The following is a 57,671-nucleotide window of genomic DNA, read 5'->3' as shown; positions in this document are numbered from 1 at the left end:
GGGATCGGCACGATGGCCGAGGCCCTGTCGCCCGCCCTGCAAGGCAAGCCCGGCTATGAGGGCTACCTGAACGACCGCGTGGTCGCGCTGCCGGAACTGCTGCGCGACGCCGGCTATTTCACGACGATGGCGGGCAAGTGGCACCTGGGCCTGACACTCGACCGCGCGCCGGCCGCGCGCGGCTTCGAGCGCTCGTTCGCGCTGCTGCCGGGCGCGGCCAATCACTATGGGTTCGAGCCGGTCGAGGCCGACGCCGAGCAACCGCGCCTGATGCGCAGCACGCGTTCGCTGTATGTCGAGGACGACGCCTTCGTCGGCGCGCTGCCCGACGACTTCTACTCGTCCGACAGTTTCGCGGACAAGCTGCTCCAGTACCTCGGCGAGCGCCCGGACGACGGCCGCCCGTTCTTCGCGTACCTGCCGTTCTCCGCGCCGCACTGGCCGCTGCAGGCGCCCGCCGAGGTGGTCGAACGCTATCGCGGCCGCTATGCGGACGGCCCCGACGCGCTGCGCGAAACGCGGCTCGAACGGCAGCGCGCGCTGGGGCTGCTCGACGCGGACGTCGATGCGCACCCGGTGGTGGCGCGCAATCCCGAGTGGGCGGCGCTCACGCCCGACGAGCGCGCGTTTTCGGCGCGCACCATGGAGGTGTACGCGGGGATGGTCGAGCGGCTCGACTGGAACGTCGGGCGGGTGATCGACTACCTGAAGGCGAACGGCGAGTTCGACAACACCTTCGTGCTGTTTCTGTCGGACAACGGCGCGGAAGGCGCGCTGCTCGAAGCGCTGCCGGTGTTCGGGCCGAATCTCCAACAGTTCCTGCGCGACTACTACGACAACCGCCTCGACAATGTCGGGCGCGCCAATTCCTACGTGTGGTACGGCCCGCGCTGGGCGCAGGCGGCCACCGCGCCGTCGCGCCTCTACAAGGCGTTCACGACCGAGGGCGGGATTCGCGTGGTCGCGTTCGCGTACTATCCGACGTTCGCGCGGCGCGCGATCAGCGATGCGTTCTCGACCGTGATGGACGTGGTGCCGACCGTGCTGGAACTCGCGGGCGTCGCGCATCCGGGTCGCGCGTATCGCGGGCGCGAGGTCGAGGCGCCGAAGGGGGCGTCGCTGGTCGCGCATCTGCGCGGCGAGGCGCAGCAGGTGCACGACGCCGAGCATGTGACGGGCTGGGAATTGTTCGGCATGCGCGCGGTGCGGCAGGGCGACTGGAAGGCGGTGTTCATTCCGGAGCCGGTCGGCCCCGGCGCGTGGCAGCTGTACGACCTCGGGCGCGATCCGGGCGAAACCCGCGATCTCGCGGACGCGGAGCCCGCGCGTCTCGATGCGCTGCTCGCGCACTGGGAGCGCTATGTGATCGACAACGGCGTCCAGGACGGCGCGCAGCGCGTGTTCGCGCAGGACGCGTGACGGCGGACCTTGGGCGGACTCGACGCTTCCAACGGAGGATCTCGTGACGACATTCGCAGGGTTCGGCGCGCCGCGTGCGAACAGGCAGGTCTCGCCCGTCGGCCGGCCGGTGCGGAGCTGTGCGGGCACGGCAATCTCGATCGCGCTGCATGGCGCGGTGCTCGGAGCGTTGTGGTTCGCCTCCACGCAGCCGGGCCCGCCGCCGCGCGAGCGCACCATCGCGCTGACGTTCGCGCCGCCGGAGCCGGCCAGGCCGCCAGTCGCACTGGCCGCGCCGTCGCCGGTTGTGCAGCAGCAAGCCAGGCGCGCGCCTGTCGCGGCGCCGTCGCATCGCGTTGGCGCTGCGCAGGCGCAGGCGCAGGCGCAGGCGCAGGCGCAGGCGCAGGCGCAAGCGCAAGCGCAAGCGCAAGCGCAAGCGCAAGCAAAGACCGTTGCGCCCGCAACCTCGTCGCCCGCATCCATCGCGCCGTCGTCAGCCGCGCCGGTCGGCGCGGCCACGAGCGCGGCGACGCCGGCCGAAGCGCCCGCCGCACCGCCCGCCACGCGTTCAGTGCCCCACACGCTCGGGATGGCGGGCATCCCGAGCGATTACGTGACGAAGGTGTTCGAGCGCGTCAATCGCTACGCAGCCGACAGCTATCCCCGCGCCGCGCGGCTGCGCCGCGAGGAAGGGCGCGTGGCCTACCGCCTCGCGCTCGACGCCGACGGCCGCGTGCAGCGCGTCGATATCACGCCGTCCGGCAACGACGATCTCGACGCCGCGGCGCGCGAGGCGATCAAGGCCGCCGCACCGTTTCCTAAACCGCCCGATCTCGGCGCGAGCGCCTACTTGCTGGCCGGCGTGATCGCCTACCAACTGACCGACTGAAACCGTTCAATCAACAGGAGAATCGCGATGCAACCGATCCAAGTTGCCGCTCATGTGTCGCCGCTGCAGCTGTTCGCGCAGGCGGATCTGCTCGTCAAAGCCATCATGGTGCTGCTCGCGCTGGCCTCGGTGGCCAGCTGGGGCGTGATCGCTGACAAGCTATGGCGCTTTCGCGCGTTGCAGCGCCGCGCCGCGCGCTGGCTCGCCGCGCTGCACGCGGGCGAACCGCTGGTCGCGCTCGCGCGCCTGCTGGAGGCGAGTCCCGACGATCCGTTCGCGCGCGTCTATCGCGCGCTCGCGGCCGAATGGCGCGAGACCTGGCGGCAGGGGCTCGAACACGGCGCGTCCGGCCGCGACAGCCTGAAAGAGCGGCTCGCACGCGTCGGCGCGATTGCGCGCGGGGTGGAAATCGAACACCTGCAACGCGGCTTGCCGGTGCTCGCGACGGTCGGCTCGGTCGCGCCGTTCGTCGGGCTGTTCGGCACGGTGTGGGGGATCATCAACGCATTCCAGGGGATCGCGGCGAGCAACAACACGAGCCTCGCGGTGGTCGCGCCCGGCATCGCGGAGGCCCTGTTCGCCACCGCGCTCGGGCTGGTCGCGGCGATTCCCGCCGTGGTCGCGTACAACCGCGCGTCGGGCGACCTGAACGCCTATGCGAACCGGCTCGACACGCTGACCGGACTCGTCGAGGTGCGGCTGTCGCGCCAGCTGGAGGCGGGCGACGCGGCGATCGACGCCGAGCCGCTCGAACCTGCGCCGGCGCGCGATGGCGGTGCGGCCGTCGCGGCGGCACCGGCGGCGTCTGCGCCGGCGCGCCCGGCCGGTCGCGAGGCGGGCCTGCCGATCGGCGTGCAGGCCGCGACGGGAGGGGCGTGACATGGCCGCGCGGCTCCCCGCGACATCGCATGCGCGCGGCGGCGCGGCGCCCGTCAGCGAGATCAACGTCACGCCGTTCGTCGACGTGATGCTGGTGCTGCTGATCGTGTTCATGGTGGCGGCGCCATTGATGGCGCAGGGCGTGAAGGTCGACTTGCCGCAGGCGCAGGCGCCCGCGCTGAACGAGGATCGTCCGCCGCTCGCGGTGAGCCTCGACCGCGACGGCCGGGTGTTCGTCGGCAAGACCGAAGTGTCCGCCGCGCAGCTCGTGCCCACGCTCGCGCGCGAAGCCGGCGGCGATGCATCGCGGCGCATCGAGATCCGCGGCGACAAGGGCCTGCCTTATGGGCGCGTGATCGAGGCGATGGGCGAAATCCACGCGGCCGGCTACGCCCGGATCGCGCTCGTGTCCGAACCGGCCGGCGCGCGCTGAGCGGGCGCGATCATGAACCAGGAGATCGTCATGCATGAAGCACATCCCGCCGTCGCGCTGCGCGACGTCGGCAAGACTTTCGAGGTGGGCGGGCGGCCGCACGAGGCGATTCGCGGCTTTTCGCTCGATATCGCCGACGGCGAGTTCGTCGCGATCGTCGGCGCGAGCGGCTGCGGGAAATCGACGCTGCTGCGCCTGCTCGCGGGCCTCGATACCGATTACGCGGGCGAGATCCGCGTCGATGGCCGGCGCATCGACGGGATCGGGGCGGAACGCGGCATCGTGTTCCAGGAGCCTCGGCTGTTTCCGTGGCTGTCGGTCGCGCGCAACGTCGGGCTCGGCCTCGCCGCGCAGGGACTGCGGCGCGACGAGGCGGCGCGGCGTGTCGCGGAGGCGGTCCGGCTCGTCGGCCTGCAAGGCTTCGAGGATGCGCTGCCGCACCAGTTGTCGGGCGGCATGGCGCAGCGGGTCGCGATCGCGCGCGGGCTGGTCGCGAGCCCGCGCATCCTGATGCTCGACGAGCCGTTCGGCGCGCTCGACGCGCTGACCCGCCAGCAGTTGCAGCGCGAATTGCTGGCGATCCGCGAGCGCGAGCGGATCACGACGCTGCTCGTCACGCACGATGTCGACGAGGCCGTGTTCCTCGCCGATCGGATCGTGGTGATGCAGGCGGGGCCGGGACGCATCGCGGAGATCGTCGAGGTGACGCTGCCGCGTCCGCGCGAGCGGCTCAGCCATGACTTCCACCGGATCGGCGAGGCCTTGACCGCCGCGTTGCTCAACGAGCCTGGGGCGGCGGCGCGTGGGCCTGCGCATACCTTGGCGTTGGATGCATTCGCGTGGTGAGGCGGTGAGGGCGGCGCGTTGAGCGAAGGCGGCACAGGTATGGCGCTCACTGGATCGGCGAGGCTATGCGACACGTTGCTCAACGAGCCCCGGGGTGGGGCTACGCAGGCCTGCGCGCACCTTGGCGCTCGATGCATTCGCGTGATGACGCGGTGAGGGCGGCGCGTTGAGCGAAGGTGGCACAGGTATGGCGCTCACTGGATCGGCGAGGCTATGCGACACGTTGCTCAACGAGCCCCGGGGTGGGGCTACGCAGGCCTGCGCGTACCTTGGCGCTCGATGCATTCGCGTGATGACGCGGTGAGGGCGGTGCGTTGAGCACGGATGGCTCAGCTACGACTTCCATCGGATTGGCGAGGCGTTGACCGCCGCGTTGCTCAACGAGAGTCCGTGGTGGGTGCGCCCAGGCCTGCGCGCACCTTGGCGCTCGATGCATTTGCATGGTGACGCGGTGAGGGCGGTGCGTTGAGCGAAGGCGGCTCAGCCAAGACTTCCACGGGATCGGCGACACTTTGACCGCCGCGTTGCTCAACGAACCCCGGGGGTGGGTGTACGCAGGCCTGCGCGCACCTTGGCGCTCGATGCATTTGCATGGTGACGCGGTGAGGGCGGTGCGTTGAGCGAAGGCGGCTCAGCCAAGACTTCCACGGGATCGGCGACACTTTGCCGCCGCGTTGCTCAACGAACCCGGGGTGGGTGTACGCAGGCCTGCGCGCACCTTGGCGCTCGATGCATTTGCATGGTGACGCGGTGAGGGCGGTGCGTTGAGCGAAGGCGGCTCAGCCAAGACTTCCACGGGATCGGCGACACTTTGCCGCCGCGTTGCTCAACGAACCCCGGGGGTGGGTGTACGCAGGCCTGCGCGCACCTTGGCGCTCAATGTATTTGCATGGTGACGCGGTGAGGGCGGTACGCGGTACAGCCTGCCGCTCAGCGGGACCGGAAATACTCGCTGGGCGCGACCCCGAGCGTGCGGCGGAACATCGCCGCGAATGCGCTGGGGCTGTCGTAGCCATGCTCGAGCGCGAGCGTGAGGATCGACACGCCGGCCGCGAGGCGCGGCAGGCTCAGCAGGAGCCGCGCATGGCGGCACCATGCGCCGTGCGTCATGCCGGTCTCGCGCTTGAACGCGCGGGAGAAGGTGCGCGTGTTCATGTGCGCGGCGTCGGCCCATTCCACGAGCGCCGTCGACGCCGCCGGCGCGGCGATGAAGCGCGTGCACAGCGCGGCTAGCACCGGGTGGCGCGGCATCGGCACGTGCAGCGACAGCGGTGGGGCGATCTCGATCTCGTCGAGGATCAGCGCGAGGATCCGGCCCGCGCGGTGCGTGGGGTCGCAGTCGGCCGCGAGCGCGCCGGCCGTCACGATCAGTTCGCGCAGCAGCGTGCTCACCGCGATCACCCGGCAGGCGTCGGGCAGGCCGGCGCGCGCGCGCGGGCCGACGAACACGGTGCGCATCCGCACCGCGTCGGCGGCGTCGATCGCATGCGAGACGCCGGGCGGCACCCAGACCGCGCGGCCTGTCGGCACGACCCAGCGGCCACCGTCCGCGTGCACCACCATCACGCCCGAGATCGCGTGGATCAACTGACCGTGACGATGCGCATGCGGCGGATACGAGGTGCCCGCAGGCGTGTCGGACGCGACCACGGCGACCTGCCGGTCCGTTTCCTGTTGCTCGAGTGAGAGAAAGAAACTGTCCATTTCGCGACGATGAATGCGTAGTGCGCGGGAGATCAACCTGGGGGCGCAACCTTACCATGAACGCCATCATGGGTTCGATTCCGAAGGTTCAGATGATTCGCGATGTGTCTTCGCTTGGCTTGCGCCATCCGTCACGCCGCCGCCGCGCGGCGCGCATCGCCAGCGCCGCTGCGCTCGCGGCCGCGCTGGCCGGCTGCGCGGTCGATGCGCCGCCCGGGCCGCGCCCGCTCACGGCGGCATCGGCCGCCGCCGCTTCGTTCGACGCCATGTCCGGCGCGCCCATTTCGGCCGATACGCCCGCCGATGCATGGTGGCGGCTCTACGACGATCCGGTGCTCGACCGGCTGGTGCATGACGCGCTGACCGCGAACCTCGACCTGAAAGTGGCGGCCGCGAATGTCGCGCGGGCGCGCTCGCTGCTCGCGCAAGCGGATGCCGCGCGCCTGCCGGACACCACGCTCGGGTTCGGCGTCGACTACGGCCAGCATGCGCCTGACCAGATCGTCGCCGCCGCGCGCGGACAGTCGGCCGCCGACACCCGCTGGGGCTACGCGCCGTCGTTCGCGCTGTCGTGGGAGGTCGATCTGTGGGGGCGGGTCCGGAACCTGAGCGCCGCCGCGCGCGCCGACGCCGACGCCGCGCGCGCGGCGTCGGATGCGATGCGGGTCGCGGTGGCGGCCGATACGGCGGCGGCTTATACGCGGGTGTGCGCATACGGCGAACGGATCGGTGTGGCCGAGCGCTCGCTCGCGGTGGCCGAGCGGGTCGCTGGTCTGACCGGCAGGCAGCGGGCGCGCGGGCTCGTGTCGGGGATGGCGCTGGCGCGCGCCCGGAGCTTCGCCGACGAGACCCGCGCGGCGCTGCCGGCGCTGCGCGGCGAGCGGCAGGCGGCGCTCTACGAGCTGGCGGTGCTGACCGGCCGGCCGCCCGCCGCGTTTCCGCCCGATGCGGCCCGCTGCGTGACGACGCCGACGCTGGCCCGGCCGTTCCCGGTCGGCGACGGCGCGCTGCTGCTGCGACGCCGGCCCGATCTGCGCGAATCCGAACAGCGGCTCGCGGCGGCCCGCGCGCGGGTCGGCGTCGCGCGCGCGGCGCAGTATCCGTCGATCGTGCTCGGCGGGTCGGTCGACCTGCTGTCGACCACGGGCGGCCCCACGTCGCTCGGCGATCCCTATGCATTGAGCTGGGGCGTCGGGCCGTTGATCCGCTGGCGCTTTCCGAATCGTGCCGCGAGCCGCGCCTAGCTCGGCGCGGCGCGCGCCGACAGCGTCGCCGCCGATGCGGCGTTCGACGCGCGCGTGCTGCTCGCGCTGCGCGAGGTCGAGCAGGCGCTCGCGCAGTACGGCGCGGCATGGTCGCGGCGCGGCGCGCTGGCCGAGGCGCGCGAGGCCGGCGCCCGCGCGTTCCGGCTCGCCGAGCTGAACTACCGCGCGGGCGCGCTCGACTTCCTCGACGTGCTCGACGCCGAGCGCAGCCTCGTCGCGCTGGACGCCGAGCTGGCCGCGTCGAGCCAGACGGTGGCGGCCGATCAGGTGGCGCTGTTCCGCGCGCTCGGCGGCGGCTGGCAGGCGCAGCCGTAACGGCCGTCGTCACCGTCATTCCAGCCGGCGCACGGGCGCCGGTCCGATTTCCTTCCGATACCGTCATCGATCATGAGTACGACTGTCGCACCCGAACGCGCCGCGCGCGCGTCCAAACGAAACTGGATCATCGTCGGCGCGGCCGGCCTGATGCTGGCTGCCGTCGCCTACGGTACGCACTGGTGGCGCGTGGGCCGCTTCATCGAGTACACCGACGACGCCTACGTGCGCGCCGACGTGGTGACGGTCAGCCCGCGCGTCGCGGGCTATGTCGCGCGCGTCGCGGTGGACGACAACCAGCCGGTGCGGCGCGGCGACGTACTGGCGACGCTCGACGATCGCGACTATCGCGCGAAGGCGGTCCGCGCGCAGGCGGCCGTCGACGCGGCCGCCGCGACGCTGGCGGCGGAGCGCGCGGCGGCCGACACGCTCGACGCGCAACTGGGCCAGCAACGCGGCCTGATCGAACAGGCGGGTGCGGAGACGGCCGCCGCGCAGGCGGAAGCCGTACGGCGCGACGCCGACGCGCGCCGCTACCAGGCCCTGCACGACGAGGACGCGGCGAGCAGCCAGCGCTGGGAACAGGCGCGCGCCGATGCGTTGAAGGCGCGTGCGGACTTGTTGCGGACGCAGGCCGGGCAGCGCGTGCAGCGCGACGAACAGACGGTGCTGCGCAAGCGCCGCGACCAGCGCGCGGCGGCGATCGCGCAGGCCGAGGCGCAACTGGTCTCCGCCCGCGCGGCGCTGAGCCTTGCGCAGCTGGACCTGGAGCACACGGTGATCCGCGCGGTGCGTGACGGCGTAATCGGGCAGCGCACGGTGCGACCGGGGCAGTACGTGGAAACCGGCATGCCGCTGCTCGCGCTGGTGCCGCTGCGCGAGGTGTATGTCGTCGCGAACTTCAAGGAAACGCAGTTGGGCGCGATGCGGGTCGGCCAGCCGGTCGAAGTGGACGTCGACACCTATGCGGGCCACGCGCTGCGCGGAACCGTGGCGAGCCTGTCGCCGGGCTCGGGCGCGGAGTTCGCGCTGCTGCCGCCGGACAATGCGACCGGCAATTTCACGAAGATCGTGCAGCGGATCCCGGTGAAGATCCGGCTCGACCGGACGGCGGGCGAGCTTGGGCTGCGCGCGGGAATGTCCGTGACTGCGCGCGTCGACACGCGCGTCGCGTCGGGCGGTGGCGCATGAGCGCGGCGGGGACGGACGCGCGCGCCGAGACGGTCTCGGTCCGGGCCTGGGTGGCCGTGCTGGGCGGCGTATTCGGCTGCTTCATGGCCGGCATGAACGTGCATGTGACGAACGCGTCGCTGCCGGATATCCGCGGCTCGCTCGGCGCGAGTTTCGAGGAGGGCTCGTGGATCACGACCGCCTATCTGGTCGCGGAGATCATCGTGATCCCGCTGACCGGCTGGCTCGTGTCGGTGTTCTCGGCGCGGCGCGTGCTGCTCGTGGGGGCGTCGGGGTTCCTGGCGTTTTCGCTCGCATGCTCGGTCGCGCCGTCGATCTCGACGATGATCGCCGCGCGTGCGCTGCAGGGCGCGTTCGGCGGGGTGCTGATCCCGCTGTCGTTTCAGCTGATCGTGAGCGAACTGCCGCCGTCGCGCCATCCGTTCGGGATGGCGCTGTTCTCGATCGCGAACAACGTCGCGCAGGCGGCCGGGCCATCGCTCGGCGGCTGGCTCACCGACATGTATTCGTGGCGCTGGATCTTCTATTTGCAGATTCCGCCCGCGCTCGCGCTGATCGCGGCGATCGGCTGGGCGATCCGGCCGGTGCCGCTCGAACTGGGACGTTTGCGGCGTGCCGACTGGTTCGGCATCGCGACCATGGCGCTCGGTTTGAGCACCTTGCAGATCGTGCTGGAAGAGGGCGGCCGCAAGGACTGGTTCGCGTCGGAGCAGATCGTCGTCCTGTCGGTGGTCGCGGCGCTCGGGCTCGCCGCGTTCGTCGCGATCGAGCTGCGGCGCGCGGAGCCGTTCATCAACCTGCGTCTACTGGGTCGTTACAACTTCGGGATCGCGAGCCTCATGCAGTTCCTGTTCGGCGCGGTGGTGTTCGGCGTGGTGTTCCTCGTGCCCAACTACTTTGCCCAGTTGCACGGCTACAGCGCGCGCGACATCGGCATGACGATGATTCCGTATGGCCTCGTGCAGTTCGCGATGTCGTTTGCCACGCCGCCGCTGATGCGGCGCACGAGCCCGCGCGTGCTGATCATCCTCGGCTTCGCGTGCGTCGCGCTCGGCTGCCTGATGAACATCCATCTCGATGCGGACGCCGCCGCGAACGTGATTGTTCCGTCGCTGATCGTGCGTGGAGTCGGCCAGACTTTCGTCGTGATCGCGCTGGGCGTGATGGCGGTCGAGGGTATCGAGAAAAACCAGATCGGCTCGGCGGCCGGCGTGTTCAACATGGTGCGCAATGTCGGCGGAGCGATCGGCATCGCGATCGCGAGCCAGATCGTGGTGGAGCGCCAGAAGCTGCACGCAATGCGGATCGGAGAATGGGTGTCGTCTTACGCGGGTGCGTTCCAGGAGCGCATGGCGCTGCTGGAGCGTGTGCTGTCGGGCCGGCACCTGCCGCGCGCGGACGCGCTGCCCGGCGCGGCGACGCACGGGTTGCGCGAGGCGGCGCTGGGTCTCATCAATCAACGCGTGATGCGCGAGGCCTTGCTGATGGCCTACAGCGATACGTTCCTGATCGCCGGCGCGGCGATGGTCGTTTGCACGCTCGCGGCGTTCTTGTTGCGATCGAGGCGGCGGACAGCATGACGCGAATTGGATTGAATTGCTTCGGTATCCTTTTAATAAACGAGAATGGGCGCACGTGCTGCCGGAGGCGAATGGGCAGCGTTCGATCTCGCAAGCCCATCAGTCGCCGCGCCGCGCTTCCTTGTCGAAGTCGTAAGATGCGATGTTGACTAGTACGCGTACGACAGCGATGCATCGATACGGATTCTTGATTGTCTGATTGATAAAGCGAGTACGTATTGATACGCGCGCTCGGATCAAAGATGCAGGTAATAAGGTCTGCTTTATATAAAGGCGAAGTGCTTCGATGGATCAATGCATGTCTATCCATCAGTGTGAGAAGAGTAGGGTGTTTGTTCCTGTCTTGGTTAATTGATGTGGAGTGCAAAGCATATGAACGAAGAGGGATCGGATTTGCAGGATGGTTCGAGTGATGGTGTGCGTGAAAATTAAATTACCGGATGGTCGGTATATTCAGCATCGACGATCGCTGATTCGTAGAGGTGATGGGGGGATTGAGGGGGTAAATGTTGCTTATAACTACCGGGGAGTGAATATTTTTCCGGTTCAGATGTTTATTATTCGCCTTCGGTTGTTTATGAAAAATCAAACCTGCCGATTTGGTAGGTAATATAAGAAATATTGATGTTTGAAAACTGAACTATCTTGACAATTGTATCCGATGGAACCGGTTCTATTCAGAATTGGAACCGGTTACGAGCCCGGTGCAGGTGCGATTGGAGTAGTTATTCGAAACAAAACACGGGAATCGACATTGATTTTTTGCGCTTGCCATGGGGGTGGCGAGCGCTTATATTTACACCATGAAATGAATGATTCTTTGGCTTGGCTTGATTTGTTGGAGATGCAGTTGTCCATGGATGGATCGATCATGCTGCCGCATGACTGAGATGCATATGCAATAGAGTCATTGGCTGACGCGAAAGATCTCGCAGTCTTGTCGACTGCGATGGTTAATCGCGTCTGTATTAGGCCGATGTCCCATGCTTATAAAGCGGTGATGGCGTTGCAGGGGGCGTCTGGCAGCAAATAACAACTCGAATACGAGCGGCTCGTGGCGATATGCGTGCGTCTCCTATCGGTTTATTGCCTCTGGTTTATATGACGATGCTCATTGTGCAGCTTTGTGATTGCTTCGTCGTTGCGCCAGGCAACCCGATTCGGAGTCTCTTGGGCTCACGGATTGGAATATAGGCATGTTTATGCCATCCGTCAAACTTTGTTTGATGGTGTTTGATTCGCGTCAAAATAACTTGAATGGACGGGGCTTGGAAGACGCCTCTGATCGCGATGCGACAGGGGTTGGCGAGCTTATTAGTCCAGGGGCGCGGACCTCCTAAAAAACAATGACCTGATTTAAAACGGGGACTCGCATACGCAAGGCGGGCCGTCGTCGTTCGCGCATTGAATGTGTCGTGCGCGATTCGGCCGGGCGCGCGTGCGGCAAGCGTCGAGGTGTTGACGCCGTTTTGGGCGCAGCCGCGCCGATGGCGATGCATTGCAGCAATTGTCCGTACAGTTATAAGTAATCCTACATGATGGATTGAATAATTTCGAGGATCGTGATGAACGATAGTGCACCAGTGCAATCCATGCAGGCGGCCGATGGGTTGGACTTCGACGAGGACTTCATACGGATCGACGCTGCGGTCTGCGAGTACGACTCAATTGGAAACGCACCGCAGCGAAAAGGCGAGAGCGCGTTTCAGTGGACGTCGATCGAAAAAGCCTGTCTGGGGCTGCTGGCGCGGGCGAAGGATATCCGCGTGGCGATCTGGTACATCCGCGCGTGCATGGCGAGAAGAGGGATTGCCGGGCTGGCCGAGAGTGTGAGGGTGCTGGCCGACATCATGAGCCTGCCGGTCGATGCCATTCATCCGCGCGCGTTGGCGGGTGAGGTGCCCGGAGAAATTCACGCATTGCACCTGGGCTGGATTTCGGGTCATCAGTTCCTGCATCAGTTCGGCTGTGCCTGTTTCGGCGAGACGGATATCTCTTTGAATGCACTGGCGAACGGAGAGGCCGGTGCGATCCTCAATGAACCTGCCAGCAGGACCTCGGCATCGAATTTTTTGCATGAAATTCAGGAATCCTTTGTGAGGATAAGTGAATCAATGCGTGTTGCGGAGCAGCAGGTCGACGTGACGGGCGTCCTGAATCTGCTGAACCTGGCGTTGTCGCGATTAGGCGCGAACGGGCCTCCCGCCGCAAACGATGCACTGCCGATCCGCGACGTCGAGCAGGGCCGAGGCGGCGAAGTGTACGAAATTCGAGGCGAGTTGGCAACGAGAAAGGACGTGGAGGCGGCACTCGATCGCATCGTCGAATACTTCCTGCTTCACGAACCGAGCCATCCGGCGCCGATCTTCCTGTCGCGGGTCCGGCGCATGCTGGGCGCGGGCTTCGAGGAGGTCATGGCGGAGCTTTATCCGGAAGGGGCGGCGCTGGCAGCCCAGCTCGGGCGCCCGGCAGGGGCCAGGTAATTGGATTTCTTAATTTAGGAGGGCGAATAGCATGGTGCGTCACAAGGATGGTCAGAAATTCATCGGGGAGAGTCGCGCCCCGCGGGTGCAGATCGAGTACGACGTCGAGATCTACGGGTCGCAGAAGAAGGTCGAGCTGCCCTTCGTGGCAGGGGTGATGGCGGACCTGTCGGGCGACAACGTGGAGCCGCTCGGCCCGGTCGAAGATCGTCGGTTCTCGGAAATCGACGTGGAGAATTTCGACGAGCGCATGGCGAAGATCGCGCCGTCGCTGAGCTATCACGTGAAGAACGTCCTGACGAACGACGGCACGCTGATTCCGATCGACCTGACCTTCACGTCGATGGATTCGTTCGAGCCGGCCGACGTGGTGCGGCGCATTCCGGAACTGTCCACGCTGCTCGAAGCGCGCAATCGTCTGAAGGAATTGCTGACCTACATGGACGGCAAGGCCGCGGCCGAGGATCTGATCCACGAGCTGCTCAAGAATCCGCAATGGTCGGACGAGGAGGCCGCCGTTGCCGAACCGGCGCCCACTGCCGGGCCGTCCGGCGATCCGGAAGCGAACCAGGAGGTGAAATGAGCACGCTCAGCCAGCTTGAACCGTCCGCCGAACACGTCGTCGTCGAGGAACGCATCGACGACGACCTGAAGGACATCCTGCGCCGTTCGTTCCGGCCCAGGACCAACGAGGCCGCCGAGGCGGTCCAGAGCGCCGTCGAGACGCTGCTCACGTATGCGCGCCGCAACCGGGTCGTGGTCCGGGAGGATGTCGCGCAGACGATCGAGCAACTGGTCGCGGAACTGGACAAGAAGATCTCCGGGCAGTTGACCGAGGTGCTGCACAACAAGCGCTTCCAGGCGCTCGAGGGCGCGTGGCGCGGCCTGCACTATCTGGTATCGAACACCGACACCAGCGAGAACCTCAAGATCCGCTACCTGAACATCTCGAAGTCGGACCTCGGCAAGACGCTGCGCCGCTTCAAGGGCGTGGTGTGGGATCAGAGTCCGATCTTCAAGATGATCTACGAGCAGGAATACGGTCAGTTCGGCGGCGAGCCGTTCGGCTGTCTGATCGGCGATTACCAGTTCGACCACAGCATGCAGGACGTGTCGATCCTGACCGAGATGTCGAAGATCGCGGCGGCTGCCCACGCGCCGTTCGTGTCGGCGGCCGCGCCGGGGCTGCTGCAGATGGACAACTGGAACGAACTGTCGAATCCGCGCGACGTCTCGAAGATTTTCACGTCGACCGAGTACGCGTTCTGGCGCCGTCTGCGGGAGAGCAACGATTCGCGCTATCTCGCGCTGACCATGCCGCGCTTCCTGGCGCGCGTGCCCTACGGGCCGAAGACGCAGCCGATCGAGGAGTTCGGTTTCGAGGAAAAGGTCGATCCGGACCGCTCGGAGGATTTCTGCTGGGCGAATTCCGCCTATGCGATGGGCGCGAACATCACCCGTGCCTTCAAGACCTACGGCTGGTGCACCAAGATCCGCGGCATCGAGTCGGGCGGGGCGGTGGAAGTGCTGCCGAAATTCGTGCTGCCGTCGCAGGACCAGGAGGTCGAGCTGCATTGCCCGACGGAAATCGCGATCTCGGACCGTCGCGAACATGAACTGTCGGAATCCGGCCTGATGCCGCTCGTGTACCGCAAGAATTCCGATACCGCGGCCTTCATCGGCGCGAAGACCGTGCACCGGCCGTCGATCTACGAGGACGACGACGCCACGGCGAACGCCAACCTCTCGTCCCGGCTGCCGTATATCTTCGCGACCTGCCGCTTCGCGCATTACCTGAAGTGCATCGTTCGCGACAAGATCGGCTCGTTCAAGTCGCGCGAGGATACACAGCGCTGGCTCAACGATTGGCTGATGAATTACGTCGACGGCGATCCGTCGATCTCGAGCGAGACCACCAAGGCGAAGCGGCCGCTGTCGGCCGCCGAGGTGGTGGTCGACGAGATCCCGGAGAACCCCGGCTACTATCGCGCGCAGTTTTTCCTGCGCCCCCATTTCCAGCTGGAGGGGTTGACCGTGTCTCTCCGGCTGGTTTCGAAACTGCCGTCGACCAAGCAGGAGTCGGGCGCCTGACCGGCGGCAGCCGGTGGAGCCCCTCCCGCGCGGCGGAAGGCGGATTCGAAAGATCGCGGGACGGCCTCGTGGCGGAGGTCGTGGCGCGGTGTCGTTGCACGCATGGTGAGCTTGTTTCATTTCTTGAAATATATTAGGAGTTCTCAGGATGTCCAAAGCATTGGTCGACTATTTTCTGAAGATCGACGGCGTTGATGGCGAGTCGATCGATAAGCAATATCCCAACCTTATCCAGATCCAGAGCTGGCAGTGGGCGGAAGAAAACTCGGGTCGCTGGGGCTTCGGCAGCGGCGGCGGTGCGGGGAAGGTCGAGATGAAGGATTTCGAGTTCCGGATGGTGTCGAACAAGGCCTCGCCGAAACTGTTCCTGATGTGCGCGACCGGCGACCACATCCCCAGCGCCAAGCTGATCTGCCGCAAGTCGGGCAAGGGCCAGCAGGAGTTTCTGACGATTTCGTTCGAAAGCGGGCTGGTGTCGTCGTTCCGCACGCTCGGCAACATGCCGTTCTCGCAACTGGGCCATGGCAGCGGCGAGGTCGACAACGTGCTGCCGACGGACGAGATCAAGATCAACTTCGCGAAGATCGAGTTCGAGTACCGCGAGCAGGGCAACGACGGCACGATGGGCGCGGTGATCAAGGCCGGCTACGACCTCAAGCTGAACTCGGCGATCTGATCGGCCGCGCGTTTTCTTTTCGAGCAAACCATGGACGTGTGGCGACCTAGGGCGCGACACGCAGGAATACGCATGTGAGCGCGCATCCACTCTACAACAAGCTGTCGAGACGGTTTCGTCGCGACTCGCTCCAGGACGTCGTCGGGCATCACCTGGTCGAGTTGATGAACTGTGCATCGCGCGGCGCGCGGATCGGCGTGTCGGACAGCAGTCCGGCCGCCTATTCGGTGCTGAACTACGGTTGCCCGCCGCTGCAGTTGGGCGGCGCCACCCGGATCGATCCGGTGCGTACGGCTTCGCACATCTGCGAGGTGATACGCCGCTTCGAGCCGCGCGTGGACAGCGGGCGGACCGTGGTGCAGCCGAGAGCCGGCGGCGCCCGGCACGCGCCGCAGACGATGTATTTCGACATCTTGACGCTGTCCCGTGACGACGGGGCGGAAATCAGGGTGAGCCTCGCGCTCGACTATCTCAGTGGTTATTTCAGTCTGGTCGGCGAATGACGAACGGCGAACGATCATGAATTTCCTGGACCATTACAACGACGAATTGCGTCAGCTGCGCGACGCGGGGGCCCGCTTTTCGAAGGAGCACCCGCAGGTCGCATCGGCGCTCGGCCTGCATCCGGATGCAGTGACCGATCCGTTCGTCGAGAGGTTGCTTGAAGGTGTGGCCTATCTGTCGGCAAGGGTGCAGACGCGCCTCGATCGCGAATGCGCGGAGTTCGCGCAGCAAGCGCTCGGGCGGGTCTGCCCGTTGTTCATGGCGGCCACGCCTGCCATTTCGAGTTTTGCGTTTCACCCGGACCTGGCGTCACCGGAAGCGTTCCGGGGCAGCACGCTGCCGCGCGGTTCGCTGATCTCGGCCCGTCTGCCCGGGCGCAAGCTGCCCGTCACGTTTTCCACCGCGCGCGACGTGACCTTGCTGCCGTTGCGCATCGCGCAAGTCGAGTGCAGCCGGAGCCTGAACGGATTGCCGTCCCAACTAGCCCAGCAACTGGCGTCTTCGCAGGCGGTGCTGCGTTTTCGCTTCGAGCTGGAAGGGCTGACGACGGTTGGCGAACTGGGGCGCGGCGACGGCGGCTTCGCGCCGCTGCACCTGAGCCTTGCCGGCGACTTGCCGCGCGCCTATGCGCTGCATCAGGCGCTGCTGGCGTCGAGTAGCGCCTGGTACGCGGTGGTGCCGACCCGGCGCGGCGACGAGGTGCTGACGCTGCCCGCGGCGGGCATCCGCCTGTCCGGCGTTGACGATGCCGAGGCGCTGCTGCCGCCTGATTTCGGCGGGCTGCCCGGCCTGCGGCTGATGCGCGAGTATTTCGCGCAGCCGACCCGCCTCCTGGGCGTCTATCTCGACGTGCTCGCACGCGTCGCGGCGGTCGATCCGTCCGCGCGCGCCTTCGAGCTGTTCTTCGCGCTGCGGCACGTGCCGACGGGCCTCGTCGGCGAAGTCGAGGCGAGCCAGTTCCGCCTGTTCGCGACCCCGGCGATCAACCTGTACACGAAGCGCTTCGACCCGGTGCCGTACGACCCCAACCTGACCGAGCAATGGATTCCGGTCGACCGCATGTCGCCCGCCGCCCACCATCTATGGGGACTGACGGAGGTGCGCGTGTGCGAAAGCGACGGCCGGGCGCACGCCGCGCGTTCCGTGCTGGAGACGGGCGGCTACGGGGCGCGCGACGAGGCGGTGCGCTACAGCCTGCGGCGCGAGAACGCGCTGCTCGCCGACGGCGTGCGGCGCGATCGCTTCGATCCGCTCGCGAGCCACGACCTGATCGCGGTCTCGACGTTCGACGACAGCATCGAGCTGGACGGCATCGCGTCGATCACCGGCAGGGCGCTGGTGGCCGATCGCGACTGGCGGCCGTCGGCGCTGCTCGACGCCGAGCTGAGCCTGCTCGATCCCGTCGGGGTGCGGCGCATCGAGTGCCTGTGGCCCGCCAGTGCGCCGCGCGGCGCGCCGCCCGTCGAGGCATGCTGGGATGCGACCGCGCAGCTCGGCCAGAGTCCGCTCGCGCTGCGGGCCGGGCAGTCGCAGGACGTCACCGCCCGCATCGTCGAGCAATTGCTGCTGGCGGCCAACCGCGACGACGCGCTCGACCGCCAGCGCATCGACAGCCTGCGTTCGGTGCACCTCGGGGCGCGTTTCATCGCGGCGGGCCGGGCGACGCCGCTCGCGCTGGTGCGGGCGACGCGGGTGGAGATCGACGTCGCGGAAAGCGCCCACTCAGACCGCGGCGGCTGGCTGTTCGGCCGGGTGCTGGCGCAGGCGCTCGGCGAGGCGGCGACGCTCAACGACGGCATCGAGACGATCGTGCGGCTCGACGGCGAAACCGTCAGCACCCACGTCAACACGGCCGTCGGCGACGGGAGGCTGCTGTGAGGCTCGCACGCGTTGAGCGGGCGCTGACGCCACGCCGCACCTTCTTCGAGCTGATGCGCCGCGTCGAGGTGCTGGAGCGGGAACTGGGCGGGCCGCCGCGGCGCGCGCGGCGCAGCCCCGCGTGGCTGCGCATCGAGCAGTCGGCCGACATGCGCTTCGCGAGCACCGAGGTGGCGAACGTGACGGTCGAGCAGACCCGCTTCGTCGACGCGGACGATCACCCGCGGGTCAAGATCACCCAGCGGCACTTCGGCCTGTTCGCGCCATTCGGTCCGCTGCCGTTGCACGTGACCGAACACGCCATGCAGGAGAAGCGTTTCGAGCGCAATGCGGCGTTCGAGCGCTTCGTCAACGTGGCCTGCGGCGATCTGGCGTGGCTGCATTACAGCGCCTGGTCGGCGATGCACCCGGTGCTGGGCTACGAGCGTGCGCGCAATCCGTTCGTCGAACGGGTCACCACGCTCGCGAACGCGGCTCGTCGATCCGGCGAGGCCTCGCCGGATCGGGACGCCCAAGCGTGCCGGCGCGCGTTTCCCGGCGTGTATTGCGCGCCGCGGCGCTCGCTCGGCGACCTGCGGCGGATGCTGGCCGGCTACTTTCGCGTGCCGCTGCGGATCCTGCCGCGCCACGGACGCTGGATTCCGGTGCCGCCGGCTCCGCGCGGCGGCCGGCGGCTGGGCGGCTGGCGGCTCGGCGCGCGGATCTGGGATGTCCAGCATTCGATGGAGATCGTGATCGGCCCGATCGAGGCCGAGGAGTTTCACCGTTGGCAACGCCGGTCGGCGGCCGTGATGGCGGTATGCGCGGTCGCGACGGACTTTGTGGACGGAAGGATCGACCCTGTCATCAAGGTCGAAGTACGAACGCGCCCTGAGCTGGCGGGGAAAGTCGGGCGCATGCGCATCGGCGTCGATGCGTGGTCGCGGCCGGATCATGCGCTGCGCACGCTGACTATCTACGAATCTTTTCGGAACTAAACGTGAATCGGGAACGTATCTTCAACTGTCTCGGCCGCACGACTTATGCGGCTTTGGTCGACGCCACGGTGCTGGGCCGTTCGCGCCGTCATACTTTCATCGACCTCGATCACTGGGCGTTGTGCCTGTTGCAGCGCGAGCAGAGCGATCTGGCGAAACTGTTCGCCGAATGGGGCCACGACGTCGGCGATCTCAAGCGCCGGCTGGAGAAGGCGCTCGATACGTTCGACGTGGGCGGCGATTCGCTGCGCGACATTTCCGCGTCGCTGGAGCGCAGCGTGGGTCCGGCCGTGATCTGGAGCCAGGTCGCCGCGCCGTCGGGCAAGGTGCGCTCGGGCCACCTGCTGCTGGCGTGGCTCGACGACGATGTCACGCGCCGCTGGCTCCAGCAGCGCTGTCCGCAGGGCCTCACGTCGGTCGCGATCGACGAGGTCGTGAAACGCTACGAGGCGTTGGCCGCCGGGTGGCCTGAGGCGATCGAGAGCCCGTCGTCGGGTGACGTCGATGCGTCCGTCGACGCGGCGGCGCCGGACGACGCGCTCGCGAAATGGGCGACCTGCCTGACCGATCAGGCGGCGCGTGGCGAGCTGGATCCGGTCGTCGGTCGCGACGACGAACTGCGCACCGTGATCGACGTGCTGTCGCGGCGTCGCCAGAACAACCCGATCCTGGTCGGGGAGGCGGGCGTGGGCAAGACGGCCGTGGTCGAGGCGCTCGCGCAGAAGATCCACGCGGGCGCGGTGCCGCCGGGGCTGCTGGGCGCGCAGGTGTGGGCGCTCGATCTGGCCCGTCTGCAGGCGGGCGCGGGCGTGCGCGGCGAGTTCGAGCAGCGCCTGAAGACGCTGGTCGACGCGGTGATCGCCGCGCCCGCGCCGATCATCCTGTTCTGCGACGAAACCCACACGCTGATCGGCGCGGGCGGCTCGGCGGGCACGGGCGACGCCGCGAACCTGATCGCCGATGCTCGCGCGCGGCAGCTGCGGATGGTCGCGGCGACGACGTGGTCCGAGTACAAGCAGTACATCGAGCCTGACGCGGCGCTCGTGCGGCGGTTCCAGGCGGTGCCGGTCGAGGAGCCGGACGACGCGGCGGCGGTGGGCATGCTGCGGACCATCGCGTCGCGCTTCGCCGAGCATCACGGAGTGCATATCGTCGATGCGGCGCTGCGCAGCGCGGTGGCGCTGTCGCGCCGCTACCTGCCGGCGCGGCGGCTGCCGGACAAGGCGATCGGCCTGCTCGACACGGCCTGCGCGCGGGTGGCGATGAGCCAGCGCTGCGCGCCGGCCGAACTGGAACGGCTCGGGCAACAGGCGCAGGCGATCGGGCAGACGCTCGACTGGCGCGCGAGCGACCGGCGCATGGGGGTTTCGACACCCGGCGACGAGGCCGAGCTGGAGACGCAGCGCGACCATCTCGTGCAAGAGGCGCGCACGCTCGAAGGCGTGGTCGCGACCCAGCGCGAGGAAGTCGGCGCGTGGCTCGCGCGGATGCGCGCGTCGGCCGAGGAAACGGGAGACAGCGCGGCGCTGGCGGAAGCCGATCGCTGGGTGCGGCCGTGGGTCGACGAGCATGTGATCGCGGAGGTGCTGGCGGAGTGGACCGGTGTTCCCGTCGCGCAGCTGGCGCAGGACGAGGCGCAGCGGATCGTCGATCTGGAGCGCGCGCTCGGTGCGTCGATCCATGGGCAGGCGGACGGCATGCGGGCGATCGCGCAGGCGCTGCACCTGTCGCATTCGGGTCTTGGCGATCCGCATCGGCCGCTCGGCGTGATGCTGTTCGCGGGGCCGACGGGCACGGGCAAGAGCCAGGCCGCGGCGAAGCTCGCCGAACTGCTGTTCGGTGGCGAGCGCAATCTCGTGCAGTTCAACATGAACGAATTCCAGGAGGCGCACACGGCGTCGACGCTGAAGGGCGCGCCGCCGGGCTATGTCGGCTACGGCAAGGGCGGCCGGCTGACCGAGGCGATCCGCAAGAAGCCGTACAGCGTGCTGTTGCTCGACGAGTTCGATCGCGCGCATCCGGACATCCACGAAGTGTTCTATCAGGTGTTCGACCAGGGCTGGATGGAGGACGGCGAAGGACGTCGCATCAGCTTCCGCAACAGCCTGATCCTGCTGACCACGAATCTGGGCGATGCGGAGATCGAGGCGTCGTGCAAGGCGGACCCGCAGGTGTCGCAGGCGAAGCTCGCGGCGCGGGTGTACGAGCGGTTGCGCGAGCGGTTCTCGCCGGCGCTGCTCGCGCGGATCCAGGTGGTCGCGTTCCGGCCGCTCGATGCCGAAGCGCTGACGGGCATCGCGGGCCAGGCGCTCGACGAGATCGGCGAGCGGCTCGCGCAGAACGGGCTGGACTGGCGCGTGGACGAGGCGGTCGCGGGCTGGGTGGCCCGGGCGGTCGCGCAGCACCCCGGCCAACGGTCGCGCGGTGCGCGACCTGCTGCGCCAGCATGTGCTGCCGGCGGTGGCGCGCGGCGTGCTCGCCGCGCGGGCGGAGGGCAGGACGCTGCGCAGCGTGCGGCTGTCGGCCGGCGACACGTTGTCGCTTACGTTCGACGATGACGATGCTGACGACGCGCTGCCGGGCACGGCTTCGGACGAAGTCACGCTGCCGCAAGAACCGCAAGAACCGCAAGAACCGCAAGAACCGCACGCTTCGATCCACGCCGGATCGGAAGGAGCCTCGGTATGCGCCTGATCGAATTGCGCAGTGACGTACTGGCCCCGAGCAGCATCGCGCTGTCCCTGACGGCCGACGAACGCTTGTCGCGGGAACCGTCTTACCGTCTTGAGCTGCTGAGCCGAGACCCGGAATTGGACCTCGAGGAATTGCTCGGCACGCCGTTGTTCGCCGACATCGACCTCGGCAACGGTGCGGTGCGCACGTTCAGCACCTACGTGTTCGGTGGCTACGACACGGGGCAGTTGAGCGGGCAGTACACCTATACGCTTGAACTGAAGAGCTGGCTGTCGTTCCTGGAGGAGAACCGCAACAGCCGGATCTTCCAGAACCTGACCGTGCCGGAGATCGTCGAGCAGGTGTTCCAGGGGCATCAGCGTACCGACTACCGGTTCGATCTCGAAAGCACGTATGAGCCGCGCGAGTACTGCGTGCAGTTCCAGGAAACCGACCTGAACTTCGTCAAGCGGCTGCTGGAGGACGAAGGCATCTATTTCTGGGTCGAGCACGAGAACGAGCGTCACGTGGTGGTGCTGTCCGACACGCAGCGCTTCGCCGACCAGCCGTCCCAGTCCGGCCAGCTTCAATACCTGCCGGACGGCGAGGAAGGGCGCGCGATCCAGGGACGCGAAGGCGTGCAGCGCCTGCAGCGGACCCGGCGGGTGCGCTCGAACAACGTCGCGCTGCGCGACTTCAACTACTGGTCGCCGTCGAATCGTCTGGACAGCGATGCGCAGACGGAGCCGGGGCCGGGGCTGTCGGGCGTGCAGCTCGAATACTACGACTATGCGACGGGGTATCAGGACGCCGAGAAGGGCGAGCGTCTCGCGCGCCTGCGGCTGGAGGCGTTCCAGGCGGATGCGCACGTGCTGGTCGGCGAGGCGAACGCGCGGGGCCTGACGACCGGCCAGGCGTTCACGCTGGTCGGCTATCCGGCGCTGAACCGGAATCGCCGCTACTACGTGATCGGCAGTGAGTTGTCGTTCATCCAGGATGGCCCGGACAGCACGTCGAAAGGCCGCAACGTGACGGTGAAGTTCCGCGCGCTCGCCGACGACCAGCCGTTCCGGCCGCTGCTCGTGACGAAGCGTCCGGAGGTGCCGGGCATCCAGAGCGCGACGGTGGTGGGGCCGCAGGTGTCCGAGGTGTACACGGATAAGCTGGGCCGGATCAAGGTGCATTTCCACTGGGATCGCTACAAGACGACGGAAGCGGACGCGTCGTGCTGGATCCGGGTGTCGCAGGCGTGGGCGGGCAAGGGCTGGGGCGTGATCGCGATGCCGCGGGTCGGGCAGGAAGTGGTGGTGACCTACGTGGACGGCGATCTGGATCGGCCGCTCGCGACGGGGATCGTCTACAACGGCGAGAACCCGACGCCCTACGACCTGCCGAAGGACACGCGCTACACGGGGCTGGTGTCGCGTTCGACCAAGCTGGCGGGGCAGGCGCAGAACGCGAGCCAGCTGACGTTCGACGACCAGCGCGGCGCGGAGCGCGTGATGATCCACGCCGAACGCGACATGCAGCACACCGTGGAGCGCAACGATTCGAAGGCGGTCGGCCAGGATAAAAACCTCACGGTGAAGCGCACGTCGACGTCGGTGATCGGGATCACGGTCAGCTTTACGGGCATCGCGGTGTCGTACACGGGCCTATCGGTGGGGTTCACCGGCGTGTCGGCATCGTTCACCGGGCTCAGCACCTCGTTTACCGGCGTCAGCACCAGCTTTACGGGCGTGTCGACCTCGTTTACCGGCGTGTCGACCGGCTTCACGGGCGTGAGCACGTCGTTTACCGGCGTCAGCACGGGGTTCACGGGGGTGTCGACGTCGATGACCGGGGTGTCCACCAGCCTGACGGGAACGAGCAACTCGGTGACGGGCGTGTCGAACAGCATGACCGGGATCTCGTCGTCGATGACGGATGTCAGTACGTCGGCGACGGGGCAGTCGCAGAGCATGACGGGCGTGTCGCTGTCGTACACGGGCACGTCGTCGAGCATGACCGGCACGAGCACGTCGGTGACCGGCACGTCGACGAGCATCACCGGCACGTCGATCTCGAACACGGGCACGTCGACCAGCATCACTGGCGTGTCGACCTCGACCACGGGCAGTTCGACGAGCGTGACGGGATCGAGCATGTCGACGACCGGTAGCTCGGTGGGCACGACAGGGTCGAGCGTGTCGACCACGGGCAGCAGCGTGTCGACCACGGGCTTCAGCTATTCCTATACGGGCGCCAGCTACTCGGACGTGGGCGTGGATCTGAAGAAGCTCGGCATGCAGGTGAAAAGCTGATGGGAGAGCCGACATGCGCCTGATCGAACTGCGCAGCGACGTGCTGGATCCGGGCAGCATCGCGCTGTCCCTGACGGCCGACGAACGCTTGTCGCGGGAACCGTCCTACCGTTTCGAGCTGTTGAGCCGAGACCCGGAATTGGACCTCGACGAATTGCTCGGCACGCCGTTGTTCGCCGACATCGACCTTGGCAACGGTGCTGTGCGCACGTTCAGCACCTACGTGTTCGGCGGCTACGACACGGGGCAGTTGAGCGGGCAGTACACCTATACGCTTGAATTGAAAAGCTGGCTGTCGTTCCTGGAGGAGAACCGCAACAGCCGGATCTTCCAGAACCTGACCGTGCCGGAGATCGTCGAGCAGGTGTTCCAGGGGCATCAGCGCACGGACTATCGGTTCGAACTGGAAGGAAACTACGAGCCGCGCGAGTACTGCGTGCAGTTCCAGGAGACGGACCTGAACTTCGTCAAGCGGCTGCTGGAGGACGAAGGCATCTATTTCTGGGTCGAGCACGAGAACGAGCGTCACGTGGTGGTGCTGTCTGACACGCAGCGCTTCGAGGACCAGCCGTCCCAGTTCGGCCAGCTTCAATACCTGCCGGACGGCGAGGAAGGGCGCGCGATCCAGGGGCGCGAAGGCGTGCAGCGGTTGCAGCGCAGCCGGCAGGTGCGCTCGAACAACGTCGCGCTGCGCGACTTCAACTACTGGTCGCCGTCGAACCGTCTGGACAGCGATGCGCAGACGGAACCGGGGCCGGGGCTGGCGGGTGTGCAGCTCGAATACTACGACTATGCGACGGGGTATCAGGACGCCGAGAAGGGCGAGCGTCTCGCGCGGCTGCGGCTGGAGGCGTTCCAGGCGGATGCGCACGTGCTGGTCGGCGAGGCGAACGCGCGGGGCCTGACGACCGGCCAGGCGTTCACGCTGGTCGGTTATCCGGCGCTGAACCGGAATCGCCGCTACTACGTGATCGGCAGCGAACTGTCGTTCATCCAGGATGGCCCGGACAGCACGTCGAAGGGGCGCAATGTCTCGGTGAAATTCAGTGCGCTCGCCGACGACCAGCCCTACCGACCGCTGCTGCTGACGCGACGGCCTAGGGTGCCGGGCATCCAGAGCGCGACGGTGGTGGGGCCGCAGGTGTCCGAGGTGTACACGGACAAGCTGGGCCGGATCAAGGTGCATTTCCACTGGGACCGCTACAAGACGACGGAAGCGGATGCGTCGTGCTGGATCCGGGTGTCGCAGGCGTGGGCGGGCAAGGGCTGGGGCGTGATCGCGATGCCGCGGGTCGGGCAGGAGGTGGTGGTGACCTACGTGGACGGCGATCTGGACCGGCCGCTCGCGACGGGGATCGTCTACAACGGCGAGAACCCGACGCCTTACGACCTGCCGAAGGACACCCGCTACACGGGGATCGTGTCGCGCTCGACCAAGCTGGCCGGGCAGGCGCAAAACGCGAGCCAGCTGACGTTCGACGACCAGCGCGGCGCGGAGCGCGTGATGATCCATGCCGAACGCGACATGCAGCACACCGTGGAGCGCAACGATTCGAAGGCGGTCGGCCAGGATAAAAACCTCACGGTGGAGCGCACGTCGACGTCGGTGATCGGGATCACGGTCAGCTTTACGGGCATCGCGGTGTCGTACACGGGCCTATCGGTGGGCTTCACGGGCGTATCGGCGTCGTTCACCGGGCTCGACACTTCATTTACCGGCGTCAGCACCAGCTTCACGGGCGTCTCGACTTCGTTTACCGGCGTGTCGACCGACTTCACCGGTGTGAGCACCTCGTTCAAGGGTGTCAGCACGGATTTCACGGGGGTGTCGACGTCGATGACCGGGGTGTCCACCAGCCTGACGGGAACGAGCAACTCGGTGACGGGCGTGTCGAACAGCATGACGGGTATTTCATCGTCGATGACGGACGTCGACATGTCGGCGACGGGGCAGTCGCAGAGCATGAAGGGCGTGTCGCTGTCGTACACGGGCACATCGACGGGCATGACGGGCACGGATACGTCGGTGACCGGGACATCGACGAGCATCACCGGCACGTCGATCTCGAACACCGGCGTGTCGACGGACATCACTGGCGTGTCGACCTCGATAAAAGGAACCTCGACGAGCGTGACGGGAACGGATATGTCAACCACAGGAAGCGATATGTCGAACACAGGGTCGAGCGTGTCGACCACGGGCAGCAAGATCAGCCATACGGGATTCAGTTACTCGTACACCGGCGCCGAATACTCGGACGTGGGCGTGGATTTGAAGAAACTCGGCATGCAGGTGAAAAGCTGATGCCGGTCCGACACATCAAACCTCAAGCCGCGCTCGTCGCGACGACGCGCACCCAGATCGGCTCGACGCCGATGTTCGCGATCAGTGTCGGGGTGGGATTCCGGCTCAGCGACCCGGCCATCCTCGTGCACGAGGCGGCGGTCTGGGAGGCGCTGAAGGCGGCGGCGCCGTCGGTGCCGCTGACCGAGGCGGCCATGCCGAAGCGCTGCGCGGAGTGGCTGCTCGCCGGGCATTCAGTGCAGCGCGCGCCGGCCGGCGCGTGCGGACGCGCGATCGACTGGGCCGCCTGGGTCGAACTCGACGGCGTGCGCAAGACCGTGTCGTGTCGCGCGACGGTCGACGAACAGGCGCAATCCGATGGGTTCGCACGACTCGCGATCGATCCGGCCCAGGCGGTCGCGGGCGGCGCGCGCGAGAACCCGCTCGGCCGGGCGTCGGGTTCCGCGCCGCTGCAGCGCGTGGGCGCGCTCGGCGTCGGGCCGGACCCGCTGGCCGCGATGGGCGCGCTCGGCAGCGACTGGCCCGAGCGTCACCAATGGATGCCGAGCCGGCCGGGCACGGCCGAGGCGATGGCGCGCGACGGCACGCACATGGGCTGGCCGGAACACGTCGACCTGCGCTACTTCCAGTTGGCCGCGCCGGACCAATGGTCGCGCCACGACAGCTGGACGCCGGGCGCCCGCTTCGAACTCGGCGGCTTCGGCCCGCGCGGCGAAGGGTGCGTGGGTGCGCTGCCGCGCCTGACGGCGGTGGCGATGATCCTGCGCGGGAACCGGGCGGGCGTCGAGCCGGTGCCGCTGCGGCAGCAGACCATCTGGCTGCTGCCGGACCACGACCTCGGCGTGCTGTGGTGGAACGGCGCGATCCGCACCGACTACGTGCTCGACGACAGCCCGGCGACGCTGATCGCCGCGTTCAAGGACGCGGACGAGCCCATCGACGTCGGCATGCTGACGGCCTTCGCGGCGCAGCGCGCCGACCTGACCGACACCGATCCGCTCCAGCAGGCCGACCATGCGTTGATGCCGGCCGTCGAGCGGAACTGGGTCTGGGAACTGATCCTCGACACCGACGACCATCCGCGTTTCGCGCCGCCGCCACGCACGCGGGAGGAAGTCGGCGAGCGTCTCGCGCGCCATCGCCGGAGTCTCGTGGAGGCGCAGCAGGGGCTGGCCCGCATGAACGCATTCAAGCAAGCCTCGCAGCAGACGACGCTGCCCGCCGCGCCGGCCGACGGCATCGACTGGCGGCGACGCTTCAGCCAGGCCGGCAGCATGGCGCTGTCGGATGCAACGATCCGCGGAGCCGACCTGACCTCGCTGCATCTCGATGGCTGGCGTTTCGAAAACGTGCGGTTCGAGCGCTGCCGGTTCGCCCACAGCACCTGGCGCCATTGCCAGCTGACGAACGTGCATGCGGTCGATTGCGGGTTCGCCGATACGACGTTCGACGATCTCGTCTGGACGGGCGGCGCGATTGCGCGCGGCGATCTGGCGCGCAGCGCATGGCGCGGCGTCGCGCTGGAGCGGGTCAACCTCGACGACTGTGGGCTCGACGATCTGTCGGTGTCGGGCGGATCGTGGTCGATGGTGACGGTGAAGGGGCGCGGCGGCATCCGCGGCGTCGTGCAGGACACCGAATGGGACAGCGTGTCGTGGAACGGCGTCGAGGCGCGTCACTGGACCTGGAGCCGCGTGAGCGCCGGCAATCTCGGGCTGGTCGAATGCGGGATGCCGGGCCTCACGCTGTCGCATTGCCGTCTGATGAAGCCGAGCGTGCTGCTGAGCGACCTGTCGGCGAGCACCTGGCGCAAGAACGTGCTGACGTTCGCGGTGCTGTCGCATGGCACCTCGATCGACCGCTCCATCCTCTGCGACTGCCTGTTCAACGCGTCGAGCTTCCAGGATCTGCGGGCGTCGTCGGTGCAGGTCGACCACTGCTCGTTCATGCAGCTCAACGCGCAGCACCTGAAGGCGGAGCGCTCGAGCTGGACCTGCACGCAGCTCGACGGCGCGAACGTCACGCATGCCCACCTGAGCGGCGCGTCGTTCGACCGCTGCTCGCTCAAGGAGACGATGCTGTACGGCGCGGACATGCGCGAGACGCGGATGCGCGACTGCAACCTGATCCGCGCCCGCACGTCGTGGGCCCACCTGCCCGAATCCGGCGCATGGCGCGGCAACCTGAACACCGGCGTGCTCGCGGTGCCGAGGAGGGACGAATGAACGCACCCCGCGAGCCGGTGTCCACGCCGGCCTTGCCCCAGGTGATCGAGGGACGGCGCTACACCACGTCGCATCACGGGCTCGAACTGAGCGACACGATCTACCGCGACTGCCATTTCGAGCGGGTGAGCTGGTCGGAATGCCGGCTCTCCAACCTGCGCTTCGTCAATTGTCGTTTCGAGGCGAACCGCTTCGTGCGCAGCGCGCTGACGCGTCTCGTCTTCGAGGATTGCAGCATCGCCGAAACCGCATGGAGCGATTGCGTGCTGCGCGGCATGTCGTTCGCCGGCAGCGGGATACGCGATGCGGCCTGGTCGAAGAGCTTGTTGAAGGACGTGATCTTCGCGAGGGCGAACGGTGCGTCGCTGCGTTTCGACGCGGTGCGCGCGGCGCATACGTCGTTCATCGCGGGCGAGCTGACGGGCGTCGAGCTGGACGGCGGCCACTGGTCCGATGCGTCCTGGATCAGCCTGCAACTGAGCGGGCTGCAAGTGCGGGCGAGCCGGCTCGACAACTTCATCGTCGGGCAGTCCAACTGCGCCGAGTGTTCGATCGACGCTTGCACGGGCATCAACGTGCGCTGGATCGATTCGCAGATCGATCGGATGAACGTGCGCGGATCGGAACTGAACCAGGCCGCGTGGTCGCACAGCGTCTGGTCGGGCGGCGGGATCGCGTCGAGCCGGCTGCCGCTCGCGTGCTTCGATCACGCGAAGCTGAGCGGCCTGTCCATGCGCGACACGGAATTGCCGCAGGCGATCTTCGATCACGCGCAGGTGCGGGACAGCGACCTGCGCGGCCTGCGCGCGCCGCGCATCGCGCTGCGTCACGCGCAGCTCGCGCGCGTGCAGTTGGCCGCCGCGCAGCTGGCGGGACTCGATGCGCGCGGCGCGACGCTTGAGGAGGTCGGCCTGAACGGCGCGGATTGCCGGGCGGGGATGCTGGTCGGCCAATCCAGGCAGGTCTGGCGCGCGGCGGATACGCAGCGCGCGAGCTTCGACGATACAGCAACGGAAGACGACCGCCAGTGGCGGCAACGCGCCCAGCCGGGCGCCAGAGGAGTGTGACGATGACGATCATCGAGATGCAGGCCGCTCGCGAGCGGCAGGTCGACCCCAGTGACGGCGAGATGCCGGAACCGATGCGCGCGCTGCTGAAGCGGGCTGCCGCGCCGTTCTCGCCGGGCCCCGCCGGACGCGTATCGGTCGGTCGCGTGACGGGCGAAGAGACCGACGGCCGGTGGCGGATCGACGTGGAGCCCGGCGGCGTGCTGCTGGCCCGCCAGGCGGTCAGCTGCGTCGTCAGGCCGCAGCCGGACGATCTGGTCCAGCTCTATCAGGCGGCGGACGGATGCTGGGTGCTCGCCATTCTCGAACGGCGTGGTGACGCGGCCGACGTCGTGCTCGATTTCGGCGCGGCCGAGGTCCTGCTGCAAGCGCAGGACGTGCGCGTGCAGGCGCGCGACCGGCTCGGGCTCGAAGCCGCGCAGCTGTCGAGCCGCGCGGAAGTGATCACCGAGGCCGCGGCGGAGCGCCACGCGCACGTCAGCGGCACCGACGCCACGCATGCCGGCAACACGTTCGTCCATACCGAGCGCCACCTGGGCATGCATGCGCAAAGCGCGGTCGTGACGGCGGAAGCCCTGCTCAAGATGGACGCCGGCCAGATCCACATGGGTTGATGCGTGTAACGCAAGGAGGTTGTCATGTTTGCCAATTGCTCGGCGGGTGGAATGGCGCTGTCCGGCTCGGACGTCTGCAAGACGCCGCCGCTCGCGATTCCCGTGTCGTATTCGAACATCGCGAACAAGCCGGAGGCGGTCCCGAACGTCACCAACATCATTTACGCGGGCGGTCCCGTCCACAACATGAACACCATCATTCCCGTCACGCACAGCGACGAGCCGGGTTCGATGGGTGGGGTCGCGTCCGGCACCGTGTCGGCGCAGTCGCGCCACGTGACGGGGTCCGGCAAGGTGCTGATCCAGGGCTCGCCCCAGACCCGGCTGACCGACACCAACCTGCCCAACAACCAGAACACGGCCGGGCAGACCATCGCGCCGTCCCAGACGATCACGATGACGCTCAGCTGATGAAGCTCGCCCGAATCCTGATTGCGGGGCTGGCGCTGGGCCTGCTGTCGGGCTGCTCGCTGTTCGGTTCGAAACCGGTCGACCCGCGCCAGCTGCACGTGACGCTGGTCGGCGGCAGCCGGCTGAACGTCGGCGCGAGCGGCGAGCCGCGGCCGATCCAGTCGTGCGTGTACATCGTGCGCGCGGCCGACTGGGTGCCGATGACGAACGGCGACGCGCCGTGCGCCGGCAAGGATCAGGAGGGCGCGGTGGAAAGCGTGTCACGCCATGTGATCGCGCCGAACCAGGTGCTGCAGTTCTGGATCGACGTGCCGCGCAGCGGCGAGATCTGGCTCGTCGCGGACGCCGACTACGCACAGCGTCCGGCCCAGTACGCGCCCTTGCGCGTGCGCATCGACGGAAGCGGGGTGCTTCATCTCGCGGTGTGGCTCGATCGCAGCGGAATCTACAACGCGTCGTTGCCGGGCGCGGTGCCGCTGCCGCCCGACGCGCCCATCGCCGCGAGCGCGCCGAACCCCGACGCCGCAACCGACAAACCCGCCCGACGCCACGGCTCGGGCACGAGGAGATACAGGCAATGAGCAGTCTGCCGGTTGGACCGGTCGCGTGGAGCGACGGCATGCTGATCGAGACGCAGCATTTTCAGCAACTGGAGCGCCACTTGTCCCATCAGGTCGCGTCGCGGCTCGGGCAAACCGTGAATCACGGCTGGGGCTTCACGCTGCTCGACGTCGACCAGGACGGGCTCGGCCTCGGCCGGCTCGCGCTGCGCGGCGCGCGCGGCGTGTTCCAGGACGGCACTGCATTCTCGCTGCCGTCGCACGACCCGCTGCCCGCGCCGCTCGAGACCGAACGGGCGCAGGCGGGCGACATCGCGTGCCTCGCGATCCAGGCCGCGCGCAGCGGCGGCCCGGAAATGGCCTTCGGCGAGGTAGCGTCGTCGTCGCGCTACCGGGCGATGACCACCGACGTGCCCGATCTCGCGGTCGGCCTCGACGCGCCGGGCACGCCGCGCAGCCTGACGATCGAGACCGGGCAGCTGGCGACGCGGCTGTGCTGGAAGTCGCAACTGCGCTCGGACGAAGCGGCGCTGCCGATCGCCCGCGTGGCCGGGCGCAGCGCGAGCCGCACGGTGCTGCTCGATCCGCGCTTCATCCCGCCGCTGCTCGACACGCGCGCGCACGTCGTGCTCAATTCGCTGATCGACGAGAGCTGCAAAGCACGCTGCGCGTGCGCCTCGCGCATACGTCCGGGCAGCGGGTGCTGTCCGCGGGCGGGGGCATCGCGGACCTGATCGAGCTGCTGCTGCGGCAGGCGATCGCCGAGTACCGGATGCGGCTCGCGCATCTCGATGCGTTCGATCCGCTGCCGCCCGCGCTGCTGTATCGCGAGCTGATCGGCCTGCTCGGGCGGCTGAGCGTGCTGCCCGGCGTCGACGAGGAGCTGGCCGAGCGCGATTTCGGCTACCGCCACGACGACCTGCAAGGCAGCTTCGAGCCGCTCGCGGCCACCTTGCGGCATGCGCTCGCGCGCGTGATCGAGACGCCGGTGCTGCCGCTGCGCTTCGAGGATCGCGGCGACCAGGTCCATATCTGCGTGGTCGACAAGCAGTGGAACCTGAAGAAGCTCGTGTTCGCGGTGTCGGCCGCGATGCCGGCCGACAAGCTGCGCCAGCTGCTGCCGCAGCAGACCAAGCTCGGCGCGGTCGAACAGATCCAGAAGCTGGTGGACCTGCAACTGCCGGGGGGCCCGCCTGATCCCGCTGCCCAACCCGCCGCGCCAGATTCCCTATTACGCCCAAAGCACCTACTTCGAGGTCGAATCGACCGATCCGTTCTGGACGCAGACGCTCGCCGGCTCGGCGATGGCGCTGCGCATCGTCGGCGATTTTCCGGATCTGCGTTTCGAAGCCTGGGGCTTGAGAGACGGGAAGGTGGCATGACACACGATATGAACCGCTATCCACGATGAACCTGCTCAGAAACCTTTCCTCCGCCATCCGGCGCACGTCGTCGGCCTCCAACCTGATCGACCGGGCGATGACGAATCCCGACCTGATCGCCCGGGTGCCCACGTTGTCGTCGCTGGCCCAGGAGGCGTCGGTCGCCGGCGCGGTCACGACCGACGCCGTCGGCCCGACCGGCTCCAGCGGCTCCAGCGGCTTCGCCGCGCCACGCGACGCGGAGCACGCGGTGCTGCGCTTCCCGACTCCGCCCGGCGCGTTCCGCGCGGCGTACGACGACGGCGCGGACGCCTCGCCCGTCGTGTATACCCCCCAGGGCGGCCAGGTGGCGATCCTGAAGGCCGGCCAGCAGTCGGCCAACTGGAGCAATCCGTTCGTGTCGCACGCGCTGCCCGCGATCCTGCAATTGCAGCGTCATCTCGCGGACGGCCCGCCCGACCAGTCGACGGTGCGCACCTAGCTCGGCCTCGAAGTGCGCCTGTACCGCGAGCGGCTGGCCGGCTCGGGCTGCGAGTGGGAACAGATCCGCGACGCTTCGTATCTGCTGTGCACGTATCTGGACGAGAACGTCAGCGACATCGCGCGCGCCGCGTCGCAAGTGCTCTACGACGGGGAGCGCAGCCTGCTGGTCGAGTTCCACGACGATGCGTGGGGCGGCGAGGACGCGTTTTCCGATCTCGGCCGCTGGATGAAGGCGGACGATCCGCCCATTCGTCTCCTCGCGTTCTACGAGCTGATCCTGTCGCTCGGCTGGCAGGGCCGCTACCGCGTGCTCGATCGCGGCGACGTGCTGCTGCAGGACCTGCGTTCGCAGCTGCATGCGCTGATCTGGCATCACGTGCCGCCCGAGCCGCTCGGCACCGGGCTGATCAGGCGCGGCGGCGCTGGGCGCGGTGCGCGCATCGGCGCGTGCTGCGCACGGGCCGATCCGCCATGCACTCGCGGCCTGGATGCCGCCGACCCGCACCATCAATCTCGCGGAAACGCTGCCGCCGCCGCTGCCGCAACTGCTGTCCGAGGGCTGGCTCACGGCATACAAGCATCCGCAGGGTTGGCTGCTGGTGTTCCGCAGCGACGGCGCGTTCGATGTCGGCAAGGCGCAGGTGCGCACCGATTTCGAACGCAACATCGAGCGGCTCGGCGCGGCGTTCGCGCCGTGGCCGGGCGACCTGGAGGTGATCGGTCATACCGATCGGCAGCCGATCCGCACGAGCGAGTTCGGGAACAACCAGGCGCTCTCGGAAGCCCGGGCGCGCACCGTCGCCGACGAGCTGCGCCGGACCGCGCTGCCGGGCGGCGCACAGGCGCCCGGGAACGCCGTGCAGCGGAACATCGGATTTTCGGGGCGCGGCGACACGCAGCCGATCGATTCGGCGCAGACGCCGGCCGCCTACGAACGGAACCGGCGCGTGGACGTGCTGTGGAAGGTGATCCCGGCGGGCGGCCGGCGCACGGCGGACGCCGACGCGCGCCCCGCGCTGCCGGAGGGCGTGGTGATCGCGCCCGACGGCCAGTCGCCGTATGCAACGGAGGATAAACAACCATGATACGAACCAGCCTGAGGGTTCTTGTCGCGATTCTGATCGCCGTCCTGATCTGGTGGGTGGGCCCGCTGTTCGCGCTGGGCATCTACCGGCCGTTCGCGCCGCTCTGGGTGCGCGAGGTGCTGGTGGCGGCGGTGCTCGTCTGGGGCCTGTGGCCGGCGCTTGCGCGACTGTGGGCGAGGCTCGCGATGAGCCCGCGCCGGGTGCGCACGCCGCAGCCGGCGGCGCGCGCCGATTTCATCGACGAGCGCCTGCGCGACCTGGATCGCCAGTTGAAGGCGCGCTGGCAGCGCGAGCCGCACGGCCGCCGGCAACGCTGGGCCGGCGCGCTGCGCCGCCAGCACCGGACCCTGCTGCCCTGGTATCTGGTGATGGGCGCGGAAGGCAGCGGCAAGACGAACCTGGTCGCGAAGGCGGTGAACGCGGCCGGCTCCGAAGGCGGCCCTCGCGGTCGAGCCGCTGAACAGCCGCGGCGACGACTTCAACTTCCGCATCGCGAGCGACGCGGTCTGGTTCGACATCGGCGGGCGCTGGAACCTGCGCGACGGCTTCGACGAGACGGCGCTCGATACCTGGAAGCGGTTGTTGCAGGGGATGCGTCGCCTGCGCGGCGGGGCGGCGGTGAACGGCGTGGTGTTGTGCGTCGACAGCGCGTCGATGGTCGATGCGCCGCTGGAGGCGCGCAAGCGCCTCGCCGATGTCGTGCATCGCCGGCTGGCGGAACTGCATGAGGTGTTCGGAGAGCAGGCGCAGGTCTATGTCGCGCTGAACGGCGTGGACCGGCTCGACGGCGCGGTCTCGATGCTGTCGCTGGTGGACGCGGGCCGCTGGGCCAGCGGGATGGGTTTCTGCCTGCCCGAGCAGGCGCTCGGCGAGACGGCCGCCGAAGCGGGCGCGAGCTGGCAGGGGGCGTTGCAGCACCTGCAGCAGCGGGTCCAGCAGCAGGTGCTGTTCGCCGCGCCGGCGGCGACCGAGGTCGGCGCGAACTACGCGCAGCTGCGTTTCGTCGAGACGCTGAGCCAGCTGCACAAGGCGCTGCTGGTGTGGCTGCAGATCGCGATCGCGCCCGGCGAGGCGCATTCGGCCGCGCGTCTGCGCGGCGTCTGGATGGGCTCGATGGCGGAGTTGGCGGTGGCCCAGCCGGGCGGGGCGGCGCCCGGGCTGCCCGCGCAGACCCGGCCGCTCGGCGAGTGTGGGCGCCGCTGTTCCGGCAGGTCGCGCTCGAACGCGACGCGGTGCGGCCGAGCGGCGTGCGTTCGTGGCGCGGCCGGGTCGGGCACCTGCTGCGCTGGGCCGCGCTGCCCGTCCTCGCGCTTGGCTTGCTGATGTGGTTCGGCTGGGGCTATGTCGCGGAGAGCAACTATCTCGACGACATCGGCGCGCAGTTCAGCGAGGCGAAGCGGCTCGCGCAGACGCAGGCCTCCTACGGCCCGGACGGCGGCGCACCGCTGCTCGACGTGGCGAGCCACATGCGCTATGCGCAGGAACAGGCGGAAGACGCCGGGCGCGGGCTGGCGACGCCGTACTTCGAGCATGGTCTCGTCGCCGCCGCGGCGCGACACTTATCACCGGCAGTTGCAGAAGATGCTGATGCCGGAGTTGTACAACGAGGTGCGGCGCGTGCTGGTCGCGCAGTCGGACGGCGCGCCCGGCGACGTCTACCAGACGCTCAAGGTCTACCTGATGCTGTGCCGGCCCGATCGGCGCAACGCGACCGATGTCGAGCGCTGGCTGAGCAGCCGATGGGACAGCCTGTCCGGCGGGCAGCAATACGGCGACGACGACCGGCGCGCGCTGCTCGCGCACGTGCGCGCGTTGATGGGCTGCCGAAGCTGCCGGGCACGCCGGAGGATGCGAACCTGGTGCGCGCGGCGCGCGTGCGGGCCGCGCAGATCCCGATCGTGACGCGCGTGCTGCAGCACATCCATGCGCAAGGGCTGCCGGCGTCGGTCAACGACATCTCGCTGTCGCGCGCGGCCGGCTTCGAGTCGGCGATGAGCCTGCGTATGCGCAGCGACGTCCCGGCGACCGACGTCGCGGTATCGGGCTGGTTCACGCGGGCGGGCTACACGGACGTGTTCCTGCCGCGTCTCGACAAGGCCGCGCGCGCGATGCTCGAAGAGGAAAGCTGGGTGCTGCGCGACGAAACCCTGCGCGGCAACAGCTTCCAGATCGACGGCGTGGTGCAGAAGCTCGCGGATTCCACCCGCGCGCAGTTCCTGCAGGACTACATCGCCGGCTGGCAGAACTTCCTCAACGACGTGACGGTGCGCAGCGTCACGGGCCTCGACGATGCGTCGCACAGCTGGCGGCGGCGATGATGGATTCGCAATCGCCGCTCGCGAGCCTGCTGCGCTTCGCGGCGCGCGAGACGACCCTGACCGGCGCGAGCGACGAAGGCAACATCGACAGCTGGATCGATCGCCAGAAATACCGCTTCGAGAAGGGGCGTCGCCAGATCGTCGGCGAACTGAGCGGCCAGCACTACCGCACCGTGCTGCTGCCGGAACATGTGGTCGAGGAACACTTCCTGGCAGTCCGGCAACTGGCCGCGCAGCTGAACAACCGCAGCGTGGCGTCGAGCAACCCGCTCTCCCGGTTGTTCGAGCCGCTGTATCGGCAGCTGGGGCTCGTCAATGGCGCGCTGCAGGCGGGCCAGGTGCTGCCCGCGCAGTACGACGCGTTCTCGCGGCTCAAGGAAACCGCCGCGCGGCAGCCCCGAGCCGGTGCGGGGCATCATGCTCGACCTGATCGGCAGCGGCAGCACGATGACGACCCGCGAATCGGGCGCGCTGCTCAATCGCGGCGCGGCGGGCGCGACCTCGACGGTGTGCAGCGCCGGCTTCACGAGCCGCTATCCGTTCCGGCGCAACGCGCAGGTCGACGCGGGCGTCGCGGATTTCGAACGCCTGTTCAGCGCCCAGGGCCTGATGGCGTCTTACTTCCGCGACCATCTGGCGGCCTATGTCGATACGTCGAGCACGCCGTGGAAGGCGCTGCGCTCGAACGGCGGCAATCTCGGTCTGGTGAGCCCGGGCGTGCTGTCGTCCTACGAGACGGCCGATCGCATTCGCGGCGTGACGCTCGATGAATCCGGCCATCTGCGCGTGTCGACCGTGCTGCGCTTCCTCGACATGGATTCGCAGATCTCGGAAGCTGATCGATCGGCGGGCAGACGCTGCGCTACGCGCACGGCATGACGTCGCCGCAGCGCATCGACTGGAGCGGGCAAGGCACCAAGCTGGCGATCCAGCTTCAACTCAAATCGGTCGACGGTCGGTTGAGCACGCTTCAGTTCGACGGACCCTGGCGCTGTTCCGCTTCTTCGACGCGGGACAGGCGGCGGGCGGGACGGCCGACCGTCGCGAACGGCTGTATCAGACGGACATCGGGACCGTCCGGCTGGAGTGGCAGGCGCTGACGACGCCGTCGCCGATCTGGTCGGGGATCCTGCAGGGGTTCAGGTGCCCGTCGTGACACGCCTCTTGTATCGGAATGCGCCAGCCGGCGCGAACTTGGAAAGGAGCAGCAGATGATAGACCCGAAGGAAATCCTGTCCGCGTGCAGCAACGCGCATGAGTACGGACAGAACGCCAGCGGTTCGATGGCGAAGCCGTTCATGGACTCGATCCCCGACATGTCGGTGGCGTCGTCCCAGAACGCGAGCAACCTGATCGGCAACGTGCAGCAGGTGGGCGGCAAGATGCTGGAGCACATGTCGAACATCAAGTCGTCGGTCGACAAGCAGGTCGCCGCGCACCAGGATGCGCAGCAGCGTGAGAAGACCTACGACTTCAACGCCAACATGAACGACCTGCGGCCCACCAACTCGGTCGGCTTCCCGCAGGAAATGCCGTCCAACTTCTTCGCGCCGTTCAAGACCGGCAAGTAGGCCGCCCGGACGGGAGCGGTGCACCGTCCTCGGACGTCGCCGTGTTTGCGGCGGGGTTCGGGGCTTTCGGGGCGCGGCCGGCGGCAGCCGGCGCGCCCGACCATTCGATAGGAAAACAGGATCATGAAGAAAGTTTTATTCGGACTCCTTGCAGGTGTATTCTCGGTGAGCGCCTATGCCCAGTTCGACCAGCTGTTGCAGTCGGTCAAGGATCAGGTGACGAGCACGACGCAGCGGCAGGTGAGCCAGAGCGTGCAGTCGGCGACGAACGATGCGATGCAATCGGCGACGACGCGTGCGCACAAGGTGATCCAGTCGGCGCGCACGCCCGACGGCGGCGTGCGGCTGCCTGACGGCAGCGTGCCCAAGGACAGCCAAGCCGTGAAGCCGGGCGGCGTGACCATGGAAGCCCAGGGCGCGAAGCCGCAATGAGGCGGGCCGGGGCGGGGCCCGGCGAAATCGACAGACGAGGCATTCGAATGGACGAATCACCGAGCAGGACGCGCGAGCGTGCGAACGGGCCGGGCCGCGCCGGACAGTTGAAAGGGGGAGCACGCATGATGGCGTTCTCGATGATGTCGGTCATGGGCGCGATCGTCGCGATTGCAATGATTTCGCTGATCTTCTCGATGGGTGTCGTGCTGCCCCGGATCATCTCGGCCGCGCGGGGCGACACGATCGTTACGGATGGCGTCAAGGCCGTCGCCGAGGTTGTCGAGATCGGGCAGACCGGGGTGACGCTCAATCAGGTGCCGCAGATGCGGATGGTGCTGCGCATCAGCGATCACGGCGTGTCCCGGGACGTCACGATCCGGCAGTACGTCGATCTCGGCAACATGCCGCGCGCGGGGGAGCGGGTGAGGGTTGTCATCGACGCGCGCGATCCGGCGCGGGTGACCTATCTGGGGCTCGCCGGCGCGCATTGACGCCGCCGCTTGCGCCGGCCCGGCCGCCCGGCTGATCGCCGGGCGGCGCACGGAACGCTCGCCCGGACCAACGGCGAAGCGCGGCCGCGCGCAGGCGTCTCGTCCTGAGCGGCATCGCGGGCCGCGCCATCGTGAGGGCGTGACTCCCGCCGTTTTGGCTCGACGGCATCAATAGCCCCCACGGCCCCCACGGCCCCCACGGCCGGCCGAGCCTCGGCGCGCCAGATCAACGATCCTGCCGGTTCGTTCATCCATCCGGGCGCGGAACGCGCTACCATTTCCAGCGCGCAGCGCTCGACGCCGCCCAGGCGCTCCTCGCCGCCCGCGTCTTTCATCTCCGGATCACCGCACCTCGGTCTTGCACCGAACGAGAGGAATCAGGATGTCACGCTTCATGCTGAAAGCATTGATGTGCGCCGCGTTGCTGGTCGGCGCGCAGATCGCGTCGGGGCAAGCCGCGCCCGGCGTGCAACTCGAGGATTTCACCTGGACCGAGCTGCGCGACGCGATCCACGCGGGCAAGACCACGATCCTCATCCCGATCGGCGGGACCGAGCAGAGCGGCCCGTACGTCGCGCTCGGCAAGCACAACGCGCGCGTCAGGGTGCTGGCCGAGCGCATTGCCGAAGGGCTTGGCAATGCGCTCGTCGCGCCCGTGATCGCCTACGTTCCCGAGGGCGGCTATGCGCCGCCGACCTCGCACATGCGCTTTCCCGGCACGATCACCGTGAGCGACGACACCTTCGAGAAGCTGCTGGAATCGGCCGCGAACAGTTTCAAGGTGCACGGCTTCACGAACGTCGTGTTTCTCGGCGATCACGGCGGCTATCAGAACGACGTGCGCCGCGTGGTCGCGCAACTGAACAAGACCTGGGCCGGGTCCGGCGCGCGCGCGTTCGTGCCGCCCGAATACTACGGAACGAGTTCCGACGGCTACGCGCGGCTCTTGCGCGAGCATGGCGTGCCCGACGCCGCGATCGGCACCCACGCGGGGCTCGCCGACACCTCGCTGCTGCTCGCGGTCGCCCCGCGCATGGTGAGGCTCGACAAGCTGCGCGCCGCGCCCAAGCCTGGAGCGGCCGACGGCGTTTACGGCGGCGATCCGCGCCAGTCCAGCGTTGAACTGGGCCAACTGGGCGTGAACGCGATCGTATCGCGCACGATCGACGCGATCCGCGCGGAAACCGCAGCCCGCTGACGCGCGCCGGCCCGCCCGGTCGCGCTTCCGGTCGTCTCACGTCACTCAACCGTATCAATCGAAAACGGACGTTCCCATGCAAGGATCCTATCGTTGCAGTGCCGCCCGATTCCGTCGCGCCCGGCTCGCCGCCGTCCTGGCGGCCCTGCTCGCCGGAGCCGGCGCGGTCGCGGCGGCCCCGATCGCCACCGTGCCCGGCATGCCGCCCGTCACGAACCCGGACAATCTCTACGGCGACGCGCAGGCCGGCCGCATGAGCGCGGCGGTGGCGGGCGCGCTGCCGCGCGTGTACGTGCCGAACCTGCGTTCGAACGACGTCTACGTGATCGATCCGGCCACCTACAAGGTCGTCGACCGCTTCCCGGTCGGCCGCAGCCCGCAGCACGTGGTGCCGTCGTGGGACCTGCAGACGCTGTGGGTCGCCAACAACGCGGAAGGCCGCACCGACGGCAGCCTGACGCCGATCGACCCGAAGACCGGCAAGCCGGGCAAGGCGGTGCCGGTCGACGATCCCTACAACATGTATTTCACGCCGGACGGCAAGGAAGCGATCGTGGTGGCCGAGGCGCATGCGCGGCTGGATTTCCGCGACGCGCACACGATGGCGCTCAAGTCGAGCCTGGCGGTGCCCGAATGCAAGGGTATCAACCACGCCGATTTCTCGATCGACGGGCGCTATGCGCTGTTTACCTGCGAATTCGGCGGCAAGCTCGCGAAGATCGATCTCGTGAACCGCACGGTGCTGGGCTACCTCGAACTCGCGAGCAAGGGCATGCCGCAGGACATCCGCGTCGCGCCGGACGGCAAGGTGTTCTATGTGGCCGACATGATGGCCGACGGGGTCTACCTCGTCGACGGCGACCGTTTCGAGAAGATCGGCTTCATCAAGACGGGGGTGGGCACGCACGGGCTGTATCCAAGCCGCGACGGCACCCGGCTCTATGTCGCGAATCGCGGCTCCAATCGCGTGCACGGGCCGCGCCACGGCCAGGGCAGCGTGTCGGTGATCGATTTCGCGACGCGCAAGGTGCGCGTGACCTGGCCGATCCCGGGCGGCGGCAGCCCCGACATGGGCAACGTCAGCGCGGACGGCGCGACGCTGTGGTTGTCCGGCCGGTTCGACGACGTGGTCTATGCGATCGACACCGCGAGCGGCGAGGTCAAGTCGATTCCGGTCGGCATGGAGCCGCACGGCCTGACGGTCTGGCCGCAGCCGGGGCGCTATTCGCTCGGGCATACCGGCAACATGCGCTGAACAAGGGACGGGCGGGCCGGCAGGCCCGCCCGTCACCGAATCATCGGCGCGGACGATTGATTTGATCGATTTCGTGAAACCGGTGTCGCTTTCGCATTGAATTCTGATCGCGCTTATTTATATTTTTAGAATTTAAAATCGGGAATGAATGGTAAATTTTCCGATAATGTAAAAACCCCTGGTTTCGAATATTCGGCGGCATTACAATCCGCATCGCATTTCCTTAAATGAGTTTGACGGGAGACAACGCGATGCATCAGATTGAATTGAAATGGATGCCAATCGACATCACGGTAACCGCGACGCTGGAATATGAAAAAAATCCGCGGCTCGCTTCGTTGCTGTGGGAGAAATTACCGTACACGAGCCTGCAGAATCACGCGCTCGTGTCGGGCAACCACCTGTATCACCTCGCTCCGTTTCCCGAACTGATCTACACGGCGGCGGAATACAAGGAAGACCGCACGCTGTCGGAGGACGGGACGCTGTTCCTCTCGCAACTGCAGCATCTGGCGATCAAGTACGGGCCGCTCAGTGAGTACATTCCCGCCGCGCCGATCGGCCGGGTGATTCCGGAGCATCTGCCGCTGCTGCGCGAAGCGGGCCGGGCCTGCTGGGACGCCGCCTGCCGCACGAAGGAGCCGATCATCGCGCATATCTCGCGCAAGGACGGCCCGGCCGACAAGGGCACGCTGGCATGGGAGCCGGTGACCGGCTCCCCCGAGGTCCGGCAACTGACCGAGGACATTCGCGCGGCGACCCAGCGTATCTGGATCGACCCGCCGAAGGACATCCTCGATCTGCACGAGGGCCGGATTCGCAGCGGCGCGGGCAGCTACGACCAGTACCTGTCCACGCTGGTGTTCGTCAACGGCGAAACCCGGCCGCTCGGCTATTGCGCGCTCAATGGGCTGGTGCGCCTGAGCCGCGCGAATGACCTGACGCTCGGCGTCTTGAAGACGATCACGGCGAATTTCATCCGCACCCCGGCCGAATTCCTCGGTTATTGCGGCCTTGATGAATTATGGGATTTTACGCAGCGCGTCATTGCGGCGCTTGATCTGCTTGAAACCAAGGACGAGTATTTCTCGCTGCTGAATTCGCTTGCGCTTTATGCGAATTGCCAGAATGCCTGGAATCTGCATTATTTCCCATGGAAACTCGGCGACGGTTATCCGCATCAGCGCGCGGACGGGGCGCGCGGGTAAGCGGGGTGGCCTCGTGCGCCGCCCGGCCGGGCGGCGCGCTCACTCAACGCGTCGAGGACCCGCATGAGCCGTCAACATGAGACACGCCCCGCCACGATGCGCGCCGTGCGCATCGATGCGGTGGGGCCGCCCGAGAACCTGCGCGTGGTCGATTGCCCGGTGCCGACGGTCGGCGACGACGACGTGCTGATCCGCACCGAGATCGCCGGCATCATCTACGGCGATGTCGAGGCGCGCAAGGGCAGCTACTTCACGCCGACCCGAGTGCCCTGGATTCCGGGGCGCGAGGTGGCGGGCGTCGTGGCCACCTGCGGCCGCGATGTGAAGGGCTACGAGGTCGGCGCGCGCGTCATGGCGCTCGTCCCGTCAGGCGGGTGCTATGCCGAATACGTGCTGACCTCGCCGGGCGGCGCGCCGCCCGGGCGCGCGAATGCCGGGCCGCCGGCCGATATCCAACGCCTGCCGGATCGCGTGGCGTTTCGCGAGGGGCTCGTCTACCTCGTGAACTTCCGCCTGGCGCACCTCGTGCTGCATGCGGTCGTGAACGTGCGGCGCGGCGACGCGGTCGCCGTGCACGGCGCGGCGGGCGGCATGGGCGCGATGGTCACGCAGCTCGCGAAGGCGGCCGGCTGCGAGGTGATCGCCCTGTGCCGCGGGAGCGAGGAGGTCGCGTTTTGTCGCGCGATCGGCGCGGCGCGCGCGTTCGATACGTCGTCGACCGATTACGTGGACGCCGTGCTCGACGCGACGGGCGGCGAGGGCGTGCGCTATTCGTTCAACGGCGTCGGCGGCCCGACCGTGAATCGCGATCCGCTGATCGTGTCGCGCTTCGGCGAGATCGTCCTGTACGGCTATGTCGCGGGCAAGGCGGCCTTCGATCCGTTCGCGCTCGGCAAGACCTACGGCCTCAAGCTGTTTTCCGCGACGGACTACCTGAAAACCCCTCGATTCGCCGAGGCCACCGAGGCGATGCACGCCTGGATGGCCGAGCAGCCGCTGCTGTCGATCAGCGAGACCTGGCCGTTCGAGCAGGCGCCCGACGCGCATCGCCGCATCGAAGCCGGCACGTTCCTGTGCAAGCTGGGCCTGACGCCGCGCTAGGGCGAGCCGCGCGCCCGGGCAGGCCGCGCGAGGCCTGCCCGGGCCGCTTCAGCAGCGCATGCGCCTGCACGATCTGCTCGGCCAGCTGGTGGATCGCGATGCGCTTCTCCATCGCCTGCGAGCGGATCTGCTGATAGGCCTCCTCCTCGCTGATCCCGTGCACCTGCATCAGCAGCGCCTTGGCGTCCTGCAAGGTCCGGACCGACGCGAGCCGCTGCTCGAGCTGCGCGATGCGCCGCCGATAGTCGTCGTCGCGGCGATGTTGATGGCAGGCCAGCGCCATCGCGCTCAACAGGCCGAACGAGCGCACGGGCGTCGTCACCGCGCTTTCGGCGTCGATCCGCAGCAGCAATTCGAGGATCGTCGGGCTCTCGTAAGTCGTGACCGTGATCAGCGGCGGGCGCGCGTCGTCATCCAGCCACGGAATCGACAGGCTCGGCAGAGCGGCATTGCGCCGCTCAAACTGTTCGCTGAGCGCCCGCAGAGCGACTGGCACGGCATTCCGGCTCGTTGCAGGCACCCGCTCAATACCAGGTCGTCGAAGGCATCAACAACACCATCAAGGTCATCAAACGCCGGGCTTGTGGCTACCGCGACGAGGAATATTTCTTCCTCAAAATCCGCGCTGCGTTTCCCGGTAATCCGCGATGAACCCAAAAAAAGCCCTTGTCTCGACGCGCGAGACAAGGGCTTCTTTGCCGTACCGTTCCTCCGACAACGCTGTCGGACAACGCAACTGATCGGGTGGCCGCCTGGACGGCCCGACGACGCGCAAGACGTCGCGCAACGCGGCGACCGCTTTGTCGGCCGGATTGCTCGCTGCACTCTAAGCAATCTTTTTTGACGCGCAACATCGCGTATACCCCGTTCGACGACGATGACGCGAGGGCGCGGCGCGGCGGGAATGCGTCGCGCCGCGGACGGCGGATCGTGCGCGGGGCGTCTATAACGGAAGACAGGCAACCGATTGGAGACAGACATCGTGAAATGGCTGTTCGCCTTCCTCTTCGTCGCGGCCGCGGGGTTGTCGCTCGCGCGGCTGGCCGGCGCGGACGCCGTGACGCTCGCGCGGCTGGCCGGCTATCTCGTCACGATCGCGGTGGGCGCGGGGGCCGGCCTGCTCGCATGGCGGCCGCGCAAGCCCGGCGAACGCGACGAACGGCGTTGAGCGCGCGCCCTCCCTGCGCGGATCGGGCGCGGGTGCGCGGCGACGGCCGCGGCGGTATCATGGCGCCGACCCGCATGACCCGCGGCGGCTGGGCGCCGCGGCTGACCAAGGATTTCCCGTGAGTTTGCACAAGATCATCTATGACACCGATCCGGGTGTCGACGACGCGATGGCGCTGGTTTTCCAGGCCTGCCATCCCGATATCGAACTGCTCGGCGTGACGAGCGTGTTCGGCAACGCGACCGTCGAGACGACGACGCGCAATGCGCTGTACCTGACGAGCCGCTTCGCGCCGGGCGTGCCGGTCGCACGCGGCGCGGCCGCGCCGCTGCGCCGGCCGCCGCCGCCGCCGATCGGCTGGATCCACGGCGACAACGGGCTCGGCAACCTGTCGCTCGGCGCATTCGACGCGCCGGATTTCGAGGGGCATCCGGGGCTCGACGCGCGGCCTGCGCACCAGTTCATCATCGACATGGTGCGCGCGCATCCGCATGAAGTGACGCTGGTCGCGGTCGGCCCGCTGACCAATCTCGCGCATGGGCTCGACGCGGACCCGGCGATCGCCGGGCTGGTCAAGCAGGTGGTGATCATGGGCGGCGCGTTCGGCATCGACGGCGTGCTCGGCAACGTGTCGCCGGCCGCCGAGGCGAACATCCATGCCGATCCGGACGCGGCGGACCAGGTGCTGTCGGCCGCCTGGCCGCTCGCGATCGTCGGGCTCGACGTCACGCAGAAGACCATCATGTCGCACGATTATCTGGCCGCGCTGCGCGACGACGCGGGCGAGGTCGGGCAGTTCGTGTGGGATGTGTCGCGCCATTACGAGGCGTTCCACGAGACGAGCGACGGGGTGTACGGCCTGTACACGCACGATCCGTCGGCGGTGGCTTATGTGCTCGCGCCGGATCTCTACACGACGCGCCCGGGGCCGGTGCGGGTGGTGACCGAGGGCCTCGCGCTCGGCCAGACGATCCAGAAGCCGGCGAAGATGGGCGTGCCCGCGCAGGAGTGGGACGGGCGGCCGTCGCGGGAGGTGTGCGTCGATGTCGATGTGGCGGGGATGCTGGCGTTGTACCGGCGCACGCTGATGCGGTGAGGAGGCGCGGCGTCGCCTCAGGAAACGTCGGCTGCCTGTCGTTATCGGTCGGATGAAAAGACGAAAGGCGGGGCCGACACGGAGGCGGCCGCTGCTGTTCCTGTTCCGTTTCCATTCGGCGATCGCGGCGGCGCCGCCGCCACGCTGACTGTTCCGGGCTCGCCGGTGCGACGTCGAACTGAATCCGCCGTCGCCACCTCGATCGACCACTTCGACATGCGGCCCGGCGCTAAATGCGCGCGCGGGCCCGCATGCCGCACGGCGGCGCTCGGCGACGGGAACGACCTGCGCGCGAAGCGGGCGGCCGGCGTCGCGACCTTCGGGAAGCCGCGCAAGTGCACGCGCTGGGCACGCCCCGCTTCAACTCACCGCACCAGCCGATTGAGCCGCGCCCACTGCTCGAACAACCCCGGCCACGCCTGTTCCTCGCTGCCCGGCGCACCGAGCCCCCAACCATGCCCGCCGCGCTGGAACACATGCAGCGCGCCCGGCACGCGCGCGGCGCGCAGCGCGGCGAACATCAGCAGCGTGTTGTCGACGGGCGAGATCGGATCGTCGAGCGCCTGCGCGAGGAACATCGGCGGCGCGCCCGCATCGACATGCAGGTTGACCGACAGCGCCGCGCTTTCCGCCGCGCCGGGCTGCTCGCCGACGGCATGCAGCCGCGTGCGCGTATGGTCGAACGGCGGCATCAGCGTGAGCACCGGATAGAGCAGCGCCGCGAAGTCGGGGCGGGCGGACTGGTCGTCGATCGCGTCGACGCGCGCATAGCGCGCCGCATCCGGCTCGACCGCCGTCATGCCGGCGAGGTGCCCGCCGGCCGAGAAGCCCATGATGACGATCCGCGCGGGATCGAGCGCATCTCGGCGCGCCCGCGCGCGTATCGTCCGCATCGCGCGCTGGCCGTCCTGCAACGGCGCGGCGCGCGACCATCCCTGGCCGGGCAGCCGGTACACCAGTTCGAATGCGGTGACGCCAAGCGATTTCAGCCACAGGCATGCAGGCGTGCTTTCGTTGCCCAGTTCGATATGGTCGTAGCCGCCGCCCGCGATCACGAGCGCGGCCGCGCCGTTGGGGCGCGCGGGGCGATACACGTTCAGGCGCGGCCGCGCGACATGCGACACGCTGCCGTTCTTGCCGGGCCGTTCGCCGTCGCCTGCGCCCTCGGGCGAGGGATCGGGCGGCGCGCCGGGCCACAGGTCGAGCGTTTCGTCCGGCGGCGTGCCGGAGGTCCGCGCGGCGGGATCGTCCGCCGCCTGCGCCGACGCGGTCAACATGCCGAGCCCGCCGGCCAGTGCCGCGCCGATCAGATCGCGTCGCTTGGGGTCCATCGCGCTGTTCTCCTGGCGCGTCGCGCGCCGTGGTCGGGGCCGTGCCGGCGCGCGACCCGAAGGGCGCGGCGGCGGCGCGGCAAGGACGCTATCGTCGCATAAGCGGCGACGGCGCGGGGAGGCCGCCGCGCGCGCTCAGTACGCGCCGGCCCCGGTCACCGCGTCCGTCACGATCGCGACGCCGGAACTGGTGCCGAGCCGGGTCGCGCCCGCCTCGACCATCGCGAGCGCGGCGGCGCGGTCGCGCACGCCGCCCGACGCCTTCACGCCGAGCACGGGGCCGACCGTGCGGCGCATCAGCGCGACGTCCGCGAGCGTCGCGCCGCCGTGGCCGAAGCCCGTCGAGGTCTTCACGAACGCGACGCCCAGGTCGCGGCAGATCTCGCACACGCTGACCTTTTCGGCGTCGCTGAGCAGCCCGGTCTCCAGGATCACCTTGAGCGGCGTCGCGCCGCAGGCGGCGTGAACCGCCGCGATGTCGGCCTTCACGTCGTCGAGACGGCCGCTCTTGAGCGCGCCGAGATTGATGACCATGTCGATCTCGCCCGCGCCGGCCCCGATCGCGGCCGAGGCCTCGAATGCCTTGGCGGCGCTGAGCCCGGCGCCGAGCGGGAAGCCGACCACCGAGCAGACCTCGACCTCGGTGCCGGCGAGCGCGGCGGCCGCGAGCGGCACGTTCGCCGAGTTGACGCACACCGAATAGAAACCATGCTCGGCGGCCTGGGCGCACAGCGCGCGGATCTGCGCATCGGTGGCGTCCGCCGCGAGCAGCGTGTGGTCGATCAGGCGGGCGAGCGGGGTGAGGGTGTCAGGCATGAAACGGACTCCAGAGGAACGTGCGACGAACCGGGTCACACGAAAGTTGATGTTTTAACACTGGTTTGTTACTAATAGCGCAGTTGCAGCGGACCGGGGCAGACTTCCCGGCGCGACGGATACCACGGAAGGACGAAGGATGGAAACCAAGAAGGGCGAGCGGATCAAGGCGTTGATGAACGTGCTGCAAGGGCAGAACGCGATTCATCTGCGCGAGGTGGCCGAACTGTTCGGCGTGTCCGAGATGACGATCCGCCGCGACCTGGCCGACAATCCGCACGGGCTCAGCCTGGTCGGCGGCTACATCACGCGCCACTTCGCCGCGCAGCGCAGCGACATCGGCGAATACCTGATCAGCGCGGAGAACAACCGGCAGATCGAGGAGAAGCGCAAGATCGGCAAGCTCGCCGCGCAGTTCGTGAAGACCGGCGACACGATCTTCCTCGACTGCGGCTCGACCACGCCGTTCGTCGTCGATTTCCTGCCCGACGAGCTGGAATTCACCGCCGTCTGCAATTCGCTGAACGTGTTCCTCAAGCTGCAGCAGAAGCCGCATTGCAACGTGATCCTGTGCGGCGGCACCTACCATCGCAAGAACATGGTGTTCGAGTCGAGCGCGGAGACCAGCATCCTCGACACGGTGCGCGTGTCGAAGGCGTTCATCTCGGCGGCGGGCGTGAGCGACCGCTGCGGCGTCACCTGCTTCAACTTCCATGAGGTCGACGTGAAGAAGCAGGTGATGCAGCGCTCGCAGAACAAGTTCCTGCTGGTCGACCATACCAAGTTCGACGAGGTCCGGCCCGCGTACTTCGCGGAGCTGGGCGACTTCAATTTCATCCTGTCCGACCATCAGCTGAACCGTAAATACGAACAGCTGATCCGCGAGCGCGGCGTGGCGCTCGTGACCTGAGCCGCGCGCGGCGCGACGGCGCGGGGCGAGCGGCGTGCGCGCGCCCCGCTTCATGCGCCCGGGACGCGCCGGGCGTCGAGCGGCGCGCGCGCCGGCAGCGCGGCAGGCGCGTGGCGCAGGCAGTAGACGCCGTAGCCGACGATCACGACGAAGCACAGCAGCGGCACCACGAAGGCGAGCTGCATGTTGCCGCCCGTGTGATCCGAGATCAGTCCTTGCAGCAGCGGCACCGCCGCGCCGCCGACGATGCTCATCACGAGGATCGAGCCCGCGTACTCGGTATCGCGGCCGAGCCCGTCGATCGTGAGCCCGTAGATCGTCGGCCAGCACGGGCCGAGGAACATGCTGACGCCGACCGCCGCAAAGACGGCCGTGATGTCGTGCACGCCGACCGTATAGGCGAGCAGCGCGATGCACAGCACGCCGTAGACGATCAGCACCTTGGCCGGGCCGACGCGCTTCATCACGAGCGTCGCCACCAGCTTGCCGACGAAGAACGCGAAGAAGGTCGCGAGCAGGTAGCGCGACGCGCCGCGCTCGTTGAGGCCGCCGATCTGCATCGCGAGCCGGATCGTGAAGCTCCACACGCCCACCTGCGCGCCCACGTACAGGAACTGCGCGACGATGCCCGCGACGAAGCGGCGGTTGCCGAACAGCCGCGCGAGCGTGCCGAGCGCATCGACGCGGCGCGCCGCGCCCGCGTCGGACGCGGGGCCCTTGCAGGCCGGGTAGGGCGTCAGCGCGAACACGACGAACACCGCGACCAGCACGACCACGATCCATTTGTACGGTTCGAGCGTGGCCTGGATCATCGCGAGCTGGTGCGTATGCGCGTCGGCGGCCGACATCCGCGCGAGCTGCGCATGCGAGGCGTCGCCTTCGCGGAAGATCAGGAAGCTGCCCATGCAGACGCCCGCCATCGCGCCGAACGGGTAGAAGGTCTGCGAGATGTTGAGGCGGCGGGTGCCGGTCTCGCGCGGCCCCATCAGCGTCGAATACGAATTCGCCGCGGTTTCGAGGAAGGACAGGCCGGCTGCGATCACGAACAACGCGACCAGGAACATCCCGTACTTCGCCGTCGACGCGGCCGGGAAGAACAGCAGGCAGCCGACCGTATAGAAGAACAGGCCGATCAGGATCGTGGTCTTGTAGCTGAACTTGCGCACCACGGTCGCGGCGGGAATCGCGAGGAAGAAGTAGCCGAGATAGAACGCCGACTGCACGAACGCCGACTCGAAATCGGACAGGAAGAACGATTTCTTGAACTGCGCGATCAGGACGTCGTTGAGGTTCGCGGCGGTGCCCCACAGCGCGAACAGGCAGCACAGCAGCGTGAACGCGAACAAGGGCGTCCGGTTCAGGTAATACCCGTCCGGCGTCTGGGCGATTCTGGTTCGGCTCATGCTGTCTCCTTCCCGTCGTGGATGTCGTGAAGCGAACCTGCATGGCGGCGCGCAAGGCGCGCCGTCAAAAAACGATGCCGCGCAGAAAGCGCGCGAACGTGGCGGCGTCGGCGTAGGCCTTCTGCGTGCCGCGGCCCGTGACCGAATGCGCGGCATACGCGGACGCGTGGCGCATCGCGTCGGCGACATCGCCCGCCGCGACGTAGCGGTGCGCGAAGCAGCCGATGTAGGCGTCGCCCGCGCCGGTGGTGTCGCGCGCGTCGACCGGCACGCCGGGCGCGTGGTGCGCGCCGCGCGCCGACATCCACAGCGAACCGCGCGCGCCCAGCGTGACGATCACGTTGCGCAGGCCGCGCTCGACGAGCGAGGCTGCCGCGCGCTCGATCGCGGCCGGCGAATCGACCGGCATGCCGGTAACGATCGCCAGCTCGGTTTCGTTCGGCACGAAGAACTCGGCTTGCGCGATCCGCGCGAGATCGAGGCCGGGCACCGCCGGCGCGGGGTTCAGCAGCACCGGGATGCCGCGCGCCGCGCCGAATTCGAGCGCGTAGTACACGGTGTCGAGCGCGATTTCGAGCTGCAGCACGATCAACGCGCAACTGGCGATGCGCTCGGCGGCGGCGTCGATGTCGGCGGGCAGCAGATGGCGGTTCGCGCCCTTGACGATCAGGATGCTGTTGCTCGAATCCGGCTCGACGAAGATCGGCGCGACTCCGCTCGGCACGCCCGGCACCCGCCGCACGTGCTCGGTGTCGATGCCGGCCTGCGCGAAATTGCGCAGCGTGTTGTCCGCGAACAGGTCGTCGCCGACCTTCGTGACCATCACCACCTCCGCGCCGAGCTTCGCGGCCGCGACCGCCTGGTTCGCGCCCTTGCCGCCGCAGCCGATCTCGAAACCGGGCGCTTCCAGCGTCTCGCCGCGAACCGGCATGCGGTCCACATAGGTCACCAGGTCGACCATGTTGCTGCCGATTACAGCGATCTTGCCCATCTTGGTGTCGTCTCCAGGTCCAGGTCTCGCGGGCGGGTGCGGCTGCCGGCGTCAATTTTGTAAATATAATCACATGAAATGTTGGAATTCAATCTTTTTGTGTGATGCCCATATCAAACCTCGGAGGCGGGCGAGCCTCGTCCGGCCTTCGCCGCGGCCGCTTGCCCGGCGCTTTTTGCTATCATCGCGGCTGTATAAACATACAGTGATCGCACCCCGTGTCGACCGCGCCATCGTCTCCTCCCGCGTTCTACTACCTGTCGAATTTCGAGCGCGCGCTCGCGTGGCTCGATGCCCGCTACGACGATCTGTTCGACGACGCCGAACGCGCGTTCCTGCGCGATTTCGCCGCGTTGCCGCGCGCGTCGCGGGCGCTGCTCGTGCGGATGCTGATGCGCAAGGGGCCGCTGTTTCGCGAAAGCAAGCTGACGTACGACGAGATCGGTCCCGCGCGCGACGCGGCGGCCGCGCTGATCGCCCTCGGCTGGGTCGATCCGGCGCCCGGGCTGTCGCTCGACCAGCTGTTCGCGCTCGTCACGCGCGCGGAACTCGCGCACCTTGTCCCGGCCGGCGCGGGCGCGCGCAAGGCCGACCTGCTCGCGCACCTGCGCGCCGGCATCGGCGACGGCGAGATCCGTCCGTTTTCCGCATGGCATCCGGCGGCGGACGAACGCGTGCTCGCGGTGACGGTCGGTCCGTTGTGCGATCGCCTGCGGCTGATGTTCTTCGGCAACCTGTACCAGGACTGGTCGGAATTCGTGCTGGCCGATCTCGGCGTGTTCCAGTATGAGCCGGTTGCGCTCGGGCCCGCGTCGCGCGCGTTCCAGCGGCGCGAGGAGGTCGACGCCTATCTCGCGCTGCATGCCTGCCGCGAGGCGCTGGCCGTCTGGCCGGACGACGCGCCGCTCGACGCGCTGACGGCCGCCGCGGATGCGCTCGCGTCCGACAATCCCTGGCTCGCCACGCGTCGCGCGAAGCTGCTGTTCCAGGTGGGCCAGACCTGCGAGCGGCGCGGCGAATGGGCCGGCGCGCTGGCGGCCTACCTGCGCAGCGCGTGGCCCGGCAGCCGTCACCGGCGAGTGCGCGTGCTCGAACGCAGCGGCCAGGAGGCGGAAGCGCTCGCGCTGGCCGAGCGCGCCGCGCGCGAGCCCGAGAGCGAGGAGGAGGCGCAGCGCCTCGCGCGCATGCTGCCGCGCCTGCGTCGCCGCGCCGGCGGGCCGGTCGCGCGCGCCGCGCGTCCCGGGGCGATTCCGCGCGGCGTGCTGCGGCTTGCGCCGCCCGCCGGGCCCTTCACGGTCGAGACCGCGGTGCGCGACCATCTGTCCTGCGACGAAGCCCCGGTGCACTACGTCGAGAACACGCTGATCAATTCGCTGTTCGGCCTGTTGTGCTGGGAGCCGGTGTTCGCGGCGCTGCCGGGCGCGTTCTTCCACCCGTTCCAGCGCGGGCCGGCCGACCTGCACGCGCCCGACTTCCGGGCGCGCCGCGCCGCGCAGTTCGACGCGTGCCTCGCACAGCTCGACAGCGACGCCTATCGCGAGACGATCCTGCGCCACTACGCGCAGAAGGCCGGGGTGCAGTCGCCGTTCGTGTTCTGGGGCGCGCTCGACGACACCTTGCTCGCGCAGGCGCTCGCCTGCCTGCCGGCCGCGCATCTGCGGCTGTGGTTCGAGCGGCTCCTGCAGGACATACGCGGCAACCGCTCGGGGCTGCCGGACCTGGTCCGTTTCTGGCCGGCCGAACGCCGCTACGAGCTGATCGAGGTGAAGGCGCCGGGCGACCGCCTTCAGGACAACCAGATCCGCTGGCTGTCGTACTGCGTCGCGCACGGGATGCCGGTGCGCGTGCTCGACGTGGAATGGCGCGATGCGCCGGGCGAGACCCGCGAGGTCGACGAGGAGGCGGGCGCATGAGCTACGTCGTCGCGGTGCGGGCGTTGTGCGAGTTCACCGCGCGGGGCGGCGATCTCGACCTGCGCTTCACGCCCGCGCCGACCGCGCAGGAAGGCATCGCCGGACACGGCCGGGTGACGTCGCGGCGCAGCGACGGCTATGAACGGGAGGTCACGCTGTCGGGCGCGCATGGCGCGCTCACGGTGCGCGGCCGCGCGGACGGCTACGACCCGGCGCTGAACCGCCTCGAAGAGATCAAGACCTATCGCGGCGCGCTGGAGCGGATGCCCGCGAACCACCGGGCGCTGCACTGGGCGCAGGCGCGCGTCTACGGCCATCTGCTGTGCCGCGCGCGCGGGCTGGCGGAACTGACCGTCGCGCTCGTCTATTTCGACATCGCGAGCCAGGTCGAGACGATCCTGACGGAGTCGCACACGGCGGCGTCGCTGGAGGCGTTCTTCGTCGACCAGTGCGAGCGCTTCGCCGGGTGGGCCGCGCGCGAGACCGCGCATCGCGCGGCGCGCAACGCGGCGCTGCTGGCGCTGCCGTTTCCGCACGGACAGTTCCGCAGCGGCCAGCGCGAGCTGGCGGTCGCGGTCTATCGCGCGGCGCGCGACGGGCGCTGCCTGCTCGCGCAGGCGCCGACCGGCATCGGCAAGACGCTCGGCACCTTGTTCCCGATGCTGAAGGCGTGCGGCGAGGACCGGCTCGACCGGGTGTTCTTCCTGACCGCGAAAACCCCGGGCCGCGCGCTCGCGCTGGAGGCGCTCGACACGCTGCGCGGCGGCGCGGCCGACGGCGTGCCGCTGCGCACGCTCGAACTGGTGGCGCGCGACAAATCCTGCGAGCATCCGGACAAGGCATGCCACGGCGAGTCCTGTCCGCTCGCGCGCGGTTTCCACGACAAGCTCGCGGCCGCGCGGGCCGAGGCGCTCGACGGGCGGCGGCTCGACCGGGCGGCGGTGCGGGCCGTCGCGCTCGCGCACGAGGTCTGTCCGTATTACCTCGCGCAGGAGCTGGCGCGCTGGAGCGACGTGGTGATCGGCGACTACAACTATTACTACGACAGCGGCGGCGCGCTGCTGTACGGCCTCGCGCAGCAGAACCAGTGGCGCGTCGGGGTGCTGGTCGACGAGGCGCACAACCTGCTCGAGCGCGCGCGCCGGATGTACAGCGCGGGGCTCGACCAGTTCGCGCTGGCCGGCGTGCGCCAGCTGACGGACGGGCCGCTCGCGCGGCCGCTCGAACGGCTCAATCGCGAGTGGAACGCGTTGAACCGCACCCAGGAGGACGCCTACGCGGTGCTCGAAGCGGTGCCGCCGCGCGTGCTGTCGGCCGCGCAGAACCTGATCGGCAAGGCCACCGAGCAGCTGGCGGACGCGCCGCTGTCGATCGACGAGACGGTGCTGCGCTTCTGTTTCGACGCGATGCATTTCGTCACGCTGGCCGAGCAGTTCGACACCCATTCGCTGTTCGACGTCACGCAGGCGGCCGGCGCGCGCAAGAGCAAACCGCGCTCGACGCTGTGCGTGCGCAACGTCGTGCCGGCCGACTTCCTCGCGGCCCGGCATGCGGCCGCGCACGCGACGGTGCTGTTTTCGGGCACGCTGAACCCGTTTCATTTTCATCGCGACACGCTCGGCCTGCCGGCCGACACGGCCTGGATCGAGGTCGACGGCCCGTTCCGCGCGGCGCAGCTGACCGTGAAGGTAGCGGCGCACGTGTCGACGCGCTGGCGCGACCGCGAGCGTTCGCTGGAGCCGATCGTCGCGCTGATCGCCGAACAATATGCGGCGCGGCCGGGCAACTATCTCGGCTTCCTGAGCAGCTTCGAGTACCTGCAGCAGGTGGTCGGCCTGCTGCGCGAGCGGCATCCGGCGCTGCCTGTATGGGCGCAGGCGCCCGGCATGGACGAGCCGGCGCGCGATGCGTTTCTCGCGCGCTTCCAGGCGGACGGGCGGGGCATCGGCTTCGCGGTGCTGGGCGGCGCGTTCGGCGAGGGCATCGATCTCGTCGGCGACAAGCTGATCGGCGCGTTCATCGCGACCCTCGGGCTGCCGCAGATGAACGACGTCAACGAGGCGATGCGGCGCGCGCTCGACGCGCGCTTCGGCAACGGCTACGACTACCTGTACCTGTTCCCGGGGCTGCAAAAGGTCGTGCAGGCGGCGGGCCGGGTCATCCGCACCGAGCAGGACGAGGGCGTGGTCCACCTGATCGACGACCGCTACCGGACGCGCGCGGTGCGCGACCTGCTGCCCAGGTGGTGGCGCGTGAGCTGAGGCGGCCCGGCTGCTGCGCTCGAATCGACGTCATCTGCTGCTGTTCTCGCCGCGCTTGCCGGGCGAACATCGGTCACGGACAAACCGCCCGGTGAAACGGGCGAGGAGCGGATCATGAACCTACTCAAAATGCTTCGGATGGTGTTCTGGAGCTTCTTCGGCGTGCGCAAGGGCGCGTCGCACCGCGCCGATCTCGCGGCCGTGAAACTGCCGTGGCTGTCGATCGCGATCGTGGTGTTCGTCACGGCGTTCGGCGCGACGTTGTTCTCGCTCGCGAAACTCGCGGTCGCCGTCGCGCGGTGAGCGGCGCTTCGCCGCCGGCGCTCAGGCTTCGGCCGGATGCCGCCGCACGGCCGGATCCGCGAGCAGGCCGCCGAGCGCACGCAGCGCGGCGTCGGTCGCATCGCTCCACGGATGGCCGAAATTGAGCCGTACGCAATGGCCGAAGGCGTGCGACGCCGAGAAGATCGGCCCCGGCGCGAGCCCGACGCCGCGTTCGAGCGCGAGCCGGTGCAACGCCATCGCGTCGATCTCGCCCGGCAGTTCCAGCCACAGGAAGTAGCCGCCCGCCGGGCGCGTCCAGCGCACGTCGGCGGGCAGCCAGCGCGCGATCGCGTCGCCCATCCGCGCGAGCTGCGCCTGGAGCGCCGCGCGCAGCTTGCGCAGATGGCGGTCGTAGCCGCCGTACTCGAGATAGTCCGCGAGGCCCGCCTGCGCGGGTACGCTGGCCGACAGCGTGGTCATCAGCTTGAGACGCCGCACGCGCGCGGCGAAGCGGCCCGCCGCGGCCCAGCCGATCCGGTAGCCGGGCGCGAGCGTCTTCGAGAACGAACTGCAATGCATCACGAGCCCGTGCCGGTCGAACGCGCGCGCGGGCAGCGGACAGCCGGCGTCGAAATGCAGTTCGCCATAGACGTCGTCCTCGATCAGCGGCACCTGGTGGCGCGCGAGCAGCGCGACGAGCGCCTGCTTGCGGTCGAGCGACAGCGTCGCGCCGGTCGGATTCTGGAAATTCGTCATGAACCAGCACGCGCGGATCGGATGCCGTTCCAGCGCGGCCGCGAGCGCATCCAGGTCGAGGCCCTGCGCCGGATCGACGGGAATCTCGACGACCCGCAGGTCGAGCCGCTCCGCCGCCTGGAGCGCCGCGTAGAAGCCGGGCGCTTCGACCGCGATCACGTCGCCCGGCCGCGTGACCGCCATCAGGCACAGGTTGAGCGCATCGAGCGCACCGTCGGTGACGACGATCTCGTCGAGCGGCTGCGCGATCCCCATGCCGACATAGCGCAGCGCGATCTGCCGGCGCAGCGCGTCGTTGCCGGGCGGCAGGTCGGCCACAGTGCCCCACGGGTCGATGCGCCGCGCCGCCTGCGCGAGCGAGCGCGCGAGGCGCGGCAGCGGGAACAGCAGCGGCGACGGGAAGGCGGAGCCGAGCGGCGCGAGGTCGGGGCGCTTCGCGGCGTCGAGCACCGAGAACACGAGTTCGCTGATGTCGACGCGGCTCGACCCCGCCTCGGGCGGGACGGCCGCCGCGCAGCTGTCGGCCGCGGTGGCGTCGGGCACCCGCGCGCCGGGCGCGACGAAGTAGCCGGACCGCTCGCGGGCGCGGATCAAGCCCCATTCCTCCAGCAGGTAGTACGCGCGAAACACCGTCGACTGGCTCACGCCATGCTGCGCGATGATCCGGCGCAGCGACGGCAGCCGCGCGCCGACGGGCAGGTTGCCCGACCGGATCTCGGCTGCGAGCGCGCGGGCGAGCGCCTCGTAGCGCTTGGTCGGGGCGGCGGGCGCGCTCATCGATCCCACTCCGGCGTGCCGCCGAAGCGTTCCGCGAGGAAATCGATCAGCGCCCGGGTTGCCGAGGGCAGTTGCCGGCGCGACGCGTAGAGCGCATGGATGTCGAGATCGGGGGGCGCATAGTCGGGCAGCACGGCGACGAGCGCGCCGGTGCGCAGATATTCGTTGGCCGCGAAGGTCGGCAGCAGCGC

44 protein-coding genes and 5 pseudogenes (2 of these 49 cut by a window edge) are annotated in these 57,671 nt (G+C 68.5%); 41 read left to right on the top strand and 8 right to left on the bottom strand.

The features are described from left to right. The 5 genes in view from Bsp3421_RS11630 to Bsp3421_RS11610 are tightly spaced (at most 43 nt apart) and all read left to right on the top strand, a layout consistent with a single transcriptional unit that may run on beyond the window. Positions 1–1,419 carry the 3' portion of an arylsulfatase gene (locus Bsp3421_RS11630; protein ID WP_273996109.1) on the top strand. The gene continues 228 nt to the left of window position 1, outside the view, so only the last 1,419 of its 1,647 coding nucleotides appear in the window; its start codon lies beyond the left edge, outside the window; its stop codon occupies positions 1,417–1,419. Between the two features lie 43 nt (positions 1,420–1,462). Continuing rightward, the gene (locus Bsp3421_RS11625) at positions 1,463–2,287 is read left to right on the top strand and encodes a TonB family protein (protein WP_273996108.1); all 825 of its coding nucleotides are present in this window, start codon (positions 1,463–1,465) and stop codon (positions 2,285–2,287) included. A 27-nt stretch (positions 2,288–2,314) separates the two neighbouring features. Continuing rightward, positions 2,315–3,166, top strand: a complete 852-nt coding sequence (locus tag Bsp3421_RS11620; protein ID WP_273996107.1) for a MotA/TolQ/ExbB proton channel family protein — start codon at positions 2,315–2,317, stop codon at positions 3,164–3,166. A 1-nt stretch (position 3,167) separates the two neighbouring features. Next, entirely contained in the window at positions 3,168–3,599 is a 432-nt protein-coding gene (locus Bsp3421_RS11615; protein ID WP_273996106.1) for an ExbD/TolR family protein, read from the top strand. 30 nt (positions 3,600–3,629) lie between these two features. Further along, on the top strand, positions 3,630–4,445 hold the full coding sequence (locus Bsp3421_RS11610; RefSeq protein ID WP_273996105.1) for an ABC transporter ATP-binding protein: 816 nt from the start codon (positions 3,630–3,632) through the stop codon (positions 4,443–4,445). A 930-nt stretch (positions 4,446–5,375) separates the two neighbouring features. Here Bsp3421_RS11610 and Bsp3421_RS11605 read toward each other — a convergent pair. Further along, positions 5,376–6,149: an AraC family transcriptional regulator gene (locus tag Bsp3421_RS11605; RefSeq protein ID WP_273996104.1), complete on the bottom strand. Its 774-nt coding sequence runs from the start codon at positions 6,147–6,149 to the stop codon at positions 5,376–5,378. 56 nt (positions 6,150–6,205) lie between these two features. Here Bsp3421_RS11605 and Bsp3421_RS11600 point away from each other — a divergent pair, with 56 nt between their 5' ends. The 29 genes and pseudogenes from Bsp3421_RS11600 (at position 6,206) to Bsp3421_RS11430 (ending at position 43,794) form a co-directional block, all read left to right on the top strand. Beyond that, positions 6,206–7,393, top strand: a complete 1,188-nt coding sequence (locus Bsp3421_RS11600) for a TolC family protein (protein ID WP_273996103.1) — start codon at positions 6,206–6,208, stop codon at positions 7,391–7,393. Positions 7,394–7,447: 54 nt separating this feature from the next. Then, positions 7,448–7,729, top strand: coding sequence for a TolC family protein (locus Bsp3421_RS11595; RefSeq protein ID WP_273996102.1), 282 nt, complete (start codon positions 7,448–7,450; stop codon positions 7,727–7,729). Positions 7,730–7,801: 72 nt separating this feature from the next. After that, entirely contained in the window at positions 7,802–8,920 is a 1,119-nt protein-coding gene (locus tag Bsp3421_RS11590) for an HlyD family secretion protein (RefSeq protein ID WP_273996101.1), read from the top strand. Beyond that, positions 8,917–10,500 carry a DHA2 family efflux MFS transporter permease subunit gene (locus Bsp3421_RS11585; RefSeq protein WP_273996100.1) on the top strand — a complete coding sequence of 528 codons (1,584 nt, stop codon included), beginning with the start codon at positions 8,917–8,919 and terminating at the stop codon, positions 10,498–10,500. The genes Bsp3421_RS11590 and Bsp3421_RS11585 overlap by 4 nt, the downstream gene beginning before the upstream one ends. A 1,562-nt stretch (positions 10,501–12,062) precedes the next feature. Continuing rightward, positions 12,063–12,983 (top strand): ImpA family type VI secretion system protein, encoded by a 921-nt coding sequence (locus Bsp3421_RS11580; protein WP_443111434.1) that lies wholly within the window; start codon positions 12,063–12,065, stop codon positions 12,981–12,983. Positions 12,984–13,014: 31 nt separating this feature from the next. Further along, positions 13,015–13,566 (top strand): type VI secretion system contractile sheath small subunit, encoded by a 552-nt coding sequence (gene tssB, locus Bsp3421_RS11575; protein WP_273996098.1) that lies wholly within the window; start codon positions 13,015–13,017, stop codon positions 13,564–13,566. Then, positions 13,563–15,074 carry a type VI secretion system contractile sheath large subunit gene (gene tssC, locus Bsp3421_RS11570; protein WP_273996097.1) on the top strand — a complete coding sequence of 504 codons (1,512 nt, stop codon included), beginning with the start codon at positions 13,563–13,565 and terminating at the stop codon, positions 15,072–15,074. The genes tssB and tssC overlap by 4 nt, the downstream gene beginning before the upstream one ends. Positions 15,075–15,222: 148 nt before the next feature. Beyond that, entirely contained in the window at positions 15,223–15,750 is a 528-nt protein-coding gene (locus Bsp3421_RS11565; protein ID WP_273995537.1) for an Hcp family type VI secretion system effector, read from the top strand. 74 nt (positions 15,751–15,824) lie between these two features. Then, positions 15,825–16,253, top strand: coding sequence for a GPW/gp25 family protein (locus tag Bsp3421_RS11560; RefSeq protein WP_273996096.1), 429 nt, complete (start codon positions 15,825–15,827; stop codon positions 16,251–16,253). Positions 16,254–16,269: 16 nt separating this feature from the next. Continuing rightward, positions 16,270–18,132: a type VI secretion system baseplate subunit TssF gene (gene tssF, locus Bsp3421_RS11555; protein ID WP_273996095.1), complete on the top strand. Its 1,863-nt coding sequence runs from the start codon at positions 16,270–16,272 to the stop codon at positions 18,130–18,132. A gap of 53 nt (positions 18,133–18,185) precedes the next feature. Beyond that, a complete protein-coding gene (locus Bsp3421_RS11550) occupies positions 18,186–19,109 on the top strand; it encodes a type VI secretion system baseplate subunit TssG (RefSeq protein WP_273998357.1) in 924 nt (307 codons plus the stop codon). A gap of 2 nt (positions 19,110–19,111) precedes the next feature. After that, positions 19,112–21,803: pseudogene (gene tssH, locus Bsp3421_RS11545) on the top strand (type VI secretion system ATPase TssH). Continuing rightward, positions 21,794–24,085 (top strand): type VI secretion system Vgr family protein, encoded by a 2,292-nt coding sequence (locus Bsp3421_RS11540; protein ID WP_273996094.1) that lies wholly within the window; start codon positions 21,794–21,796, stop codon positions 24,083–24,085. The pseudogene tssH and the gene Bsp3421_RS11540 overlap by 10 nt, the downstream one beginning before the upstream one ends. 13 nt (positions 24,086–24,098) lie before the next feature. Further along, positions 24,099–26,390 (top strand): type VI secretion system Vgr family protein, encoded by a 2,292-nt coding sequence (locus tag Bsp3421_RS11535; RefSeq protein ID WP_273996093.1) that lies wholly within the window; start codon positions 24,099–24,101, stop codon positions 26,388–26,390. Next, entirely contained in the window at positions 26,390–28,615 is a 2,226-nt protein-coding gene (locus tag Bsp3421_RS11530; protein WP_273996092.1) for a DUF2169 family type VI secretion system accessory protein, read from the top strand. Before Bsp3421_RS11535 ends, Bsp3421_RS11530 begins: the two co-directional genes overlap by 1 nt. Next, positions 28,612–29,682: a pentapeptide repeat-containing protein gene (locus Bsp3421_RS11525; RefSeq protein WP_273996091.1), complete on the top strand. Its 1,071-nt coding sequence runs from the start codon at positions 28,612–28,614 to the stop codon at positions 29,680–29,682. Before Bsp3421_RS11530 ends, Bsp3421_RS11525 begins: the two co-directional genes overlap by 4 nt. Positions 29,683–29,684: 2 nt before the next feature. Continuing rightward, the gene (locus Bsp3421_RS11520; RefSeq protein WP_273996090.1) at positions 29,685–30,296 is read left to right on the top strand and encodes a DUF3540 domain-containing protein; all 612 of its coding nucleotides are present in this window, start codon (positions 29,685–29,687) and stop codon (positions 30,294–30,296) included. A gap of 24 nt (positions 30,297–30,320) precedes the next feature. Next, positions 30,321–30,707, top strand: coding sequence for a DUF4150 domain-containing protein (locus tag Bsp3421_RS11515; RefSeq protein ID WP_273996089.1), 387 nt, complete (start codon positions 30,321–30,323; stop codon positions 30,705–30,707). Further along, on the top strand, positions 30,707–31,288 hold the full coding sequence (locus Bsp3421_RS11510) for a type VI secretion lipoprotein TssJ (RefSeq protein ID WP_273996088.1): 582 nt from the start codon (positions 30,707–30,709) through the stop codon (positions 31,286–31,288). The genes Bsp3421_RS11515 and Bsp3421_RS11510 overlap by 1 nt, the downstream gene beginning before the upstream one ends. Beyond that, positions 31,285–32,649: pseudogene (gene tssK / locus Bsp3421_RS11505) on the top strand (type VI secretion system baseplate subunit TssK). The gene Bsp3421_RS11510 and the pseudogene tssK overlap by 4 nt, the downstream one beginning before the upstream one ends. A gap of 82 nt (positions 32,650–32,731) precedes the next feature. Beyond that, positions 32,732–34,217 (top strand): annotated as a pseudogene (locus Bsp3421_RS11500) (DotU/TssL family secretion system protein). Next, positions 34,214–37,691, top strand: a pseudogene (tssM, locus tag Bsp3421_RS34000) (type VI secretion system membrane subunit TssM). The pseudogenes Bsp3421_RS11500 and tssM overlap by 4 nt, the downstream one beginning before the upstream one ends. Before the next feature lie 55 nt (positions 37,692–37,746). Beyond that, positions 37,747–38,106 carry a DUF6277 family protein gene (locus tag Bsp3421_RS11460; RefSeq protein ID WP_273995526.1) on the top strand — a complete coding sequence of 120 codons (360 nt, stop codon included), beginning with the start codon at positions 37,747–37,749 and terminating at the stop codon, positions 38,104–38,106. Between the two features lie 123 nt (positions 38,107–38,229). Beyond that, positions 38,230–38,538 carry a hypothetical protein gene (locus Bsp3421_RS11455; RefSeq protein ID WP_273996082.1) on the top strand — a complete coding sequence of 103 codons (309 nt, stop codon included), beginning with the start codon at positions 38,230–38,232 and terminating at the stop codon, positions 38,536–38,538. Positions 38,539–38,759: 221 nt separating this feature from the next. Then, the gene (locus Bsp3421_RS11450; protein WP_337995285.1) at positions 38,760–39,032 is read left to right on the top strand and encodes a hypothetical protein; all 273 of its coding nucleotides are present in this window, start codon (positions 38,760–38,762) and stop codon (positions 39,030–39,032) included. A 409-nt stretch (positions 39,033–39,441) separates the two neighbouring features. Beyond that, the gene (locus Bsp3421_RS11445) at positions 39,442–40,230 is read left to right on the top strand and encodes a creatininase family protein (RefSeq protein WP_273998354.1); all 789 of its coding nucleotides are present in this window, start codon (positions 39,442–39,444) and stop codon (positions 40,228–40,230) included. Positions 40,231–40,306: 76 nt separating this feature from the next. Next, a complete protein-coding gene (locus Bsp3421_RS11440; RefSeq protein WP_273996080.1) occupies positions 40,307–41,485 on the top strand; it encodes a YncE family protein in 1,179 nt (392 codons plus the stop codon). A 251-nt stretch (positions 41,486–41,736) separates the two neighbouring features. Then, positions 41,737–42,693 (top strand): hypothetical protein, encoded by a 957-nt coding sequence (locus Bsp3421_RS11435; protein ID WP_273996079.1) that lies wholly within the window; start codon positions 41,737–41,739, stop codon positions 42,691–42,693. Between the two features lie 63 nt (positions 42,694–42,756). After that, positions 42,757–43,794, top strand: coding sequence for a quinone oxidoreductase family protein (locus tag Bsp3421_RS11430; protein ID WP_273996078.1), 1,038 nt, complete (start codon positions 42,757–42,759; stop codon positions 43,792–43,794). On the opposite strand, the gene Bsp3421_RS33995 is transcribed toward Bsp3421_RS11430, so the two are convergent. Next, a complete protein-coding gene (locus Bsp3421_RS33995; RefSeq protein ID WP_337995284.1) occupies positions 43,700–44,290 on the bottom strand; it encodes an ANTAR domain-containing response regulator in 591 nt (196 codons plus the stop codon). The genes Bsp3421_RS11430 and Bsp3421_RS33995 overlap by 95 nt on opposite strands. On the opposite strand from Bsp3421_RS33995, the pseudogene Bsp3421_RS11420 reads away from it, so the two are divergent. From Bsp3421_RS11420 to Bsp3421_RS11410, 3 genes and pseudogenes are all read left to right on the top strand, one after another. Next, positions 44,225–44,445, top strand: a pseudogene (locus tag Bsp3421_RS11420) (transposase); the annotation flags it as partial. The gene Bsp3421_RS33995 and the pseudogene Bsp3421_RS11420 sit on opposite strands and share 66 nt — an antisense overlap. Before the next feature lie 331 nt (positions 44,446–44,776). After that, positions 44,777–44,962: a hypothetical protein gene (locus Bsp3421_RS11415; protein WP_273996076.1), complete on the top strand. Its 186-nt coding sequence runs from the start codon at positions 44,777–44,779 to the stop codon at positions 44,960–44,962. 118 nt (positions 44,963–45,080) lie between these two features. Continuing rightward, positions 45,081–46,058 (top strand): nucleoside hydrolase, encoded by a 978-nt coding sequence (locus Bsp3421_RS11410; protein ID WP_273996075.1) that lies wholly within the window; start codon positions 45,081–45,083, stop codon positions 46,056–46,058. A gap of 365 nt (positions 46,059–46,423) precedes the next feature. Here Bsp3421_RS11410 and Bsp3421_RS11405 read toward each other — a convergent pair whose 3' ends face one another. Next, positions 46,424–47,389, bottom strand: coding sequence for an alpha/beta hydrolase (locus tag Bsp3421_RS11405; protein WP_273996074.1), 966 nt, complete (start codon positions 47,387–47,389; stop codon positions 46,424–46,426). A 135-nt stretch (positions 47,390–47,524) separates the two neighbouring features. Next, complete coding sequence (deoC, locus tag Bsp3421_RS11400) at positions 47,525–48,205, bottom strand: deoxyribose-phosphate aldolase (protein WP_273996073.1); 681 nt, start codon at positions 48,203–48,205, stop codon at positions 47,525–47,527. Between the two features lie 139 nt (positions 48,206–48,344). Here deoC and deoR point away from each other — a divergent pair, with 139 nt between their 5' ends. Continuing rightward, positions 48,345–49,115: a DNA-binding transcriptional repressor DeoR gene (gene deoR, locus Bsp3421_RS11395; protein WP_273996072.1), complete on the top strand. Its 771-nt coding sequence runs from the start codon at positions 48,345–48,347 to the stop codon at positions 49,113–49,115. 50 nt (positions 49,116–49,165) lie between these two features. Here deoR and fucP read toward each other — a convergent pair whose 3' ends face one another. Together fucP and rbsK are read right to left on the bottom strand one after the other, a co-directional pair. Beyond that, positions 49,166–50,518 (bottom strand): L-fucose:H+ symporter permease, encoded by a 1,353-nt coding sequence (fucP, locus tag Bsp3421_RS11390; protein ID WP_273996071.1) that lies wholly within the window; start codon positions 50,516–50,518, stop codon positions 49,166–49,168. 64 nt (positions 50,519–50,582) lie between these two features. Then, positions 50,583–51,509 (bottom strand): ribokinase, encoded by a 927-nt coding sequence (gene rbsK, locus Bsp3421_RS11385; protein ID WP_273996070.1) that lies wholly within the window; start codon positions 51,507–51,509, stop codon positions 50,583–50,585. Positions 51,510–51,727: 218 nt separating this feature from the next. Between rbsK and Bsp3421_RS11380 the strand changes: the two genes are divergently transcribed. From Bsp3421_RS11380 to Bsp3421_RS11370, 3 genes are all read left to right on the top strand, one after another. Next, positions 51,728–53,422, top strand: coding sequence for a VRR-NUC domain-containing protein (locus tag Bsp3421_RS11380; protein WP_273996069.1), 1,695 nt, complete (start codon positions 51,728–51,730; stop codon positions 53,420–53,422). Continuing rightward, on the top strand, positions 53,419–55,683 hold the full coding sequence (locus Bsp3421_RS11375; RefSeq protein WP_273996068.1) for an ATP-dependent DNA helicase: 2,265 nt from the start codon (positions 53,419–53,421) through the stop codon (positions 55,681–55,683). Before Bsp3421_RS11380 ends, Bsp3421_RS11375 begins: the two co-directional genes overlap by 4 nt. A 114-nt stretch (positions 55,684–55,797) precedes the next feature. Further along, positions 55,798–55,986: a DUF2970 domain-containing protein gene (locus Bsp3421_RS11370; protein ID WP_273996067.1), complete on the top strand. Its 189-nt coding sequence runs from the start codon at positions 55,798–55,800 to the stop codon at positions 55,984–55,986. A gap of 21 nt (positions 55,987–56,007) precedes the next feature. Here the strand turns inward: Bsp3421_RS11370 and Bsp3421_RS11365 are convergent, their stop codons facing one another. Beyond that, positions 56,008–57,480 carry an aminotransferase-like domain-containing protein gene (locus tag Bsp3421_RS11365; protein ID WP_273996066.1) on the bottom strand — a complete coding sequence of 491 codons (1,473 nt, stop codon included), beginning with the start codon at positions 57,478–57,480 and terminating at the stop codon, positions 56,008–56,010. Continuing rightward, a protein-coding gene (locus Bsp3421_RS11360; protein ID WP_273996065.1) for a LysR family transcriptional regulator crosses the window boundary here: on the bottom strand, positions 57,477–57,671 show its 3' end. Its footprint extends 705 nt past the window's final position; 195 of the gene's 900 nt are visible here — the last part of the coding sequence; the start codon falls outside the window, past its right edge — the gene reads right to left on this strand; it ends in the stop codon at positions 57,477–57,479. Before Bsp3421_RS11360 ends, Bsp3421_RS11365 begins: the two co-directional genes overlap by 4 nt.

This window comes from Burkholderia sp. FERM BP-3421 (assembly GCF_028657905.1).
Classification (GTDB): Bacteria; Pseudomonadota; Gammaproteobacteria; order Burkholderiales; family Burkholderiaceae; genus Burkholderia.
The sequence above is the reverse complement of the archived record's forward strand: the minus strand, read 5'-3'. Positions and strand labels throughout refer to the sequence as shown.

Excerpts from the sequence above, each read along its gene's own strand:
- Bsp3421_RS11620 (WP_273996107.1), top strand. The coding sequence starts at position 2,315 with ATGCAACCGATCCAAGTTGCCGCTCATGTGTCGCCGCTGCAGCTGTTC.
- Bsp3421_RS11615 (WP_273996106.1), top strand. The coding sequence starts at position 3,168 with ATGGCCGCGCGGCTCCCCGCGACATCGCATGCGCGCGGCGGCGCGGCG.
- Bsp3421_RS11610 (WP_273996105.1), top strand. The coding sequence starts at position 3,630 with ATGCATGAAGCACATCCCGCCGTCGCGCTGCGCGACGTCGGCAAGACT.
- Bsp3421_RS11605 (WP_273996104.1), bottom strand. The coding sequence starts at position 6,149 with ATGGACAGTTTCTTTCTCTCACTCGAGCAACAGGAAACGGACCGGCAG.
- Bsp3421_RS11600 (WP_273996103.1), top strand. The coding sequence starts at position 6,206 with ATGAACGCCATCATGGGTTCGATTCCGAAGGTTCAGATGATTCGCGAT.
- Bsp3421_RS11590 (WP_273996101.1), top strand. The coding sequence starts at position 7,802 with ATGAGTACGACTGTCGCACCCGAACGCGCCGCGCGCGCGTCCAAACGA.
- Bsp3421_RS11585 (WP_273996100.1), top strand. The coding sequence starts at position 8,917 with ATGAGCGCGGCGGGGACGGACGCGCGCGCCGAGACGGTCTCGGTCCGG.
- tssB (WP_273996098.1), top strand. The coding sequence starts at position 13,015 with ATGGTGCGTCACAAGGATGGTCAGAAATTCATCGGGGAGAGTCGCGCC.
- tssC (WP_273996097.1), top strand. The coding sequence starts at position 13,563 with ATGAGCACGCTCAGCCAGCTTGAACCGTCCGCCGAACACGTCGTCGTC.
- Bsp3421_RS11565 (WP_273995537.1), top strand. The coding sequence starts at position 15,223 with ATGTCCAAAGCATTGGTCGACTATTTTCTGAAGATCGACGGCGTTGAT.
- tssF (WP_273996095.1), top strand. The coding sequence starts at position 16,270 with ATGAATTTCCTGGACCATTACAACGACGAATTGCGTCAGCTGCGCGAC.
- Bsp3421_RS11550 (WP_273998357.1), top strand. The coding sequence starts at position 18,186 with ATGCGCCGCGTCGAGGTGCTGGAGCGGGAACTGGGCGGGCCGCCGCGG.
- Bsp3421_RS11540 (WP_273996094.1), top strand. The coding sequence starts at position 21,794 with ATGCGCCTGATCGAATTGCGCAGTGACGTACTGGCCCCGAGCAGCATC.
- Bsp3421_RS11535 (WP_273996093.1), top strand. The coding sequence starts at position 24,099 with ATGCGCCTGATCGAACTGCGCAGCGACGTGCTGGATCCGGGCAGCATC.
- Bsp3421_RS11530 (WP_273996092.1), top strand. The coding sequence starts at position 26,390 with ATGCCGGTCCGACACATCAAACCTCAAGCCGCGCTCGTCGCGACGACG.
- Bsp3421_RS11525 (WP_273996091.1), top strand. The coding sequence starts at position 28,612 with ATGAACGCACCCCGCGAGCCGGTGTCCACGCCGGCCTTGCCCCAGGTG.
- Bsp3421_RS11520 (WP_273996090.1), top strand. The coding sequence starts at position 29,685 with ATGACGATCATCGAGATGCAGGCCGCTCGCGAGCGGCAGGTCGACCCC.
- Bsp3421_RS11515 (WP_273996089.1), top strand. The coding sequence starts at position 30,321 with ATGTTTGCCAATTGCTCGGCGGGTGGAATGGCGCTGTCCGGCTCGGAC.
- Bsp3421_RS11510 (WP_273996088.1), top strand. The coding sequence starts at position 30,707 with ATGAAGCTCGCCCGAATCCTGATTGCGGGGCTGGCGCTGGGCCTGCTG.
- Bsp3421_RS11460 (WP_273995526.1), top strand. The coding sequence starts at position 37,747 with ATGATAGACCCGAAGGAAATCCTGTCCGCGTGCAGCAACGCGCATGAG.
- Bsp3421_RS11455 (WP_273996082.1), top strand. The coding sequence starts at position 38,230 with ATGAAGAAAGTTTTATTCGGACTCCTTGCAGGTGTATTCTCGGTGAGC.
- Bsp3421_RS11445 (WP_273998354.1), top strand. The coding sequence starts at position 39,442 with ATGTGCGCCGCGTTGCTGGTCGGCGCGCAGATCGCGTCGGGGCAAGCC.
- Bsp3421_RS11440 (WP_273996080.1), top strand. The coding sequence starts at position 40,307 with ATGCAAGGATCCTATCGTTGCAGTGCCGCCCGATTCCGTCGCGCCCGG.
- Bsp3421_RS11435 (WP_273996079.1), top strand. The coding sequence starts at position 41,737 with ATGCATCAGATTGAATTGAAATGGATGCCAATCGACATCACGGTAACC.
- Bsp3421_RS11430 (WP_273996078.1), top strand. The coding sequence starts at position 42,757 with ATGAGCCGTCAACATGAGACACGCCCCGCCACGATGCGCGCCGTGCGC.
- Bsp3421_RS11405 (WP_273996074.1), bottom strand. The coding sequence starts at position 47,389 with ATGGACCCCAAGCGACGCGATCTGATCGGCGCGGCACTGGCCGGCGGG.
- deoC (WP_273996073.1), bottom strand. The coding sequence starts at position 48,205 with ATGCCTGACACCCTCACCCCGCTCGCCCGCCTGATCGACCACACGCTG.
- deoR (WP_273996072.1), top strand. The coding sequence starts at position 48,345 with ATGGAAACCAAGAAGGGCGAGCGGATCAAGGCGTTGATGAACGTGCTG.
- fucP (WP_273996071.1), bottom strand. The coding sequence starts at position 50,518 with ATGAGCCGAACCAGAATCGCCCAGACGCCGGACGGGTATTACCTGAAC.
- rbsK (WP_273996070.1), bottom strand. The coding sequence starts at position 51,509 with ATGGGCAAGATCGCTGTAATCGGCAGCAACATGGTCGACCTGGTGACC.
- Bsp3421_RS11375 (WP_273996068.1), top strand. The coding sequence starts at position 53,419 with ATGAGCTACGTCGTCGCGGTGCGGGCGTTGTGCGAGTTCACCGCGCGG.
- Bsp3421_RS11370 (WP_273996067.1), top strand. The coding sequence starts at position 55,798 with ATGAACCTACTCAAAATGCTTCGGATGGTGTTCTGGAGCTTCTTCGGC.
- Bsp3421_RS11365 (WP_273996066.1), bottom strand. The coding sequence starts at position 57,480 with ATGAGCGCGCCCGCCGCCCCGACCAAGCGCTACGAGGCGCTCGCCCGC.